The sequence below is a fragment of the Pseudoalteromonas shioyasakiensis genome, from assembly GCF_019134595.1.
Taxonomy (GTDB): Bacteria; Pseudomonadota; Gammaproteobacteria; order Enterobacterales; family Alteromonadaceae; genus Pseudoalteromonas; species Pseudoalteromonas shioyasakiensis_A.
The window spans coordinates 330,001-387,671 of record NZ_CP077770.1 but is presented as its reverse complement, the minus strand read 5'-3'; the positions used below and the strand labels follow the sequence as shown (position 1 = coordinate 387,671).

At 43.0% G+C, this 57,671-nt stretch carries 47 protein-coding genes, 3 tRNA genes and 5 rRNA genes (2 of these 55 only partly in view); 17 read left to right on the top strand and 38 right to left on the bottom strand.

The annotated features are described in order from the left end of the window. From rpoC to KQP93_RS01840, 9 genes are all read right to left on the bottom strand, one after another. Positions 1 to 737 carry the start of a DNA-directed RNA polymerase subunit beta' gene (rpoC, locus tag KQP93_RS01880; RefSeq protein WP_217875622.1) on the bottom strand. The gene continues 3,436 nt to the left of window position 1, outside the view, so the window shows 737 of its 4,173 coding nt (coding positions 1-737); the start codon lies at positions 735 to 737; its stop codon lies beyond the left edge, outside the window. A gap of 97 nt (positions 738 to 834) precedes the next feature. Continuing rightward, entirely contained in the window at positions 835 to 4,860 is a 4,026-nt protein-coding gene (rpoB, locus tag KQP93_RS01875) for a DNA-directed RNA polymerase subunit beta (protein ID WP_217875621.1), read from the bottom strand. Between the two features lie 272 nt (positions 4,861 to 5,132). Continuing rightward, complete coding sequence (gene rplL / locus KQP93_RS01870) at positions 5,133 to 5,495, bottom strand: 50S ribosomal protein L7/L12 (protein WP_054554830.1); 363 nt, start codon at positions 5,493 to 5,495, stop codon at positions 5,133 to 5,135. A gap of 81 nt (positions 5,496 to 5,576) precedes the next feature. After that, on the bottom strand, positions 5,577 to 6,071 hold the full coding sequence (rplJ, locus tag KQP93_RS01865) for a 50S ribosomal protein L10 (protein WP_175080873.1): 495 nt from the start codon (positions 6,069 to 6,071) through the stop codon (positions 5,577 to 5,579). Positions 6,072 to 6,391: 320 nt separating this feature from the next. Beyond that, the gene (gene rplA, locus KQP93_RS01860) at positions 6,392 to 7,096 is read right to left on the bottom strand and encodes a 50S ribosomal protein L1 (protein ID WP_054564002.1); all 705 of its coding nucleotides are present in this window, start codon (positions 7,094 to 7,096) and stop codon (positions 6,392 to 6,394) included. A 4-nt stretch (positions 7,097 to 7,100) separates the two neighbouring features. Beyond that, positions 7,101 to 7,529 (bottom strand): 50S ribosomal protein L11, encoded by a 429-nt coding sequence (gene rplK, locus KQP93_RS01855; RefSeq protein ID WP_054554827.1) that lies wholly within the window; start codon positions 7,527 to 7,529, stop codon positions 7,101 to 7,103. A gap of 213 nt (positions 7,530 to 7,742) precedes the next feature. Then, positions 7,743 to 8,300 carry a transcription termination/antitermination protein NusG gene (gene nusG / locus KQP93_RS01850; protein ID WP_063700737.1) on the bottom strand — a complete coding sequence of 186 codons (558 nt, stop codon included), beginning with the start codon at positions 8,298 to 8,300 and terminating at the stop codon, positions 7,743 to 7,745. Between the two features lie 4 nt (positions 8,301 to 8,304). Then, positions 8,305 to 8,682: a preprotein translocase subunit SecE gene (secE, locus tag KQP93_RS01845; RefSeq protein WP_036971579.1), complete on the bottom strand. Its 378-nt coding sequence runs from the start codon at positions 8,680 to 8,682 to the stop codon at positions 8,305 to 8,307. 132 nt (positions 8,683 to 8,814) lie between these two features. Then, positions 8,815 to 8,891, bottom strand: a tRNA-Trp gene (locus tag KQP93_RS01840). Between the two features lie 216 nt (positions 8,892 to 9,107). Here KQP93_RS01840 and KQP93_RS01835 point away from each other — a divergent pair. Both KQP93_RS01835 and KQP93_RS01830 read left to right on the top strand, forming a co-directional pair. After that, entirely contained in the window at positions 9,108 to 12,998 is a 3,891-nt protein-coding gene (locus KQP93_RS01835) for a hybrid sensor histidine kinase/response regulator transcription factor (RefSeq protein WP_217875620.1), read from the top strand. A gap of 125 nt (positions 12,999 to 13,123) precedes the next feature. Continuing rightward, entirely contained in the window at positions 13,124 to 14,257 is a 1,134-nt protein-coding gene (locus KQP93_RS01830; RefSeq protein ID WP_217875619.1) for a CsgG/HfaB family protein, read from the top strand. Between the two features lie 44 nt (positions 14,258 to 14,301). On the opposite strand, the gene KQP93_RS01825 is transcribed toward KQP93_RS01830, so the two are convergent. Together KQP93_RS01825 and deoC are read right to left on the bottom strand one after the other, a co-directional pair. Continuing rightward, positions 14,302 to 14,802, bottom strand: coding sequence for a hypothetical protein (locus KQP93_RS01825; protein WP_217875618.1), 501 nt, complete (start codon positions 14,800 to 14,802; stop codon positions 14,302 to 14,304). Next, positions 14,792 to 15,535, bottom strand: a complete 744-nt coding sequence (deoC, locus tag KQP93_RS01820; RefSeq protein WP_217875617.1) for a deoxyribose-phosphate aldolase — start codon at positions 15,533 to 15,535, stop codon at positions 14,792 to 14,794. The genes KQP93_RS01825 and deoC overlap by 11 nt, the downstream gene beginning before the upstream one ends. Before the next feature lie 271 nt (positions 15,536 to 15,806). Between deoC and cysG the strand changes: the two genes are divergently transcribed. From cysG to KQP93_RS01780, 8 genes are all read left to right on the top strand, one after another. Next, the gene (cysG, locus tag KQP93_RS01815) at positions 15,807 to 17,228 is read left to right on the top strand and encodes a siroheme synthase CysG (RefSeq protein WP_217875616.1); all 1,422 of its coding nucleotides are present in this window, start codon (positions 15,807 to 15,809) and stop codon (positions 17,226 to 17,228) included. Between the two features lie 35 nt (positions 17,229 to 17,263). Beyond that, complete coding sequence (cysD, locus tag KQP93_RS01810) at positions 17,264 to 18,163, top strand: sulfate adenylyltransferase subunit CysD (protein WP_105173930.1); 900 nt, start codon at positions 17,264 to 17,266, stop codon at positions 18,161 to 18,163. Then, entirely contained in the window at positions 18,163 to 19,587 is a 1,425-nt protein-coding gene (cysN, locus tag KQP93_RS01805) for a sulfate adenylyltransferase subunit CysN (protein WP_062564376.1), read from the top strand. Before cysD ends, cysN begins: the two co-directional genes overlap by 1 nt. A gap of 32 nt (positions 19,588 to 19,619) precedes the next feature. After that, the gene (locus KQP93_RS01800; RefSeq protein ID WP_217875615.1) at positions 19,620 to 21,347 is read left to right on the top strand and encodes an SLC13 family permease; all 1,728 of its coding nucleotides are present in this window, start codon (positions 19,620 to 19,622) and stop codon (positions 21,345 to 21,347) included. A gap of 14 nt (positions 21,348 to 21,361) precedes the next feature. Beyond that, positions 21,362 to 21,958, top strand: coding sequence for an adenylyl-sulfate kinase (gene cysC / locus KQP93_RS01795; protein WP_217875614.1), 597 nt, complete (start codon positions 21,362 to 21,364; stop codon positions 21,956 to 21,958). A gap of 3 nt (positions 21,959 to 21,961) precedes the next feature. Next, complete coding sequence (gene cysQ, locus KQP93_RS01790; RefSeq protein WP_217875613.1) at positions 21,962 to 22,732, top strand: 3'(2'),5'-bisphosphate nucleotidase CysQ; 771 nt, start codon at positions 21,962 to 21,964, stop codon at positions 22,730 to 22,732. Between the two features lie 172 nt (positions 22,733 to 22,904). After that, positions 22,905 to 23,096, top strand: coding sequence for a hypothetical protein (locus tag KQP93_RS01785; RefSeq protein ID WP_217875612.1), 192 nt, complete (start codon positions 22,905 to 22,907; stop codon positions 23,094 to 23,096). Between the two features lie 153 nt (positions 23,097 to 23,249). Further along, positions 23,250 to 24,512, top strand: coding sequence for an aromatic amino acid transport family protein (locus tag KQP93_RS01780; RefSeq protein ID WP_217875611.1), 1,263 nt, complete (start codon positions 23,250 to 23,252; stop codon positions 24,510 to 24,512). Positions 24,513 to 25,412: 900 nt separating this feature from the next. On the opposite strand, the gene rrf (KQP93_RS01775) is transcribed toward KQP93_RS01780, so the two are convergent. The 5 genes from rrf (KQP93_RS01775) to KQP93_RS01755 all read right to left on the bottom strand — a co-directional run bounded on the left by rrf (KQP93_RS01775) (position 25,413) and on the right by KQP93_RS01755 (position 30,701). Beyond that, positions 25,413 to 25,527, bottom strand: a 5S ribosomal RNA gene (rrf, locus tag KQP93_RS01775). A gap of 124 nt (positions 25,528 to 25,651) precedes the next feature. Further along, positions 25,652 to 28,534: ribosomal RNA gene (locus KQP93_RS01770) — 23S ribosomal RNA — on the bottom strand. 286 nt (positions 28,535 to 28,820) lie between these two features. Then, a tRNA-Ala gene (locus tag KQP93_RS01765) sits at positions 28,821 to 28,896 on the bottom strand. Between the two features lie 111 nt (positions 28,897 to 29,007). Beyond that, positions 29,008 to 29,084: transfer RNA gene (locus tag KQP93_RS01760), tRNA-Ile, on the bottom strand. A gap of 76 nt (positions 29,085 to 29,160) precedes the next feature. Further along, positions 29,161 to 30,701 (bottom strand): 16S ribosomal RNA (locus KQP93_RS01755). Together the 16S, 23S and 5S rRNA genes with 2 tRNA genes alongside form the textbook arrangement of a ribosomal RNA operon. Positions 30,702 to 31,318: 617 nt before the next feature. On the opposite strand from KQP93_RS01755, the gene KQP93_RS01750 reads away from it, so the two are divergent. Continuing rightward, a complete protein-coding gene (locus tag KQP93_RS01750) occupies positions 31,319 to 31,798 on the top strand; it encodes an RNA recognition motif domain-containing protein (RefSeq protein WP_054564068.1) in 480 nt (159 codons plus the stop codon). On the opposite strand, the gene murI is transcribed toward KQP93_RS01750, so the two are convergent. Both murI and KQP93_RS01740 read right to left on the bottom strand, forming a co-directional pair. Next, the gene (murI, locus tag KQP93_RS01745; RefSeq protein ID WP_217875610.1) at positions 31,761 to 32,555 is read right to left on the bottom strand and encodes a glutamate racemase; all 795 of its coding nucleotides are present in this window, start codon (positions 32,553 to 32,555) and stop codon (positions 31,761 to 31,763) included. The two genes, KQP93_RS01750 and murI, sit on opposite strands and share 38 nt — an antisense overlap. Positions 32,556 to 32,621: 66 nt before the next feature. After that, the gene (locus KQP93_RS01740; protein ID WP_217875609.1) at positions 32,622 to 33,740 is read right to left on the bottom strand and encodes a DUF5610 domain-containing protein; all 1,119 of its coding nucleotides are present in this window, start codon (positions 33,738 to 33,740) and stop codon (positions 32,622 to 32,624) included. A gap of 164 nt (positions 33,741 to 33,904) precedes the next feature. Between KQP93_RS01740 and trmA the strand changes: the two genes are divergently transcribed. Beyond that, entirely contained in the window at positions 33,905 to 35,002 is a 1,098-nt protein-coding gene (trmA, locus tag KQP93_RS01735) for a tRNA (uridine(54)-C5)-methyltransferase TrmA (RefSeq protein WP_138601224.1), read from the top strand. A gap of 2 nt (positions 35,003 to 35,004) precedes the next feature. Here the strand turns inward: trmA and KQP93_RS01730 are convergent, their stop codons facing one another. The 5 genes from KQP93_RS01730 to ccoG all read right to left on the bottom strand — a co-directional run bounded on the left by KQP93_RS01730 (position 35,005) and on the right by ccoG (position 39,299). Next, on the bottom strand, positions 35,005 to 35,457 hold the full coding sequence (locus tag KQP93_RS01730; RefSeq protein ID WP_217875608.1) for a DUF523 domain-containing protein: 453 nt from the start codon (positions 35,455 to 35,457) through the stop codon (positions 35,005 to 35,007). A gap of 61 nt (positions 35,458 to 35,518) precedes the next feature. Beyond that, a complete protein-coding gene (locus tag KQP93_RS01725; RefSeq protein WP_217875607.1) occupies positions 35,519 to 36,157 on the bottom strand; it encodes a thiol:disulfide interchange protein DsbA/DsbL in 639 nt (212 codons plus the stop codon). A gap of 17 nt (positions 36,158 to 36,174) precedes the next feature. Next, complete coding sequence (locus tag KQP93_RS01720) at positions 36,175 to 36,798, bottom strand: thiol:disulfide interchange protein DsbA/DsbL (protein ID WP_217875606.1); 624 nt, start codon at positions 36,796 to 36,798, stop codon at positions 36,175 to 36,177. 30 nt (positions 36,799 to 36,828) lie between these two features. Beyond that, positions 36,829 to 37,803, bottom strand: a complete 975-nt coding sequence (locus KQP93_RS01715) for a serine/threonine protein kinase (RefSeq protein ID WP_217875605.1) — start codon at positions 37,801 to 37,803, stop codon at positions 36,829 to 36,831. A gap of 65 nt (positions 37,804 to 37,868) precedes the next feature. Continuing rightward, complete coding sequence (gene ccoG, locus KQP93_RS01710) at positions 37,869 to 39,299, bottom strand: cytochrome c oxidase accessory protein CcoG (protein WP_217875604.1); 1,431 nt, start codon at positions 39,297 to 39,299, stop codon at positions 37,869 to 37,871. A 277-nt stretch (positions 39,300 to 39,576) separates the two neighbouring features. On the opposite strand from ccoG, the gene KQP93_RS01705 reads away from it, so the two are divergent. Both KQP93_RS01705 and KQP93_RS01700 read left to right on the top strand, forming a co-directional pair. After that, positions 39,577 to 39,936, top strand: coding sequence for a hypothetical protein (locus tag KQP93_RS01705; RefSeq protein ID WP_217875603.1), 360 nt, complete (start codon positions 39,577 to 39,579; stop codon positions 39,934 to 39,936). Further along, the gene (locus KQP93_RS01700; RefSeq protein WP_217875602.1) at positions 39,936 to 40,139 is read left to right on the top strand and encodes a hypothetical protein; all 204 of its coding nucleotides are present in this window, start codon (positions 39,936 to 39,938) and stop codon (positions 40,137 to 40,139) included. The genes KQP93_RS01705 and KQP93_RS01700 overlap by 1 nt, the downstream gene beginning before the upstream one ends. Here the strand turns inward: KQP93_RS01700 and KQP93_RS01695 are convergent. The 13 genes from KQP93_RS01695 to gspC form a co-directional block, all read right to left on the bottom strand. Then, positions 40,136 to 40,750 (bottom strand): YecA/YgfB family protein, encoded by a 615-nt coding sequence (locus KQP93_RS01695; RefSeq protein ID WP_217875601.1) that lies wholly within the window; start codon positions 40,748 to 40,750, stop codon positions 40,136 to 40,138. The genes KQP93_RS01700 and KQP93_RS01695 overlap by 4 nt on opposite strands. Before the next feature lie 19 nt (positions 40,751 to 40,769). Next, complete coding sequence (locus KQP93_RS01690; RefSeq protein ID WP_217875600.1) at positions 40,770 to 41,528, bottom strand: type II secretion system protein N; 759 nt, start codon at positions 41,526 to 41,528, stop codon at positions 40,770 to 40,772. A gap of 3 nt (positions 41,529 to 41,531) precedes the next feature. After that, positions 41,532 to 42,005, bottom strand: coding sequence for a type II secretion system protein GspM (gene gspM, locus KQP93_RS01685; RefSeq protein ID WP_054554848.1), 474 nt, complete (start codon positions 42,003 to 42,005; stop codon positions 41,532 to 41,534). Then, a complete protein-coding gene (gene gspL / locus KQP93_RS01680; protein WP_217875599.1) occupies positions 42,002 to 43,213 on the bottom strand; it encodes a type II secretion system protein GspL in 1,212 nt (403 codons plus the stop codon). The genes gspM and gspL overlap by 4 nt, the downstream gene beginning before the upstream one ends. Continuing rightward, the gene (gene gspK, locus KQP93_RS01675) at positions 43,210 to 44,205 is read right to left on the bottom strand and encodes a type II secretion system minor pseudopilin GspK (protein WP_217875598.1); all 996 of its coding nucleotides are present in this window, start codon (positions 44,203 to 44,205) and stop codon (positions 43,210 to 43,212) included. The genes gspL and gspK overlap by 4 nt, the downstream gene beginning before the upstream one ends. Continuing rightward, a complete protein-coding gene (gspJ, locus tag KQP93_RS01670) occupies positions 44,202 to 44,852 on the bottom strand; it encodes a type II secretion system minor pseudopilin GspJ (protein WP_217875597.1) in 651 nt (216 codons plus the stop codon). Before gspJ ends, gspK begins: the two co-directional genes overlap by 4 nt. Beyond that, a complete protein-coding gene (gene gspI, locus KQP93_RS01665; RefSeq protein ID WP_054564054.1) occupies positions 44,852 to 45,226 on the bottom strand; it encodes a type II secretion system minor pseudopilin GspI in 375 nt (124 codons plus the stop codon). The genes gspJ and gspI overlap by 1 nt, the downstream gene beginning before the upstream one ends. Then, positions 45,226 to 45,825 (bottom strand): prepilin-type N-terminal cleavage/methylation domain-containing protein, encoded by a 600-nt coding sequence (locus KQP93_RS01660; protein ID WP_217875596.1) that lies wholly within the window; start codon positions 45,823 to 45,825, stop codon positions 45,226 to 45,228. The genes gspI and KQP93_RS01660 overlap by 1 nt, the downstream gene beginning before the upstream one ends. A 55-nt stretch (positions 45,826 to 45,880) precedes the next feature. Then, a complete protein-coding gene (gene gspG, locus KQP93_RS01655; RefSeq protein WP_054564052.1) occupies positions 45,881 to 46,300 on the bottom strand; it encodes a type II secretion system major pseudopilin GspG in 420 nt (139 codons plus the stop codon). Between the two features lie 78 nt (positions 46,301 to 46,378). Next, positions 46,379 to 47,614, bottom strand: coding sequence for a type II secretion system inner membrane protein GspF (gene gspF / locus KQP93_RS01650; RefSeq protein ID WP_217875595.1), 1,236 nt, complete (start codon positions 47,612 to 47,614; stop codon positions 46,379 to 46,381). Positions 47,615 to 47,616: 2 nt separating this feature from the next. Beyond that, positions 47,617 to 49,182: a type II secretion system ATPase GspE gene (gene gspE, locus KQP93_RS01645; protein ID WP_303396566.1), complete on the bottom strand. Its 1,566-nt coding sequence runs from the start codon at positions 49,180 to 49,182 to the stop codon at positions 47,617 to 47,619. Next, entirely contained in the window at positions 49,175 to 51,238 is a 2,064-nt protein-coding gene (gene gspD, locus KQP93_RS01640) for a type II secretion system secretin GspD (RefSeq protein WP_217875594.1), read from the bottom strand. The genes gspE and gspD overlap by 8 nt, the downstream gene beginning before the upstream one ends. A 22-nt stretch (positions 51,239 to 51,260) precedes the next feature. Further along, positions 51,261 to 52,202, bottom strand: coding sequence for a type II secretion system protein GspC (gspC, locus tag KQP93_RS01635; RefSeq protein WP_217875593.1), 942 nt, complete (start codon positions 52,200 to 52,202; stop codon positions 51,261 to 51,263). Between the two features lie 207 nt (positions 52,203 to 52,409). Between gspC and hslR the strand changes: the two genes are divergently transcribed. From hslR to KQP93_RS01620, 3 genes are all read left to right on the top strand, one after another. Further along, complete coding sequence (hslR, locus tag KQP93_RS01630) at positions 52,410 to 52,832, top strand: ribosome-associated heat shock protein Hsp15 (protein WP_440590129.1); 423 nt, start codon at positions 52,410 to 52,412, stop codon at positions 52,830 to 52,832. Between the two features lie 12 nt (positions 52,833 to 52,844). Continuing rightward, positions 52,845 to 53,690 (top strand): Hsp33 family molecular chaperone HslO, encoded by an 846-nt coding sequence (gene hslO / locus KQP93_RS01625; protein ID WP_217875591.1) that lies wholly within the window; start codon positions 52,845 to 52,847, stop codon positions 53,688 to 53,690. Positions 53,691 to 53,968: 278 nt separating this feature from the next. Beyond that, positions 53,969 to 55,507, top strand: a complete 1,539-nt coding sequence (locus tag KQP93_RS01620; protein ID WP_217875590.1) for a phosphoenolpyruvate carboxykinase — start codon at positions 53,969 to 53,971, stop codon at positions 55,505 to 55,507. A gap of 654 nt (positions 55,508 to 56,161) precedes the next feature. Here the strand turns inward: KQP93_RS01620 and rrf (KQP93_RS01615) are convergent. Together rrf (KQP93_RS01615) and KQP93_RS01610 are read right to left on the bottom strand one after the other, a co-directional pair. Then, positions 56,162 to 56,276, bottom strand: a 5S ribosomal RNA gene (rrf, locus tag KQP93_RS01615). Between the two features lie 124 nt (positions 56,277 to 56,400). Continuing rightward, a 23S ribosomal RNA gene (locus KQP93_RS01610) occupies positions 56,401 to 57,671 on the bottom strand; it runs 1,613 nt beyond the window's last position.

Here is a 57,671-nt window from a genome sequence, read left to right as displayed (position 1 = left end):
GGAAGTACTGGAAGTACTGTCATGATCATCCACTCAGGGTTATTACCTGATTGGTGGAAAGATTCCATTAATTTAAGACGTTTAGTGATCTTCTTACGCTTAGTTTCAGAGTTAATTGTTGGTAACTCTTCACGCATTTCAGCAATTAATTGGCCAAGATCAAGTTCACGAAGCAAGTCTAATACTGCTTCTGCACCCATCTTCGCTTCAAACTCATCACCGTGCTCTTCAAGTGCATCTAGGTACTCTTCTTCACCTAAAAGCTGACCACGCTCAAGCGTTGTCATACCAGGCTCAGTTACTACGAATGATTCGAAGTAAAGTACGCGCTCGATGTCACGAAGTGTCATGTCTAGCATTAAGCCGATACGTGACGGTAATGATTTTAAGAACCAAATGTGCGCAACTGGGCTTGCAAGCTCAATATGACCCATACGGTCACGACGCACTTTAGTAAGCGTTACTTCAACGCCACACTTTTCACAAATAACACCACGGTGCTTAAGGCGCTTATATTTACCACATAAACACTCATAATCTTTCACTGGGCCGAAAATACGGGCACAGAATAAGCCGTCGCGCTCAGGCTTGAAAGTACGGTAGTTGATTGTCTCAGGTTTCTTTACTTCACCGTATGACCATGAACGAACCATATCTGGCGAAGCAAGACCAATGCGAATTGCATCGAATTCTTCGGTCTTATTTTGTTGCTTCAGAAACTTAAGTAAGTCTTTCACCTTAGCTCTCCTGTCGGAGGTTAATCTTGAGGGCGAACCAATCGCCCCTACATTCTATTCGGCCTAACAGGTGCGGCTTACGCCGCACCTAAATGGCTTAATTTTCTTCCAACTCGATGTTGATACCCAGTGAGCGGATTTCTTTCAACAATACGTTGAACGATTCTGGCATACCTGGTTCCATCTTATGGTTACCATCTACGATGTTCTTATACATCTTAGTACGACCGTTCACGTCATCCGATTTCACTGTTAGCATTTCTTGTAGAGTATATGCAGCACCGTAAGCTTCTAGTGCCCACACCTCCATCTCACCGAAACGCTGGCCACCGAACTGAGCTTTACCACCCAGCGGCTGCTGAGTAACAAGGCTGTAAGAACCAGTTGAACGTGCGTGCATCTTGTCATCAACCAAGTGGTTAAGTTTCAGCATGTACATGTAACCAACAGTTACTTGACGTTCGAACTGATCGCCAGTACGGCCATCATAAAGTGTAACTTGACCGCTTCTTGGATAACCACCAAGCTCTAGTAAGTCTTTGATTTCGCTTTCACGAGCACCATCAAAGGCTGGAGTTGCGATCGGTAAACCACCTTTCAAGTTATCAGCTAAGCGACGAACTTCATCATCAGAGAAAGAGTCGATATCAACTTTCTGACGACAATCACCTAATTCGTAAACTTTCTTAACGAAGCTACGGATTTCGTGCAGTTCACGCTGCTCTTTCATCATTTCTTCTAAGCGCTCACCCACACCACGTGCAGCAAGACCCATATGTGTTTCTAGGATCTGACCGATGTTCATACGTGATGGTACACCTAGCGGGTTCAGAACGATGTCTACCGTACGACCTTTGTCATCGTATGGCATATCTTCTACTGGTACGATAGTCGAGATAACACCTTTGTTACCGTGACGACCCGCCATCTTATCACCCGGTTGGATACGACGTTTAACAGCTAGGTATACTTTAACAATCTTAAGTACGCCTGGTGCTAAGTCATCACCTTGAGTGATCTTACGACGTTTGTTTTCAAACTTCTTATCGTATTCAGCTTTAAGCTCATCGTACTGTGCAGCTAGTTGCTCAAGTTCAGCTTGCTTGTCTTCTTCAGCAAGGCTTTGAGTAAGCAGCTTTTCAGCATTTAGTGATGCAATTGAATCTGCGTTCAGACCTGAGTCAACAAGTAGCTTACGAGCACGGTCTAATACACCTGCTTCTAAGATACGGAACTCTTCATTGAAGTCTTTCTTCGCTTCGCGAAGCTGCATGTCTTCAACTTCTAACGCACGCTTATCTTTTTCAACACCGTCACGGGTGAAAACTTGTACGTCGATTACAGTACCAGTTACAGAGTTTGGTACGCGTAAAGAGCTGTCTTTAACGTCTGATGCTTTCTCACCGAAGATAGCACGTAGTAGCTTTTCTTCTGGTGTTAATTGCGTTTCGCCTTTCGGAGTCACTTTACCTACTAGGATATCGCCGCCTTTAACTTCAGCACCGATATAAACAACGCCTGACTCATCAAGCTTGCCTAGTGCAGACTCACCCACATTAGGGATATCTGCTGTGATCTCTTCAGGACCTAATTTAGTATCACGTGCGATACATTGTAGTTCTTGAATGTGGATAGTCGTTAGACGATCTTCTTGAACTACACGCTCAGATAGTAGAATTGAATCCTCGAAGTTATAACCGTTCCATGGCATGAATGCCACGCGAAGGTTTTGACCAAGTGCTAAGTCACCTAAGTCAGTCGAAGGACCATCTGCTAATACGTCACCACGTGTTACCGGCTCACCAACCATACAAGTTGGCTTTTGGTTAATACATGTATTTTGGTTTGAGCGTGTGTACTTAGTAAGGTTGTAAATATCGATGCCCGCTTCACCTGGAATACGCTCATCTTCATGTACATTTACAACGATGCGGCTTGCATCCGCATACATTACTTCACCACCACGCTTAGCAACGATAGTTACACCAGAATCTTTCGCTAGTGTAAGCTCGATACCTGTACCTACTAGCGGTTTGTCCGCAATAAGTGTTGGTACGGCTTGACGTTGCATGTTTGAACCCATCAATGCACGGTTAGCATCATCGTGTTCTAGGAACGGGATAAGTGCTGCCGCTACAGAGATCACCTGTTGTGGTGATACGTCCATATATTGTTGGTCCATTTTGCCCATAAAGGTTGATTCACCTTTGTGACGACATGGAATTAGTTCATCAACAAACTCATTGTTTTCGTTCAAGTTTGAGTTCGCCTGAGCGATAACAAACTGACCTTCTTCAATGGCTGATAAGTAATCTACTTCATCAGTCACTACACCGTTTACCACTTTACGGTAAGGTGTTTCTAAGAAACCATAGTCATTAGTACGTGCGTACGTAGACAATGAGTTAATTAGACCGATGTTTGGACCCTCAGGCGTTTCGATTGGACATACACGACCATAGTGAGTTACGTGAACGTCTCGAACTTCGAAGCCAGCGCGTTCACGTGTTAAACCACCCGGGCCTAATGCAGAAATACGACGCTTGTGCGTTACTTCTGAAAGCGGGTTATTTTGGTCCATGAACTGTGATAACTGAGATGAACCAAAGAACTCTTTAACCGCTGCCGAAATTGGCTTAGCGTTAATAAGATCTTGTGGCATTACAGCGTCAAGGTCACCTAAGCTTAAACGCTCACGTACAGCACGCTCAACACGTACTAGACCAACGCGGAATTGGTTCTCAGCCATTTCGCCAACACTACGGATACGACGGTTGCCTAAGTGGTCGATATCATCAACATCGCCAACACCGTTACGAATAGCGATAAGCACTTTCATAACAGCTACGATGTCTTCTTTCGATAATGTGCCTGGGCCGGTATCTGAGTCATAACCTACACGGCTATTGAACTTCATACGACCAACTGTTGATAAATCGTAACGCTCGTCAGAGAAGAACAAGTTATCAAATAAGGCTTCAGCCGCGTCTTTCGTCGGTGGCTCGCCTGGGCGCATCATGCGATAAATTTCTACTAATGCTTCTAAACGGTTGCTTGTTGTGTCGATACGTAATGTATCTGACATGTAGGCGCCGCTGTCCACTTCGTTGATATATAGTGTATCAATCTTAGTGTGACCTGCTTTAACCAATTCAGCCATTAGCTCAAGTGATAGCTCGTCATTCGCGTTTGCGATGATCTCACCAGTTGACTCATCAACATAGTTTCTAGCTACAACACGACCAATGATGTACTCATGCGGTACTTCTAATTGGTTAATACCTTTTTTCTCGATGTTCTTGATGTGACGCGCAGTAATACGACGACCCGCTTCAACAAGGACTTCACCGTCTTCGCCTTTGATATCAAAAGCGGCAGTTTCACCACGTAAGCGTGAAGGAACAAGTTCCATAAGAACTTTACCGTCAGCAACTTCAAACGCAGTTGTATCGAAGAATATCTCTAGGATTTCATCCGTTGAGTACTCAAGTGCACGTAGGATGATTGACGCCGGTAATTTACGACGACGGTCAATACGTACATAAAGGTTATCTTTTGCATCAAACTCGAAGTCTAACCATGAACCACGGTAAGGAATTACACGCGCGTTATAAAGTACTTTACCTGACGAGTGAGTTTTACCACGGTCGTTATCAAAGAATACACCAGGGCTACGGTGTAGCTGAGAAACGATAACACGCTCTGTACCATTGATAACAAAGGTACCGGTATCAGTCATGAGCGGAATTTCGCCCATGTAAACTTCTTGCTCTTTAATGTCTTTAACTGTGCCTGGTGCTTCTTTGTCCATCACCACAAGACGCAATTTTACGCGAAGTGGAGCAGAATAAGTCACACCGCGAATTTGACATTCTTTTACATCGAATACTGGCTCACCAATACGATAACTTACGTATTGAAGCTCAGAATTTCCCGAGTAGCTTTTGATAGGAAACACAGAACGGAAAGCAGCTTCCAAACCGTGATCGCCATCAGCGTCAGGGACTAAGAATTTTTTAAACGATTCTAACTGCGTCGACAGTAAGAAAGGTATATCCAAAACTTGTGGACGTTTACCAAAATCCTTACGGATACGTTTCTTTTCAGAATAAGAGTAAGCCATGGGGTTCCTCAGCTTGCTGATCTTTGACCCGACCTGTTCTTGTAAGAACAGACTTAACTGGCATCTAAGCCAAGATGTACAACATTAAATTGTTGTTCTATTTTGCTCTGACACTTTCAACACCAAACTAGGTAACAACTTGAAAGTAAAGAGAAAATTAGATTTTATTTGCGTTACAGGATTGCATCGCTCTATAGCGCAAAAAGGCCGGTGATTAAATAATCACCAGCCCTTGCCTGATTACTCAGGCAGCGAACCTAGCGTAAGCTAGATTACTTAACCTCAACTTCAGCACCAGCTTCAGTAAGGTCTTTTGCAAGTGCTTCAGCTTCTTCTTTAGATACACCTTCTTTGATAGGTGCAGGAGCTGCTTCAACAAGTGCTTTAGCTTCTTTAAGGCCAAGACCAGTAGCACCACGTACAGCTTTGATAGCTGCAACCTTGTTAGCGCCAGCGCCAGTAAGGATTACGTCGAACTCAGTCTTTTCTTCAGCTGCTTCAGCAGCAGGACCAGCAACAACAGCAGCAGCTGCAGTTACGCCGAATTTTTCTTCCATTGCTTCAACTAGAGCAACAACGTCCATTACTGACATTTCAGCAATAGCATCAAGGATTTGGTCTTTAGTTACAGACATTACAAATTTCCTAATTATTACGGACTAAATATAGCCCAAAAAAAATATTACACCGAAAGTGAACAAAAAAACAGCTTAAAATTAAGCAGCTTGCTCTTCTTTCTGTACACGTACTGCTTCAATTGTTTTACACAATTTACCTGCAGACGCTTCTTTCATAGCGCTCATTAAGCGTGCAACAGCTTCGTCGTAAGTAGGTAGAGTTGCTAGCATAGCTGCGTCTACTACGTTACCTTCAAATGCAGCCGTCTTAACTTCGAATTTCTCGTTCTTCTTCGCGAATTCTTTAAAAATACGCGCAGCAGCACCTGGGTGCTCTGAAGAGAAAGCGATTAAGCTTGGACCAACAAGTGAGTCAGAAAGGCACTCAAAATCTGTACCTTCAACAGCACGTTTAGCTAAAGTGTTACGAACAACTTTCATCCATACACCAGCTTCACGAGCTTCTTTACGAAGGGCAGTGATAGCACCAACTGTTACACCACGAGAATCTGCAACAACTGCAGAAAGAGCACCAGTGGCTGCTTCGTTGACTTCAGCAACAATTGCTTTTTTGCCTTGAAGATTTAAAGCCATGGGTGTTACTCCTGGTTTAATGGGTTGCCGAAATTGGCTTCCCTGTTCTACTCTTCCCCATCAAAGATGGAGATGCTTTTTACGGCGAGAGCCAGAAGATTAGGAAAAATCTATCTGGGGATTCACACCGTCTACGTAGGTAAAAATATTAAGGCCGAAGCCGCCTACGGTCTTGGACGGAAGCCCAATTTATCGTTTTTACCCGAAGGCATTACGAAATTATGGACTTCAACCCGAATTCTTTACTTGTTTTGAAATTAACTTTCTCAACAAAATGGCGCAAAATTATAGTTCAAATTTCGCGCCATGTAAACTCTTAATTAAGCAACAACTGTGCTTAGAGAGTTTTGGTCAACAGCAACACCTGCGCCCATTGTTGTAGAGATAGTTACTTTCTTCACGTAAGTACCTTTTGCTTGAGAAGGTTTAGCCTTCTTAAGCGCAACAATAAGAGCTTCAAGGTTTTGTTGAAGTTGCTCAGCAGTGAAATCAACCTTACCGATAGTAGTATGGATGATACCGTTCTTGTCGTTACGGTAACGAACTTGACCTGCTTTCGCGTTTTTAACTGCTTCTGCAACGTTAGGAGTTACAGTACCAGTTTTAGGGTTTGGCATTAGACCACGTGGACCTAAGATTTGACCTAGTTGACCAACAACACGCATAGCGTCTGGAGATGCAACAACAACGTCAAAGTTCATCTCGCCTTTCTTAACTTGTTCAGCAAGATCTTCCATGCCCACTAATTCAGCACCAGCTTCTTTCGCAGCATCTGCGTTAGCGCCTTGTGTGAATACAGCAACACGAACTTCACGACCAGTACCGTTAGGTAGTACAGTTGCACCACGTACGTTTTGGTCAGATTTACGAGCATCGATACCAAGGTTAACAGCAACGTCAACACTTTCTACGAATTTAGCTGTCGCTAACTCTTTTAAAAGAGCAACTGCTTCGTTGATTTCGTAATCTTTAGTTACATCCACTTTTTCGCGGATTGTACGCATACGTTTAGTTAATTTTGCCATTATCTTAGTCCTCTACGTTCAAGCCCATCGCACGCGCAGAACCTGCGATAGTGCGAACTGCAGCGTCCATATCAGCCGCTGTAAGGTCAGGTCGTTTTGTCTCAACGATTTCTTCAAGTTGAGCACGAGTTACTGTACCCACTTTTTCAGTGTTAGGACGGCCAGAACCTGATTTGATGCCTGCAGCTTTCTTAAGTAAGTAAGCAGCCGGTGGAGTTTTCATGTCGAACGTGAAAGAACGGTCACCGTAAACAGAGATCACTACAGGAACTGGAGCGCCTTTTTCGATAGATTCTGTACGTGCGTTGAACGCTTTACAGAATTCCATGATGTTTACACCGTGTTGACCTAGTGCTGGACCTACTGGAGGACTAGGGTTAGCCATACCAGCGGCAACTTGTAGCTTGATAATAGCTTCAACTTTTTTAGCCATAATAAATACCTCATTTGGTGGGTCATAGCCTTGTGCGCGCGAGGACGCGTACTCTAACGGCTTCCCAGTTTAAAAATTGGTTCTCACTTTTTAGTGATAAAACAAGTTGTAACTTGCCCTAACACAAAAGGCCGCTGATTATAAGTTAATCAGCGGCCTTTTTCAAGCTTATTGCCAAAATATTAAACGATTTTGGCAGCTTTAATTTTTTACTTACTTGTCTTGCTCAACTTGACCAAATTCAAGGTCAACAGGTGTCGAACGACCGAAGATAAGAACAGACACTTTCACGCGGCTCTTCTCGTAATCAACTTCTTCAACAACACCGCTGAAGTCAGCAAATGGACCATCGATAACACGAACAACTTCGCCTGGCTCGAATAATGTAGCTGGCTTAGGTGCTTCAGCGTTCTCTTGAAGACGGTTTAAGATGCGGTCAGCTTCTTTTTGGCTAATTGGTGCTGGACGATCAGACGTACCACCAATGAAGCCCATAACACGTGCAGTGCTGTTCACTAAGTGCCAGCTTGCATCGTTCATGTCCATTTGAACTAGTACGTAACCTGGGAAGAATTTACGCTCAGATTTACGCTTTTGGCCAGCGCGCATCTCAACAACTTCTTCAGTTGGTACTAATACTTCACCAAAACTATCTTCCAAACCTTCGATCTTGATGTGCTCAAGAATAGTTTGTGCTACACGCTTCTCGTAACCAGAGAAAGCTTGTACTACGTACCAACGTAGTTTCTTTTCGTTCTTCTCATCCGACATGGGATTAGATCTCCAATCCAGTTAAAAAGCCTACTGCGCGGAATAAAATGCCATCTAATCCCCAAAGGATAAGCGCCATAATCACAGTTGCAACCATTACAATTAATGTCGTATGTGTTGTTTCTTGGCGAGTTGGCCACACAACTTTACGTACTTCGATACGTGCTTCTTTTGCAAACGCAAGAAAAGTACGACCTTTTTCAGTTAGTGAGGCAATGCCTAAACCAGCTGCAACAGCAACCACTACACCAATAGCACGTAATAATACAGATTGGTCTGCATACATGTGGTTACCAACGACTGCGCCTGCTAGTAGCGCAATTGCTACAATCCACTTTACTGAATCCATCGCACTTGATGGTGTTTCTACATTCGTGCTCATAATATTTTTACCTTAACTACAGACACAACAACCCTGCGCTCTGGCAGGGTTAATCCATTAAAATCTAAACTTAAAAACTGACTTGTTTAAACCGATTTTTAATTTCAGACTTAACACACATTGTGTAAAAAGTGGCAGGGGCGGAGAGATTCGAACTCCCAACCGTCGGTTTTGGAGACCGCTGTTCTACCAATTGGAACTACGCCCCTGCAAAGTGGATGCCTATTATACTTACGCAATTCATTAACACAAGAGTAAAAGATACCCATTAGTTAAAATCTCATCAGTTCGTTTAAAAATCAATATTAACATTGATTAAAAAGCAGTTTATCATAAACCCATTACAGGAACACAAAACAACATGGATCAGTGTGCTGCTATTAAAATCTCCTTCTAATATTGTATTGTTATGCCTCGTTTTGTTGATGGCTAATCAGACTAGTGCCCGTTCTTTACACCTTAGCACTTTTAATAGTCAGCAGGGCCTGAGTCAAAATTCAATTACATGCAGCATCACCGACCAGCAAGGCTTTTTATGGTTTGCCACACAAGGTGGCTTAAACCGCTTTGATGGTTATGAATTTAAACGCTTTAAAGCTAACAGCGATGATAAAAGTATTTCAGGAAACTGGATCACCAGTTGTGTTAAAGACAGTAAAAACCAGCTATGGTTTTCAACCGCAAGCAAAGGGCTTAATAAACTCAACCCTAAAACCGGTCAGTTTGAGGTTTACTCTACATCTAATAATGATGGACTGAGTGAAAATAAAATTTGGTCAATGGCTGCAACTGCAGACGATATTCTTTGGCTAGGCCACGAACACGGTAAGTTAACTCGTTTTGATACTGCAAACCAAGAGTTTGAACATTTCCAATATACAATAGAGCAGCAGTTGCCGCTTATTCGTGACATTGTCATTACCGATGAACTCATTTGGCTTGCCACGGATAAAGGGCTTATTTCATTTGACCCAAGCACTGAGCAATTTACCCAGCATGCTCAGATCTCTACACCGCTCTGGCACCTCAAGTTGCTTAATAACGAAAAGCTGCTTATTGGCGCTAAACAAGGTCTTTATATATTAAATTTAGCTACGCAAAGCAGTGAGAAAATCGAACAGTTTAATGCAGCTTGGATCACAGACAGCTTTATTGACCAACAGCAAAACCTTTGGCTTGCAAGCTACGGACAAGGGCTCTACTTTTTACCTGCTGATGCTGACTTACAAGAGCAATTCACTCAATATCGCCATGACAAACAAAATTCCAATGGCTTAAGCAGCAACTACCTGCTTTCTCTTTATCAAGACTCACAAGGTATTATTTGGCTGGGCACCGATGGCTATGGTGTGCACCGCTATGATCCTAAGCAGCAACAGTTCTCTCATCAATTAAAAACCTCTCAAGCAAATTCGTTAAGCCATAACTTTGTTCGTTCAATAGTTAAAAGAGCCAATGGTGAGGTCTGGGTTGGTACCCGTGATGGACTCAACCGCAAAACAACGTCTGGTTATCAGCACTTTAGAAATGTCCTAGCAAATAACAATATATTTGCCCTACACGAAGACGCTAACAAGCAGTTGTGGATAGGTACGTACGGTGGCGGCTTAATTAAGTATCAAGACAGCCTTGATGAGTTTACAGCTTTCACTATGCAAAGCCACCAGCTAGCCAGTGACCGTGTTTACGCAATTACCAGCGACAAAACAGGTGCGCTTTGGCTTGGTAGTAACCAAGGCCTAACCCGCTTTGAGCCAAAATCTGCCAAGGTGACTCACTATAAGCACAGTGATGCGCAAAATAGCCTTGCCAACAACACCGTATTTACTTTGGCCTATGATAATAAAGAGCACGCACTGTGGATTGGTACTCGGGCTGGGCTCAATAAACTCGATATATCAACAGAGCAATTTAGTTTATTAGATGAGCAAGATTCAGGCGAGACAGGGCTTAGCCACAATATGGTTACCTCTTTATTACTCAGTGAAGACAGCATTTGGGTTGGCACCATGCAAGGCTTGAATCAAGTCAACAAGCATACCCTCACAGTGAAACACATTACTGAACAGCAAGGATTAGCTAACGACAACATTTTTGACATTCTTACCGATAAACAGGGCACGCTTTGGCTTGCAACCAATGGCGGACTCACTCGCTATAACCCCAGCACACAGCAAATGCAGCAGTTTTTGCCTGAAGATGGTATTCAACACCAGTCATTTATACTGGGTGCGAGCTTTCAAGCTGACGATGGCGAATTATTTTTTGGTGGTATTAATGGCTATAATCATTTTTACCCTGAGCAACTAACCTTATCGCACACTCCCCCTACTCCAGTGTTAACCGAGTTATTACTTAATAACCGTGCAATCAAAAGTAATCATTTTGATAAACACACTAATACGCTTGCAAGTGCCACTCAGACATTCTCGTTTGCCAAGTCAGCGGGGGTTATCGGCTTTAAATTTAGCGCTTTAAAAAATGGTGCTACTCCAAAACATTATCAATATGGCTACAAGTTAGCTGGCTTTGATGAACAATTTTTATATACCGATGCATCCCTTAGGCACATTAACTATCCGCAGTTGCCTGCTGGTCACTACCAGTTATTGATAAAAGCAAAAGATCAATATGGGCAATGGAGTGACAGTACACAGCTATTAGCGCTTACTGTTGTGCCTCCTTGGTGGCAAACTAAATTAGCCTACGGCATTTACTCTATGTTTGCTTTAGCACTGATTTGGCTTGTTTTAAATGCTTTGTACAAGCGCAAACTAGCAGAGCAAGAGAAGCAAACCGAAATTGAGTTAAACAAATTAAAAGATCAATTTTTAGATAACATTAGCCACGAACTCAAAACACCACTTAGCTTAATACTCGCGCCGGTAAGTCAGTTACAGCGAAGCAATGTAGACTCCCAAGCTCAAACGCAATTAGCTAGCATCAAACGTAACTGCCAGCGCTTACTAGAGCTAATCAATCAACTTTTACAATTGAGTCAACGCCCAAGCACGGCAATTTACACTGTCAGCCCTTATGCTATTACGCCATTTTTAACAGATTTAGTGGCGGATTTCAGACCCCTGTTTGAGCAAAAACAGCTGCAATTTAGCTTCACTGACACCACCTCTAAAGCACTTAAGGTTAACCTTGCCCCTGAACATGCCCACTCGATTTTTAGCAACCTGATAAGCAATGCACTTAAGTACACCCCAGCAGGCGGCAAAGTCGATATTCACCTTAGTGAAGCGCAGCAAGCGTTACAGTTTAAAATTACGGATACCGGCGTGGGTATTGCCAGTGAATATCAGCAGTCAATTTTTCAGCGATTTACTCGCCTAACGTCATCAGAACCTGGAAGTGGTATTGGCCTGAGCTTAGTAAAACAACTCGTTGAACAATACGGTGGTTCTATCAGTGCAAGCAGTAAAATCGCTCAAGGTAGCTGCTTTACTGTGTCACTACCTATGGTTGAAAGTGCTGAAAATCACGTTCATAGCGCTATGCAAGTTCATACCTCACAACAAACACTGCTGATTGTTGAAGATAATGAGGAAATGGCAGAGCTACTCCTTTCTTTATTTAATAAAGAGTTTAACTGCATCCATGCGGCCGATGGCCAGCAAGCGCTTGATTTATGCCAGTCAGATCTGCCTGACCTCATTATCAGTGATGTGATGATGCCAAATATGGATGGTTACCAACTACTAGCAGCCCTTAGAGCAAACTCGGCCACCAGTCATATCCCGGTATTATTACTTTCTGCTAAAGCGGACACCCACAGCCGCTTAAAAGGGCTGGATTTATTAGCTGATGACTTTTTAAGTAAGCCTTTTGAACCTACTCTACTAGTAAGCAGAGTAAAAGGGCTGCTAAATCTGAGACAAATTTTAAACCAACACCTAACAGCACAACTGGCAGCTCCTCTGAATAGCGATACAGCTGCAGTAACTGTGCAAAATAAAGATTACTCTTTTACAGAAAAGCTTAAGCAAATAGTACAAGCGCATTACCAAGATGAAAGTTTTTCGGTTGAACAATTAGCCTCAGCATTATGTTTAAGCTCTCGAGCTCTGCAACTAAAAATGAAAGCCTTGTACTCACAAACGCCTTCTGACTATTTACGCAATACTCGCTTAGAATTTGCAAAAAAACAGCTAATCGATAGCGAATTAGCAATTGGTCAAGTCGCGGAGCAAGCGGGTTTTAGTTCACAAAGCTATTTTGCTCGAAGCTTTAAGAGCTATGTTGGCTTATCACCAAAACAGTATCGAGAAAAACATCAGAAACGCGTTGAATTTCGCATCAGTGAATAAAGTTTTCGCCTTAGTACTATTAATAAAAGACTGATTTTTATAGCTTATCTATATAAACATGAATAACAACAAAGCCCATAGTGCGGCGTTATTTACTGCATGAGATATAAGTTAAGGAAAGTCATATGCTCACCAAAACACACAAAGCAATTTCGATTACGTTACTTACTGCGGCACTGACTGCATGCCAGAGTACTTCGACAACCACCAGCAATAACAACAGCCCTGATATAAATGAAGTTGCACAGCAGCAATACAATGGCCCTAAAGCTCGTATTGCTGTTGCCCGCTTTACTGATAAGTCAAACGATTCACGTTGGTGGCGAAAAGAAATTGGTGAAGGGATGGCTGATCAACTCACAACCGCATTAGTTAGCACCAATCGCTTTATTGTTTTAGAGCGACAAGCACTCGATGCTGTATTATCAGAACAAGACCTTGCTGTGTCAGGCCGTGTGAGTGCAGCTTCTGGTGCTGCGTATGGTGAAATAGAGGGAGCCGAAATTGTTGTGGTTGCCGCAGTCACAGAGTTCGATGATGACAACTCAGGCACTCGTGTCGGCAGTGGTGGCTTTATCGGTGATGTATTTAGCTCGGTATCGGCGGGTTTTTCAAGTTCGCACATGGCGATAGATTTACGCTTAATCGACACGCGAACTTCTCGTATTCTCGCGGCTACCAGTGTTGAGGGTGGCAGTAAAGATTTTGACTTTACATCAGCAGCAACCAATTTTGGTGGCGCACTCGTTGGTGGTAATCTAAGTAGCTGGTCAAACACACCAAAAGAAAAAGCATTGCGCGAAGTAATCGTAAAAGCCGTTGAGTTTTTAGAATCAAAAGTGCCAACAACTTATTATCGCTATAATAGTGATAACACCATTGCAGCTGGCCATACAGCCCCTGCACCACTAAAAGTAACCGCAGCTGCAGCTCCTGCTAAAGCGCCAGTTGCATCGGTTAGTGTTCCAACTCACAGAATGCCTTACTACGAAAAAACAGACTTAGCGATGTCACGACTGAACTTGGTTTGTTTGGGTTATTTGAAAAGGCAGCCTCACTACGAAGAATATGAAATAGAAGACGTAGAGTACGATCAAGCAACCGTGATTGCGCTCACTGAGTATCAGCAAGAAAAAAAGCTGAAAGTGACAGGCCTTGCTGATGAGACGACTAAAAAGTCTCTTGATGATTCAGGGTGTATTGCCAAAACGAACAAATCAAGTTTAGAAAGCTTTGGCAGTATGTTTAAATTTAACTAAGCAAACTTACAGCCAGTGCCAGCACTGGCTGTTTAAAACCTTAGTTATAAAATTTGTAATAACTCACCACGATAAAAGTCACATAACAACCAAATTTGTTGAAATGGATGTTGCTTTGGCACATCAAGGTGAGTAAGTACTGACTTAAAATCATCAAGATGCCATATAGTACTGGCATTTCGAATTAATAACCAAGGCTGAGTAGACTCGTAGTGTTTCTTAGCTTTTTGTGCCAGCAAGCGATGCAAAGCACAGTGCAGACGCTCGTTACTCGGTGCTAAAGCCATTTCAGCGAGATCTCGTTGCATTGAGATAGACAGCGGCCGACCTAACACCGCCATTGCTTCTGTTTCGCTGGCATATAAATGTGCGACTTCAATATCGAGCCGTTTATCACCTTTATAACAACTCACGTCTGGTTTACTCGGCGTGTTATGCCAAATATTACGCATACTTACGCCAAACTGCTTTTCGTAACAGCGCAAAAACAACTTTGCTGCGCCATGCTCGAGCGCTATTTTTTCTTGTTCACTTTCACGATTCATTTAATGTTGCATACACATCTTTTAATAACCCAGAAGCGCCAAAACGAAATAGCTCGGGTTGTAAGTACGCTTCACCCATGATTGATTCAGCTAGGTCTAAATACTCAGCAGCATCGGTAACTGTTCTGACCCCGCCTGCCGCCTTAAAACCAACCTTTTTACCACTCGCTTTTATGCTGTTCAACATGATGTCTGTTGCAGCTAGCGTTGCATTAACAGCCACTTTACCGGTACTGGTTTTTACAAAATCAGCGCCGCCATCAATTGCCAGCTTAGTTGCTGTTGCAATGAGGTCATCGCTTAATTCGCCACTTTCGATTATGACTTTAAGCTGCGCTTGAGTCCCACATGCCTCTTTTGACGCTTTGACATACTCTAAAACTTTGCGCTCATCACCAGCAATAAGCGCTTTGTAGGGGATCACTAAATCAATTTCATCAGCGCCGCGTTCAATGGCGAATAAGGTTTCATTTAGCACTTGCTCTAACGGTTGCTCCCCACTAGGAAAGTTAGTAACGGTAGCCACTTTGACTTGCTGTAGTTCGCGCTCAGCGAGAGCAAGCTTTGCATCGCTTACAAACTGGCTATACACACAGACTGCTGCGGGAATGCCTAACGTTGGCTCAATACTGGCAACCAAGTTATTAATGGTTTCTGTTGTGTCGCTGTCATTCAGAGTTGTTAAGTCCATCAGTGCCACCGCTTGGGCAGCGCTTGTTTGCATTTTAGTCATAGCTCTTATATTTGTGTTGCCATATTAGTGACCTATAGTAGCAAATTTTTATCATTCGGCTATAAATCATAACTAATCACCATAAGGCTACTTATTTACTTGTAACTCGCCGCAATCCCTTGTTAACTAAGTCTTAAGCCAAAACAAACCACCTGGTATAACTTTTAGTTATATAAACTTGGTTTTAATTATTTTTTACTTTTTTTAGAGCACTATATTCTGCTTGCCTGCAATAAGCAGTTTCTTGATGTGTTTTAGGGGTGAGAACAAAGTGCAATATTTACCAATCTTTACCAAATTAGACGACAAACCTGTGCTGGTAGTCGGCGGTGGAGATGTTGCGTTACGCAAATGCCGCGCGTTTTTAAAAGCACGTGCTCATGTGACGCTAGTCGCCCCTGAATTTTGTGATGAACTGCGAGAACTTGCTGAACAAGGTGATGTAACGCTCATTAACGACTTTTTTAAAGAACAGTATTTAGATCAGCAAATGCTGGTAATCGCTGCAACTGATATAGACAGTGTTAACAAAGACGTGTTCGAACTTGCTAATGCGCGCAATATTTTCGTTAACGTGGTGGATGACCAACCTAAGTGCAGCTTTATTTTCCCATCAATTGTTGACCGTGACCCGATCACAATTGCAATTTCAAGCGCAGGCACAGCGCCAGTATTAGCACGTCGTTTACGCGAAAAACTCGAAACCCTTATTCCACAGCATATTGGTCCACTTGCTACATTAGTTGGTAGCTTTCGCGACAAAGTAAAACAGCGCTTTAAACACTTTGCTGATCGCCGCCAGTTTTGGGAAGGCGTATTTGATTCATCAGTTGTAAGCGAAGTACAAGCGGGCAATACCGAAGCTGCCACAGCGCAGTTAGAGAAATTGTTAGATGCAAAACCAGAGCCTGAAGGCGAAGTGTATGTTGTAGGTGCAGGCCCAGGTGACCCAGAGCTATTAACACTAAAAGCACTGCAGTTAATGCAACAAGCCGACGTAGTTGTATATGACTACTTAGTTTCTGATGAAATTATGGATTTAGTACGCCGTGATGCCGACCTAGTTTGCGTAGGTAAACGTTTAGGCGATCACAGCGTAGCGCAAGAAGATACCAACCAGATGTTGGTCGATTTTGCCAAGCAAGGCAAAAAAGTTTGCCGTATTAAAGGTGGCGACCCGTTTATTTATGGTCGCGGTGGTGAAGAAGTACAAGTTCTTGCCGCGAATAAAGTGCGTTACCAAATCGTACCGGGTATTACTGCTGCTGCAGGTTGTAGTGCTTATGCTGGTATTCCTCTTACTCACAGAGATCACGCTCAAGCCATTCAGTTTGTAACGGGTCACTGTAAAAAAGATGGTCAAGAATTAGATTGGCAGTCACTTGCCAAGCCAAATCAGACCTTAGCGATTTATATGGGGGTGATTAAATCACCACATATTCAAGCACAACTATTAAAACATGGCCGCGGTGCAGACACTCCCGTTGCCATTATCGAAAACGGCACACGTAAAGAACAACGTGTGGTAACAGGGCAATTAGGTGAACTGGCCGATTTAATTTCGCGCCATAGCATTATTTCACCCGCCTTATTAATTATTGGCGAAGTTGCATCATTGCACCATCAGCTTGCATGGTTTGGTCAAACAGAACAAACCAGCAGCTTTGCCCAGCCAATTACTGGCGTAGCTTAATTTAACTTTTAATCATTTTAGTAGGACGACTAACAATGGCTTTAACACACCTTCAGCAATTAGAAGCTGAAAGTATCAAAATCATGCGCGAAGTTGCTGCTGAGTTTGAAAACCCGGTGATGCTTTACTCAATAGGTAAAGATTCATCAGTGTTATTACACTTAGCACGTAAAGCGTTTTATCCAGCAAAGATCCCATTTCCACTTTTACACGTTGATACCAACTGGAAGTTTAAGGAAATGATCGAGTTTCGTGACCGCCTAGCTAAAGAGTATGGCTTTGATTTAATCGTCCACAAAAACCCTGAAGGGTTAGAGATTGATATCAATCCATTTGTACACGGCTCAGCAAAACACACTGACATCATGAAAACGCAAGGCTTAAAGCAAGCGTTAGATAAATACGGCTTTGATGCTGCGTTTGGTGGTGCACGTCGTGACGAAGAGAAATCACGTGCTAAAGAGCGTGTTTACTCATTCCGTGACAAACACCACAGATGGGATCCAAAAAACCAACGTCCAGAGCTTTGGAATACATATAACAGCCAAGTTAACCCGGGTGAAAGCATTCGTGTATTCCCGCTATCTAACTGGACTGAACTTGATATTTGGCAGTATATCTACCAAGAAAACATTGAAATGGTTCCACTTTACCTTGCTAAAGAACGCCCAGTCGTTGAGCGTAACGGCACGCTAATCATGGTTGATGACGAGCGTATGCCATTAGAGGAAGGCGAAGTACCACAAATGAAATCTGTCCGTTTCCGTACCCTTGGTTGTTACCCACTAACAGGTGCTGTGGAATCAACAGCAGGTACCTTAACTGAAATTATTGAAGAAATGCTGCTTTCAACCTCTTCTGAGCGTGAAGGTCGCGTGATTGATCACGACTCTGCTGGTTCAATGGAAAAGAAAAAACGTGAGGGCTATTTCTAATGTCTAAAACAAACGACACGATTAATGAAGTAAGAGAGTTAGGCATCGACGCCTACCTTGCACGTCAACAAGACAAAAGCCTTTTACGCATGCTGACCTGTGGTAGTGTGGATGACGGTAAATCAACGCTGATTGGCCGCCTTTTACATGACAGTCACCAAATTTATGAAGACCAACTTGCTGCCCTGCATAAAGACAATGAAAAAGTCGGTAATGCCGGTGAAGAGCTCGATTTAGCACTCCTTGTAGATGGTCTTCAAGCTGAACGTGAGCAAGGTATTACCATTGATGTGGCTTATCGTTACTTCTCAACAGCAAAACGTAAGTTCATTATTGCTGATACGCCAGGACATGAGCAATACACGCGTAACATGGTAACTGGCGCATCAACCAGTGATGTGGCGATTATCTTAGTTGACGCTCGTTACGGCGTACAGGTGCAAACTAAGCGTCATAGCTTTATTTGTGACTCGCTAGGCATTAAACAGTTTGTCGTTGCTATAAACAAAATGGATATCGTCGATTTCGATGAAACCGTTTACGAGAAAATCAAAGCCGACTACCTTAAGTTTGCAGAGCAACTAAACGTTACTAATATCAAGTTTGTGCCTATGTCAGCGCTTAAAGGTGACAACGTAGTCACACGCTCAGAGCACACACCTTACTACACTGATAAGCCATTACTTGAGTTACTTGAAGACTCGCCAGCTGCAGAACTTGATAACGGTTTTGAAGCACGTCTTCCGGTGCAATATGTGGTACGCCCTAACTTAGACTTCCGTGGCTTCCAAGGCACTTTAACCTCTGGCAAGTTCAGCGTGGGTGATGCAGTGAAAGTGTTACCATCGGGTAAAAGCTCTAGCATCAAAGAAATTGTGACTTTCGATGGCAACTTAGATACCGCTGAAGCTGGCCAAGCAATCACTTTAACGTTAAACGACGAAATTGATATCAGCCGTGGCGATGTAATTGTGCCAGCCGCTTCAAAAGCCGCTGTAACAAACCGTATTCAAGCTAAATTAGTATGGATGCATGAAGCACCGTTAGTATTAGGTAAAAGCTACAACTTTAAGCTAGGCAGCAAAAACACCTCGGCAGTGGTAAGAAAAATCGATCACACGATTGATGTAAATACCCTTGAGCATGGTCAAGCAGACTCATTACAACTTAACGAAATTGCGATTGTAACTTTAGAGCTTACAGAAACAATTTTAGCGGATGAGTACCACAATAATCATGAAACAGGTGCGTTTATCTTAATTGACCGCCTATCAAACCTAACCGTTGCGGCAGGTATGATTGAGCAATTACTTAGCACTGAAGAACAGCAAAGTAGCTTTAGCGACTTTGAAGTTGAGTTTAACGCTTTAGTACGCAAGCACTTCCCTCATTGGCAAGCGCTTGATATAACTAAGCTTAAATAATCACTATTCGCCTGTTATAGGAAGTAAAAAGCATGTATCAACAGCTGGTATTAACAGGCATTTTGCTGGTATTAGTGGGGTGCCTTTTTGGCACTCGACTAAAACCTGCATGGTTATTTGTCGGCGCCATTGGTATTAGTTATTTAGCTGGGCTGATAAGCCTTGAAGATATGCTAATTAACTATGCAAACCCTTCTTTAATTACCCTTATTCTACTTGTACTCGTTTCGATAGCTGTAGAAAAAACCACGTTAGTACAAAAACTTGCTCAGTCACTTTCGAAAGGCAGCCTGACAAGTTCGGTGACCAAGCTTGGTTTATCAACCGCCTTTTTATCATCATTTACCAATAATACAGCGGTAGTGGCATCGTTAATCAGTGCGATAAAAGAAAGTCCGACACATTCACCGTCTAAGCTTTTATTACCTTTATCGTACACTGCCATTTTAGGTGGCACGATCACCCTGATTGGCACTTCAACTAATTTAATTGTGAATGGCTTTGCCGTTGAAGCGGGCATGGAGCCGCTTGGCTTTTTTGATTTTACCTTGATTGGTTTAGGCGCATTGAGCGTCGGACTTATCACTATTTTAGTAATGCTCAAGTATTTACCAGATAACGGTAAAAATAACCAAGAAGTGGTGCCCTTTTACCTTGAAGGTAAAGTAGAAACCGGCTCAAAACTCATTGGTAAAAGTGTTGAGGAAAATGGCCTTCGTGAATTAAAAGACTTGTTCTTAGCTGAAATTATTCGTGGTGATAAACGTATATGCGCCGTTACGCCAAAACAAGTTATCAAAGAAGGTGACGTATTACTTTTTGTAGGTGATATAAAGTCAGTGCCTCTGCTTACCCGATTTGATGGCTTAAAAGTTGTTCACGACAAACATGAAAAAGATGTTGAACACCTAGTTGAAGTCGTTGTCAGCCATTCTTCAAAATACATTGGTAAAACAATTAAAGAAGTTCGCTTTCGTGAACAATTCCATGCAGCCGTTATTGCTATTCGCCGCGGCCATGACCGTTTACAAGGCGGCTTAGGTAAAGTTCAATTGCAAGCCGGTGATTCATTGATCCTTGCGCCTGGCAAAGAGTTTTACTCGCTACCTAATTTAAAACGTGAGTTCGTTTATATATCAGGCCTTGATTTACAAACCCATTTAAAACCTAAGCAATCAAATATTGTGTTAGCAAGTTTTGCAGCCGTATTAGGTTTAAGTATTGTTGGCCTAGTACCATTAGTAAAAGGCCTACTCGTTCTTCTTATCGGCTTAATGCTAACTGGCACAATCAAGCTAAGTGAAGTAAAACGTCGTTTTCCGATTGAGTTACTCGCAGTAGTGGGTAGTGCTATTGGCCTTGCCAAACTGATGATAGGCACAGGCCTTGCCGGTGAAATTTCATCAGCCATGTTATACGTATTAGGTGATTTTGGGCCTTACGGGGCATTTATCGCAATATTTTTAATGACGGTTTTATTTACCGAACTCATTACCAATAATGCCGCTGCCGCGCTTTCATTTCCGGTAGCGTATGCACTCGCCGTTGGTTTTGATGTATCACCGTTGCCTTTTATTATGGCTGTCGCATTTGGTGCATCGGCTAGCTTCATTTCGCCATTTGGTTATCAAACTAACTTGATGGTTTACAGTGCGGGAAATTACCGCCTTAAAGATTACATTGCCATGGGCTTACCTTTATCGATTATTTACTCGATTACAGTATTAATACTTATACCACTGGTATTCCCATTTCAATAACGAGAGTAAAGACAATGGATGAAAATATCGTTTGGCATAATTACGCCATTAGCAAATCACAGCGTAGTGAGCAAAAAAAGCATAAGCCTGCCATTCTATGGTTCACTGGTTTTTCAGGTTCAGGCAAAAGCACAGTTGCGAACGCACTAGAAAGCGCATTAAATCAATTAGGCGTTCACACCTATCTACTCGATGGTGACAATGTGCGTCATGGCTTGTGTAAAGATCTTGGCTTTACAGATGAAGACCGCGTGGAAAATATTCGCCGCGTTGGTGAAACTGCAAAGCTAATGGTCGATGCCGGTCTTGTGGTATTAACCGCATTTATTTCGCCATTCCAAAGCGAACGCGATATGGTAAGAAACTTAGTAGACGATGGTGAGTTTATTGAGGTATTTTTAGATACACCACTCGACGTGTGTGAAACACGCGACCCTAAAGGGCTTTATAAAAAAGCGCGAGCAGGTGAAATTAAGCACTTCACTGGTATCGACTCTGACTATCAAATCCCTACATCGCCAGAAATTAAAATCGATACTAGCAAAAACACCCTAGACCAATCGGTGCAAGAGCTGGTAGCGTATTTAAAACAACAGCAAATTATAGGTTAAGTCATGAATCAAACGGAACTGCTAGAAGAAATCTTACTCCTCGCACGCCAAGCCGGTAGTGCAATAATGGGGATTTACGAAAAGGACTTTAATGTTGAGTACAAAGCTGATGAAAGCCCAGTGACCGACGCCGACCTAGCAGCTCACAAAGTGATTGTGAATGGCTTACAACATCTTACTCCAGATGTACCAATTCTAAGCGAAGAAAGCGCTGATATTAGCTGGGATATTCGTCAAACTTGGCACCGCTACTGGTTAGTAGACCCAATTGATGGCACCAAAGAGTTCATTAAAAAGAATGGCGAATTCACCGTGAACATTGCCTTGATTGAAAAAGGTAAACCGGTATTAGCTGTTGTCGATGCACCGGCATTAGGTGTGTCGTATATTGCCGCAGAAGCAATTGGTGCCTTTAAAGATAAAGGTGATGAGCGCATTGAACTTAAGGTAACCCGTAAGCCAAATAAAGGGCTTATCCGTGTTGTCGGCAGCCGTTCACACCCTTCTCCTGATTTAGCTGAATTCGTAAAACAGTTTGAAGATGTAGAAATGGTTTCAAAGGGCAGCTCACTAAAACTTTGTCTGGTTGCCGAAGGGAGTGCAGATATATACCCGCGCCTTGGCCCAACCTGTGAGTGGGATACCGGAGCAGGTCATGCGATTGCCGAAATAGCAGGCGCAACGGTTAGCAAACTCGATGGCAGCCCACTACTTTATAACAGTAAAGAAGAGTATCTGAATCCGTATTTTGTCGTATCGGCATTACAGAACTAAAAAAGTTCCGTTTAATACCGTAGGCTGGGTAGAGCGTAGCGAAACCCAGCATCTATCCTATCATCGTAACTCAAGCTCCTTTAATACTCCTTACTTTACAATCAGTTTAACCTAGCCAATAAGCCTTTGTTCCTATAGTATTTTGCTCTCTCAAACTATTAAAGGAATAACCATGACGACTGTTGAAAAAGCAATTGAAGCCGGCTACGAGGCACAAATTAGCGCACTTTATAAAGCCCTTTCGCAAGGGGTGCTAGCTGCTAATGGCGATGAAAGTGAAATCACTGCAGCTGAGACACGTTTTAAGAAAGGTTTAGCATTTGCCGCAGACATTAAAGCTCGCGCACTTGCAGCAGCAGAATAAATACCACAACTGGGCTTTCTAAATAAGCTCAGTTCTCTTCCTTTGTAAGTCTCTCCTTACAGCATAGTTATCTAAATACAACGCTAAAACATGCATTCTTAATCGCTTTTCTATATGCTGCGCGACAATTATTATTCTAATAGTGGAGTGCTAATGAACACACATCAAGATGCTATGCCGTATGATGCATCGACAACAAGTAGTAACTCAAAATGGAACCTTCATGACACCCAATGGGTATTAAGTTTATTTGGCACCGCAGTCGGTGCAGGGATCTTATTCTTACCAATTAATATCGGTATCGGCGGATTTTGGCCTTTGATTATCATGGCATGCCTTGCCTTTCCGATGACCTACTTAGCTCACAGAGGCTTAGCCCGATTTGTTTTATCATCAAAAAAACCGGAAGCGGACTTTACCGATGTTGTAGAAGAACACTTTGGCATTAACGCCGGGCGCTTAATCTCTTTACTGTATTTTCTCTCTATCTTCCCTATCTTACTTATTTATGGTGTTGGCTTAACCAATACTGTTGATAGCTTTATTATTAATCAATTAGGCATGGAATCACCACCTCGCGTGCTTTTATCTGGTGTACTCGTTGGCGGTATGATCAGCTTAATGCTTGGTGGCGAAGCATTGATGTTACGTGCCTTTGCAATCCTTGTTTATCCCCTTGTCGCCATCTTGTTTTTCTTATCGATTTACTTGATCCCAAGCTGGCAAATGCCAGATGTAACAGTGCCTGAGTTTTCTGGCTTCATGAAAACACTTTGGTTATCAATACCTATCATCGTATTCTCATTTAGTCATGCAGCAGCAATATCAAGCTTTGTCCATGTACAGCGTGCACACTATGGCAACAATGCTAAAATGAAGTCAGAAGCAATTCTGAAGCGTACCAGCCTACTATTAATCGTGTTTGTTTTACTGTTTGTTTTCTCGTGTGTGCTGTCACTATCTACTGAGCAAATGGTACAAGCAAAAGCAGATAACGTGTCTATCTTGTCATTCCTTGCCAATATCACTGATAACTCCTTTATTGCTACTTTGGGACCATTAGTGGCCTTTATCGCGATTACGTCTTCATTCTTAGGTCACTTCTTAGGTGCCCGTGAAAGCTTCAATGGTCTTGTCAGTAAGCAAGCACATATGAACCCTAAGCTCGTTGATAAGATTGGCACTGTTATCATGTTCTTCGCTATTTGGTTTTGCTCAGTGATCAACCCAAGTATTTTAGACATGATGGATCAGCTATCAGGCCCTATCATTGCCATGATCCTTTTCATTATGCCGATGATTGCCGTATATAAAGTACCTAGCTTACACAAATACAGAAACCGCTTAAGCACACTGTTTGTATTAACAGTTGGCTCTCTAGCCGTATTTGCGCTTATCTACAGCATGATTAAGTAATCTCATCATTGCTAGATATAGAAGCCCAGCCGGGAAACCGGCTGGGCTTTTTTGTTTCCGAGATGCGAGAGTAAAATTAGAAAGGGGAAAGTTTTAAGGTCTGACGTAGGTTGGGTAGAGCGTAGCGAAACCCAACACAGAGCTATCAGCTTTCAGCCGTCAGCGATCAGCGTTCAGCCGCACGGTAAAGGTGTTTGGTGCTGCGTCTTCCTTTGCCGGAGGCACTAGGTTCTAGGCAAAGTGTACTTGTAGGAATGGCCTTAGCCATGAATGTGTTTGTTATGGTCTAGATTCGGCACTGAAGTGCCTCCTACGGGGTTTTGTTGCTGTGGGTGACTCTGTACTACATTCTCTGTAGATCAACTGACATCTAATATCTAATGTCTAACCTTCTCATCACGTAGGAATGGCTTTAGCCATGAATGTTTTTGTTATGGTCTAGATTCGACACTGAAGTGCCTCCTACGGGGATTCTTGCTGAGGGACTCTCTGTACTAAACAATCCCACCGCTAAACTGACATCTAATATCTGACTTCTGGATACGCATTACGTAGGAATGGCTTTAGCCATGAATGTGTTTTTGTTATGGTCTAGATTCGACACTGAAGTGCCTCCTACGGGGGTGTTGCTGAGGGACTCTCTGTACTAAACAATCCCACCGCTAAACTGACATCTAATATCTAATGTCTAACCTTCTCATCACGTAGGAATGGCTTTAGCCATGAATGTTTTTGTTATGGTCTGATTCGGCACTGAAGTGCCTCCTACGGGTTTTGTTGCTGAGGGTGACTACTGTACTAAACAACCCCACAGTTCAGCTAACGTCTGACGGCTGAAAGCTAACAGCTCCAGACGCAAAAAAGCCCGACTCTTTCGAATCGGGCTTTCTCTTATTTGGAGCCTGGCGATGACCTACTTTCACATGGCAAATGCCACACTATCATCGGCGCTGTTTCGTTTCACTACTGAGTTCGGCATGGGGTCAGGTGGGTCCAAAACGCTATTGTCACCAAGCAAATTTGGTTCGTTAATCGCCTTGGCAATTAACTAAAATCTGGAATTCTGATATCAAGTAAATGTCTACTTTAGTAACTTAACTTCTGTCTGTTACGCTGTCATAAAACGCGTTTGGCGTTGTATGGTTAAGCCTCACGGGTAATTAGTACAGGTTAGCTTAATGGCTCGCACCACTTCCACATCCTGCCTATCAACGTTGTAGTCTTCAACGGCCCTTCAGAGACTTTAAAAGTCTAGTGAGAACTCATCTCGAGGCCTGCTTCGCGCTTAGATGCTTTCAGCGCTTATCAGTTCCGAACGTAGCTACCGGGCAATGCCATTGGCATGACAACCCGAACACCAGCGGTTCGTTCACTCCGGTCCTCTCGTACTAGGAGCAACCCCTCTCAATTCTCAAACGCCCACGGCAGATAGGGACCGAACTGTCTCACGACGTTCTAAACCCAGCTCGCGTACCACTTTAAATGGCGAACAGCCATACCCTTGGGACCGACTTCAGCCCCAGGATGTGATGAGCCGACATCGAGGTGCCAAACACCGCCGTCGATATGAACTCTTGGGCGGTATCAGCCTGTTATCCCCGGAGTACCTTTTATCCGTTGAGCGATGGCCCTTCCATTCAGAACCACCGGATCACTATGACCTACTTTCGTACCTGCTCGACGTGTCTGTCTCGCAGTTAAGCTGGCTTCTACCATTACACTAACCGTACGATGTCCGACCGTACTTAGCCAACCTTCGTGCTCCTCCGTTACTCTTTGGGAGGAGACCGCCCCAGTCAAACTACCCACCAGGCACTGTCCGTAACCCCGATTAGGGGCCAACGTTAGAACATCAAAACTACAAGGGTGGTATTTCAAGGACGGCTCCACAAAAACTAGCGTTTCTGCTTCAAAGCCTCCCACCTATCCTACACATGTAGGTTCAATGTTCAGTGCCAAGCTGTAGTAAAGGTTCACGGGGTCTTTCCGTCTAGCCGCGGGTACACAGCATCTTCACTGCGATTTCAATTTCACTGAGTCTCGGGTGGAGACAGCGTGGCCATGGTTACACCATTCGTGCAGGTCGGAACTTACCCGACAAGGAATTTCGCTACCTTAGGACCGTTATAGTTACGGCCGCCGTTTACCGGGGCTTCGATCAAGAGCTTCGTCCGAAAACTAACCCCATCAATTAACCTTCCGGCACCGGGCAGGTGTCACACCGTATACGTCATCTTGCGATTTTGCACAGTGCTGTGTTTTTAATAAACAGTCCCAGCCACCTGGTCACTGCGGCTCCCGTCCGCTTAGAGAGCAAGTCTCATCACAGATAGGAGCGTACCTTCTCCCGAAGTTACGGTACGATTTTGCCTAGTTCCTTCACCCGAGTTCTCTCAAGCGCCTTAGTATTCTCTACCTGACCACCTGTGTCGGTTTGGGGTACGATTCGGTATAATCTGAAGCTTAGAGGCTTTTCCTGGAAGTATGGCATCAACAACTTCACACCCTTAGGTGCTCGTCTCGTGTCTCAGTCTTAAGAGTCCGGATTTTCCTAAACTCTCAACCTACTCACTTTCACATGGACAACCAACGCCATGCTTGTTTAGCCTGCTCCGTCCCCCCATCGCAATTATACCAAGTACGGGAATATTAACCCGTTTCCCATCGACTACGCCTTTCGGCCTCGCCTTAGGGGTCGACTTACCCTACCCTGATTAACATGGGATAGGAACCCTTGGTCTTCCGGCGTGCGGGTTTTTCACCCGCATTATCGTTACTCATGTCAGCATTCGCACTTCTGATACCTCCAGCATACCTCCCGGTACACCTTCAACGGCTTACAGAACGCTCCCCTACCACTCAAACAAAGTTTGAATCCGCAGCTTCGGTGCATAGTTTAGCCCCGTTACATCTTCCGCGCAGACCGACTCGACCAGTGAGCTATTACGCTTTCTTTAAAGGATGGCTGCTTCTAAGCCAACCTCCTGGCTGTCTGGGCCTTTCCACATCGTTTCCCACTTAACTATGACTTTGGGACCTTAGCTGGCGGTCTGGGTTGTTTCCCTCTTCACGACGGACGTTAGCACCCGCCGTGTGTCTCCCGGATAGTACTTTACGGTATTCGGAGTTTGCAAAGGGTTGGTAAGTCGGGATGACCCCCTAGCCTTAACAGTGCTCTACCCCCGTAAGTATTCGTCCGAGGCTCTACCTAAATAGATTTCGGGGAGAACCAGCTATCTCCCGGTTTGATTAGCCTTTCACTCCTAGCCACAGGTCATCCCCTAACTTTTCAACGTTAGTGGGTTCGGTCCTCCAGTTGATGTTACTCAACCTTCAACCTGCCCATGGCTAGATCACCGGGTTTCGGGTCTATACCTTGCAACTATACGCCCAGTTAAGACTCGGTTTCCCTACGGCTACCCTAATCGGTTAACCTCGCTACAAAATATAAGTCGCTGACCCATTATACAAAAGGTACGCAGTCACCCTCGAGGGGCTCCTACTGCTTGTACGTACACGGTTTCAGGTTCTATTTCACTCCCCTCACAGGGGTTCTTTTCGCCTTTCCCTCACGGTACTGGTTCACTATCGGTCAGTTGGGAGTATTTAGCCTTAGATGATGGTCCACCTATATTCAGTCAAAGTTTCACGTGCTCCGACCTACTCGATTTCACTTAAGATGCATTTTCGTGTACGGGACTATCACCCTGTATCGTCAAACTTTCCAGAATGTTTCACTAACACATAATAAGCTTAAGGGCTGGTCCGGTTTCGCTCGCCGCTACTTCCGGAATCTCGGTTGATTTCTGTTCCTACGGGTACTTAGATGTTTCAGTTCTCCGCGTTCGCCTCTTACACCTATGTATTCAGTGCAAGATACCTGCAAGCAGGTGGGTTTCCCCATTCGGAAATCCTAGTCTCAAGCGCTTTTTACTAGCTTGACTAGGCTTATCGCAAGTTAATACGTCCTTCATCGCCTCCAACTGCCAAGGCATCCACCGTGTACGCTTAGTCACTTAACCATACAACCCAAACGGGTCTTTGTTAGTGACAGCTGTTAACTTCGCCAGAAGTTAATTCATCAAATAATGATGAGAATACTAAAGTAGATACCAATTAATCTTTCGATTAATGGCATATTTTTACTTTTGAAAACTCTTTATAAATAACAATGTTATCTATAAGAATTTTAATATCAGCTTTCCAAATTTTTAAAGAGCAAGAGAATAAACTTCTCAAAATTAAACACACTCTATTCTCAAGCAGTTTATTACCTGATTAAGAATGTTTATTTTTAAGGAGTAAAAGTGGTGGAGCTAAGCAGGATCGAACTGCTGACCTCCTGCGTGCAAGGCAGGCGCTCTCCCAGCTGAGCTATAGCCCCACATATGCTGGTACTTATTGTTTGTAACCGACTTTGTTTCCAGACAATGCATGGTACAACGACGTTTAGTCCACTAAACGAGGCGTGCCATAACGAAGTATGGGAGCAAAGTGGTGGGTCTGAGTAGATTTGAACTACCGACCTCACCCTTATCAGGGGTGCGCTCTAACCAACTGAGCTACAGACCCAAACAATAAGTGTTGTTCTCTTTACAATTAACAATCATCTGTGTGGACACTACGAACAAATAAGTTCTAAATCGTATAAGGAGGTGATCCAGCCCCAGGTTCCCCTAGGGCTACCTTGTTACGACTTCACCCCAGTCATGAATCACTCCGTGGTGAACGTCCTCCCGAAGGTTAGACTATCCACTTCTGGAGCAACCCACTCCCATGGTGTGACGGGCGGTGTGTACAAGGCCCGGGAACGTATTCACCGCATCATTCTGATATGCGATTACTAGCGATTCCGACTTCATGGAGTCGAGTTGCAGACTCCAATCCGGACTACGACGCACTTTAAGTGATTCGCTTACCCTCGCAGGTTCGCAGCACTCTGTATGCGCCATTGTAGCACGTGTGTAGCCCTACACGTAAGGGCCATGATGACTTGACGTCGTCCCCACCTTCCTCCGGTTTATCACCGGCAGTCTCCTTAGAGTTCCCGACCGAATCGCTGGCAACTAAGGATAGGGGTTGCGCTCGTTGCGGGACTTAACCCAACATCTCACAACACGAGCTGACGACAGCCATGCAGCACCTGTATCAGAGTTCCCGAAGGCACCAAACCATCTCTGGTAAGTTCTCTGTATGTCAAGTGTAGGTAAGGTTCTTCGCGTTGCATCGAATTAAACCACATGCTCCACCGCTTGTGCGGGCCCCCGTCAATTCATTTGAGTTTTAACCTTGCGGCCGTACTCCCCAGGCGGTCTACTTAATGCGTTAGCTTTGAAAAACAACTCCGAAGAGCCGAGCTTCTAGTAGACATCGTTTACGGCGTGGACTACCAGGGTATCTAATCCTGTTTGCTCCCCACGCTTTCGTACATGAGCGTCAGTGTTGACCCAGGTGGCTGCCTTCGCCATCGGTATTCCTTCAGATCTCTACGCATTTCACCGCTACACCTGAAATTCTACCACCCTCTATCACACTCTAGTTTGCCAGTTCGAAATGCAGTTCCCAGGTTGAGCCCGGGGCTTTCACATCTCGCTTAACAAACCGCCTGCGTACGCTTTACGCCCAGTAATTCCGATTAACGCTCGCACCCTCCGTATTACCGCGGCTGCTGGCACGGAGTTAGCCGGTGCTTCTTCTGTAAGTAACGTCACAGCTAAGTGCTATTAACACTTAACCTTTCCTCCTTACTGAAAGTGCTTTACAACCCGAAGGCCTTCTTCACACACGCGGCATGGCTGCATCAGGCTTGCGCCCATTGTGCAATATTCCCCACTGCTGCCTCCCGTAGGAGTCTGGGCCGTGTCTCAGTCCCAGTGTGGCTGATCATCCTCTCAAACCAGCTAGGGATCGTCGCCTTGGTGAGCCATTACCTCACCAACTAGCTAATCCCACTTGGGCTAATCTTATGGCGTGAGGCCCGAAGGTCCCCCACTTTGGTCCGTAGACATCATGCGGTATTAGCAGTCGTTTCCAACTGTTGTCCCCCACCATAAGGCATATTCCCAAGCATTACTCACCCGTCCGCCGCTCGACGCCAGAGGTGCAAGCACCTCTTCGTTTCCGCTCGACTTGCATGTGTTAGGCCTGCCGCCAGCGTTCAATCTGAGCCATGATCAAACTCTTCAATTAAAAGTTTTTTCTGTCCCGAAGGACATGCTCAATGAATTCTGAATTTTGATATCTTTCGATATCGAATTGACTGTGCTGAAACAAGTAAACTTGTTTCCGTTGGTCACTCAGTTCAATTGAGACTCTAAATTTGTTTGCGTCATCTAGCGAACTAGAATCTGCTGTTAGAACTCAACCTGTACGAGTGCCCACACAGATGATTGCTTTATATTGTTAAAGAACGTTGCGACGTTGTCGCTAGGGATGCGTATAATACATCCTTAATTTTTCGAGTCAATACTTAATTTCAAACTTTCTTTCGATTATTTGAAACCGAAGTTTCACTTAACTCTCTGCTACGTTGTTCAGCGTCTTTCGTTGCTGCCCGCCGTGTCAGTGGGGTCGCATTATAGGGAGATCCAAAAACAGATCAACACTTTTTTTCGATCTTTTTACTGTTCGCTCAAAAAGCGAACTAAATTTACCGAAAACAGCAAAAACGGTCGCTATTATGGCTGTTTTTTAAGCCAATATTCATAATTTAATGCAAATTTCATTGCTATGTTCATTTAACTCGTTAAGATAGCAAGTTCACTATGTTAAATTAATGTTTATTTCTTGTTTATTGGTAGATCAAAATGAAATTACCCGATCAAAAATCTTTTCTTTTCTCCGTTATTCTTGCTGTTTTAGGTTTTGTGGTTGTTAAGTTCGCACTTGCAAGCTTAGCTTTAGACCCAGCATTGCTATTTGGTGCAGGCTTATTAATTGGTGCTTTAGTTATTGCAGCACTTTCATCAGCGTCAAGTGAGGAGGCCGAAGTAAAAACAAAAACACTTTATGTTGGCAACCTACCTTATCGTGCTAATGAAGGTGTTGTTCGTGCTTTATTCGAAGAACAAGGCAAAGTTTTCAATGTACGTTTATTAAAAGATAAAAATACAGGTAAACGTCGTGGCTTTGGTTTTGTTGAAATGGCTGAAGCTGATGCAGATAAAGCAATCAATCAATTAAATGATAGCGAATTCCAACAACGTACTTTAAAAGTGCGTGAAGCAAAACAAAAACAAGAGAACGAGGCTAACAGCTTTCGTGAGGGATCTGATCAGTCAGCGTAATAAGCTCGACGCTTAATTGCGAATGACCAATAGGAGCCGTTGCATAATAGTGCAGCGGCTTTTTTTTATCTGTAGTAAAACTAAAGCCTCGTAGAGCAATTAAACTTTCAATGCGTTTAGCAATCGCTTTGCCTGAATCAATAAGGAAGATCTGTTGTTTATAGTAGTCGCTAATCGCGCTGGCTAGTAATGGGAAGTGAGTACAGCCAAGTACCAATACATCTATATCTTCTGCTATCGCTAAATCACTCAATACTTTCTCAAGCTTTGCTTTATTGAGTCTCTGCGTATGAAATAGTGTTTCTGCAATTTCCACCAGCGCCGTTGAGCCATATAAGCTGACTTGAGTACCTTGGCTATGAGTACTAATTAAGTTTGCAGTGTAGTAACTCTTAGTCGTCGACGGTGTTGCCAGTAAACCAATATGTTTGCTGTTACTTATAGCGCAAGCAGGCTTTATTGCAGGTACTACCCCGACAACTTCTATATTTGTGTGCTGACGAATAGTTTCTAAGGCAGAGGTAGAGGCGGTATTACACGCAATAACTAGAATATCAACGTGTAAGTTTGCTGTTTCGATAAACTGTAGTAGCGCAAAAAGGCGGGCTATGATCGTTTGCTGACTTTGGGCGCCATAAGGCAATAAAGCATTGTCCATAAAATAACTATAATCAGCATCTGGGATCAATGCTTGGATCTGTTCAAGTACGGTTGTTCCACCTATACCAGAATCAAACACCATTATATGAACTGACAAACTACTTACCTCGGATCATCAAAGGTCAGCAGTTTGCCATGCAGCTTTATAAAAAGAAAGAAAGGACTAAGCCTCTTCTTCTGTTGCCGAGCGTAGCTTATTCATTTGTTCGAACATTGCTTTGGTATAATCCACCAGCTTACTGACTTCTTCTTTATCTTGGTTTAACCATTGTAAGATGCCAGCCAGTTCATTTTGCAAACCAATATCACCCGCTTTATTAAACGCCTGTTTCAAGTCGTCATTAAATGGCGCTATTTTCTCAGCAACTTCTTTTTCAGGAGCTGGTTTATATTCTTCATACCCTTTGATAGCTGCTACTGTTTTGGTTTGTTTCAGATCCATCGTAAAGCCGACTAGTTGCTCGTTACCTAAGTTCAGCTCTTTAGCTTGTTCAAAGGCATCTTCTAATGAACCAGAGAAAAATGTTTCGCTAACGCTTTGTAAGTCTTCCATCAATTCATTGATAGCTTGTTGCTCTTGCTCATTTAAATCACCATTGACTGACATAGAGAATGATAAGTCACGTGATTGCGAAGACTCACTGACAAAGGCTTCGTTGTCGCCATTTTTGCTATAGCTGCTTGCAGACTTACTTTCGTATGCATCAGCAAAGCTAATACTGACTTCATCACCTTCAGCGGTGGTGAAAGTGTACTCTGCGTTATTGCTTAAGCTGATGTATTGAGCTTGGCTTACTGAAACCGCATTAGGTTTAGGATTGAACAAGTCTTCTTCTAATTCATCAATACCTTTAAAGATACCTTCTTTAGACTTTTCGATACCCTCTTCGATGTCATCGTTAAGAATACCTGACTCTTTAAGCTCATCATACGCATCGTCGATGCCAATTTGCACACCTTTGCGTGCATCACCTAGCATGCCTTTGAGTTTTTCATCATCTGCACCATCAGCTTTTGCTTTACGAAGTGCACCGCCAACAAAGTCGAGTACGTTTTTCACGATCTCTTCAAAGTCGAACAACGGTTTATCTTTTTTCTCTTCGGCTTTAGGTAAACCTAGTGCCTCAGCAAGTTTATCATCAAGAACTTTAGCAGCGAGCTCTCTGCCGCGTTGCTGATAACTATCTTGACGATTTTGAATGGTAGGCTGCTGCAGCGCCTGTTTACCATTGTATTTATTCACATTTGTATTAGGCATATAGCCTAGGTTGCCAATTTTCATGATCCGACTCCATGTTATGGTTAACTCATTATCGGCCAAAAACCACAGAACTTAAGTTTTTTGTATAAAAAAACGACACTAAAATAAATAACAAAACTAGACAAATCCTCAGCGCTCCCTACAATAGCGCCGTTATAAAGCTAAGAGATAAAAGGTAATCAGCCATGGCGGTTATAAAAATTGATACAACTCAATACGATGCACAATTGAGTGAGAAAGAGCAGCGCATCACCTCACAGTTTCGACGTTTTGGGGTCGAAAAATTAGAAGTGTTCGGCTCTGATCCTATTCATTACCGCCAACGTGCAGAGTTTCGTGTTTGGCATGAAGGTGAAGACCTGTTTCACATCATGTTTGATCAACAAACTAAAGAAAAGATCCGCGTTGATGAGTTTGACCCTGCAGCACCTTTAGTGGGTGAAGTGATGCAAGCTATGATCGAAAACTTAAAAGACAATGAAGTTCTGCGCCGTAAGCTGTTTCAAATCGATTACCTTTCAAGCTTAAGTGGCGAGATCCTTGTTAGCTTGTTGTATCACAAACAACTAGATGAACAGTGGCTCCAAGCCATTAAAGAACTTAAAGCAAAACTGAGCACACAGTTTAAGATTGATTTTATTGGCCGTGCTCGTAAGCAAAAAGAAGTGATTGGTAATGATTACGTTATCGAGCGTTTAAACGTAAACGGTAAAGAGCTTATCTATCAGCAAGTCGAAAATAGCTTTACGCAACCAAATGCGAAAGTAAACATCAAGATGCTAGAGTGGGCACAAGCCCTTTGCCAACCACTCAATAATGACTTACTAGAGTTATATTGCGGTAATGGTAACTTCTCGATTGCTCTTGCAGGTTCATTCGACCGTGTATTAGCCACTGAGATTTCAAAATCATCGGTTTACTCGGCGCAATACAATATCGCACAGAACAAGGTTGAAAACTTAGATATCATTCGTATGTCGAGTGAAGAGTTCACCCAAGCAATGAAAGGCGAACGTACTTTCTCTCGTTTAGATGGCATAGACCTGAAAAGCTATAACTGCCAAACAATTTTAGTGGATCCACCACGTGCTGGCATGGACACGCTAACTTGTGACCTCGTTGCGAACTACGACAATATTATTTATATCTCGTGTAACCCAGATACCTTAGAACGTGACCTTGATCACTTATGCAAAACCCATGAAGTAAAACGTTTTGCGATTTTTGACCAATTCCCTTACACCCACCACATCGAATCAGGTGTGTTTTTACAACGTAAATAAAATCAATCTGCCAGCGCAGCAAATAGCGCTGGCAACTGCTGCTCGCTGTATACTGCTATATTATTTTCGGTTAACAGCTTTGCAGTTAATCCCATCCCTGAAATTTTCTTTCCTGAATGACTACCATCGTAAATAGTATTGCGACCACATGACGGGCTTGATTCTTTTAACAGCGCATAGCGAATGCCCTGCTTTTTGCAAAGCTTAAGTGCTTGTTCTGCGCCATAAGCAAACTGTACTGTGACATCTTGTGCATCTTTGGTAAGTACTCTACCCGCTTTGATTTCTGCAGGCGGCCTTGGTGTAGGTAAGCCACCAGCTACTTCAGGGCAGAATGCAACGAGCCTTCCTTGCTGTTTAAGAGTTTCTAAACCAGGATGGATTAAATTTTGCGATTGCCCGTCATAACGAACAGGATTTCCTAACAAACAGCTTGAAACTAATAGTTTTTGCATTTGCTTTACCAACAAAAAAGCTCCGCGAACGGAGCTTTCTATTAAATTCAACTAACTAAGCTTATTTATCAGCTAGGTAGTTAATTAAGTCTGCCATGCTCTTCGCATCGCTAATACCTGAATCCGCACCTAAGATTACACGGTATTTACCATTAACAATAAAAGTTGGAACGCCTTTTAAAGCACCTTTTTGTTGGTAATATTCTTGATCGCGTTTCATCTTAGATGCCATAGTACGTACAGAGAAGCTGTTGTAGTACTTATCAAAATCTTCAGCCGACACACCTTGTGAAACAAAGATGTCTTTCATATCTGCAAGTTCGTTAATACGTGCACGCTTGGTGTGAATGTGATCAAACACTGCTGCAACTAACTTATCGCTATTTGGTAATACCGTTGCAGTTGCATAACCCTGTGCTAAAACAGTTTGGATTTCTGGGTCGCGAGGGCCAACAAAATTTACGTGGCTCTTTTTAAACGTAACACCCTCTTTAAGCATCGTTTTAAGATCAGCAACGATAGGCTCAAATGTATTACAGTGCGGGCAATAGAATGAGAAGAACTCTTTTACTTCTGGCTTTTTAGAAGCGCGCGCATCAATCGTTTCATAATGCTTACCTTCTTCATATTGCGCTGCTGAGGCATTTGCCGCTAAACCTAGCGTGGCAGCCATTAATACAGCTTTTACTAACTTGATCATTACTTCTTACTCCAAAATTATTGTTTTAATAAAAATTCGACTAACTCATCAAGCATCTGCTGGCTCTTGATGGTGTTTAAATTGATTTTATATTTATCATTGACGATAAAAGTTGGTACACCAGTAAGGGCACCCATCTCTGTATATTTTTGCTGCTTATCTTGCATCGCTTTTTCAGCACTAATCACTGGCATGCTTGCAATTTCAGCATCAAACACATCGTTACTGATACCATTAGTCGCAAGTAATGCTTTCACGTCTTTCATATCTTTTAGTAAAGCGCGTTGTCTATGGATGCTATTAAAAATTTGATCAGCAACTTGCTCACCTTTGCCATGTTGCTTAGCAATTAAGTAAGCATAACTTAAGTTACTTTGAGTTTGCTTAGATACACCACCTAAAAAGTTAACATGGCTTTTTACAAACTCAGTCCCTTTAGGAAGACTTGCCGTTAATGCTTTTGCGACCGGTTCAAACTGAAAGCAGTGTGGACAATAAAACGAAAAGAACTCGGTTACTTGAGGCGTTGCACTTTTCTCAACTTTTAATACTTCGTATTGATTACCAGCTTCAAAATCAGCAGCAAGGGCCGCAAAAGGTAAACATAAAATGAGTAGACTTAACTTTAATTTTTTAAACATTGTTCTCTCGTCTTTCTTAACTTTAAAAATTTATGGTAATAATTTTAATGGTGCTTCCTGTAGCGCTGCAAGCTGTTCTTTTAGCGCTAGTATTTGCTGCTCCCAGTATTTGTCTTCAGCAAACCATGAAAAGTTCCGTGGGAACGCAGGATCATCCCACCTTTTTGCCAACCACCCCATATAATGCACCATTCGCATCGCTCTGAGTGGTTCAATTAACTTTAACTGGCTGTGATCAAAGTCGCAAAATTCTTCATAAGCAGCCACTAAGGTGTCTAACTGTAACAGTTGGTTGTTGCGATCGCCACTGAGCATCATCCAAAGATCTTGAATTGCAGGCCCTTGTCGGCTGTCGTCTAAATCAACAAACATTAACGCATCACCAGACCACAATATATTACCGGCATGGCAATCGCCGTGCAGGCGGATGGTTTCAACATTTTTATACTGCGCAGTGGTTTCTTTAATCACCAAATCTAAAATAGTATAAAAGGCGTTCTCTAATGCCATTGGCATCAAGTTACTTGCTTGTAACTGAACTTTGGCTGTCTGAAGATATTCTTCGCAGCTGATCACAGGCCTATGTTCAAATGGCTTTGCCTTAGCTACTTGGTGCATTCGCCCAATTAAGCGGCCAAGTACATCGAGTTGATCTAAATTATCAACTTCAAAAATACGACCACCCACACTTGGGAATAACGTAAACAAATAACCATTATGCTCAAATAAGCTTTGCCCTTCGATAATAACAGGCGCAACAACAGGCACCTCTGCATCGGCCAACTCAAAGGCAAATGCATGCTCTTCTAAAATTTGCTCTTTACTCCAACGCTCAGGTCGGTAGAACTTAACGACATACCGATGGCCATCTTCTGCTTTAAATTGATAAACACGGTTCTCGTAGCTATTTAAGGCCAGCAGACCTGATTCAGCATAAACACCGATACTTTCAACCGCATCTAAAATTGAATCGGGTGTAAGGTCTACAAAACTAAATTTACTCATAATGCCTCATCATATAAAAAAAGCGGGAAAATCCCGCTTTTTATTCATTCGCTCAGTGTACTTAATTATCGCGCCTTAAAGAAGTTACTCGGCTGCGAAATCTGCATATCTGGCTCACCATCGACAGAAAGTACGAACTCAAACTTCGTCATGGGCTTTTTCAAATCGTATGGATCAACAACTAATGACAGTGGCACATTATAAGATTCACCAGAAGGTACTGTGAATGTTTGTTTGCCGATGTATTCAAAGTTATCGAGTCCTTCAACACGAATGTTAAAGGTCTGCTCATGCTGTGCTTTATTAATAACTTTTAGTGTATAGGTGTTTTCGACTAAACCATTAAAGTCAACTCGGTAGAGCTGGTTACGGTCACGAATAATATCGAGTTCCATTGGTTTACGCATCGCAATATTTGCTACCAGCGCTCCTGTTAGCACAACTAAGATAACTAAATAGCCAATTAACTTAGGACGCAATGCATGTGTTTTATTGTCTGGCGTCTCTAAGTTACGTTCTGTGGTGTAGGAAATGAGCCCGCGAGGGTAATTCATTTTATCCATCACCCCATCACACGCATCGATACATGCACCACAGTTAATGCACTCATATTGTAAGCCGTTACGAATATCGATCCCCGTTGGGCACACCTGCACACATAAGTTACAGTCGATACAATCACCTAAACCGAGCTCTTTTGGATCTTGCTTACGTGAACGAGGACCACGGCTTTCACCACGCGCTTCGTCATAGCTCACGGTAAAGGTATCTTTATCAAACATCGCTGATTGAAAGCGAGAATAAGGGCAAATGTGTAAGCACATAATCTCGCGCATCCAACCGGCATTACCATAAGTACACACTGCAAATACGGCTAAGCAAATATAAGAATACGCGGTTGCATCGAGGGTAAACAGATCGGGTAATAGCTGACGGATTGGCGTAAAGTAACCGACAAAGGTAAATGCGGTATAAAGCGAGAATAACCACCAGCTGCCGTGTTTAGCACTTTTGCGCCAAAACTTATCAAAGTCCATAGGGCGTTGATCAAGTTTCTTACGCTGATTTGCGCTACCTTCGAATTTTTCTTCAAACCAAATAAAAATAAAGGTCCAAACCGTTTGCGGGCAAGTATAACCACACCAGACCCGGCCATAAAAGGTCGTCACCAAGAACAACGCAAACGCCGCTAACATTAAAATGAAAGCAAGGATAGTCAGATCTTGTGGCCAGAGAGTTAAGCCAAAAATATTAAACTTTTGCCCTACTAAATCGAACAGTACAGCTTGTTGGCCGTGGAAGTTAATCCAAGGTAGTAGCATAAATGCAAGCATGCCGATAAAACCAATCCGTTGTCTCAACAGTTGGTGTAAACCCGTTACAGCTCGAACATAAATACGGTTACGTGGATTAAATCTATCATCGAGGGAAGCGTTTTCCGGTTTCTGGATTTTTACTTCCGTTGGGATATTTTTAACCTTAATCTGTTTATCCATTAAAATTCCTCAACGCCACTAGGAAATAATACTCAAACATATGTTTGCAGTAAGAGATTCTCTGTGCCAATAAGCAAATCAGAATACATCTCATTACGTTCAAAGATTTCTGAAACTTTAAATCTATAGAGCATTATACTCAATCTATAGAAAATTTCAGGGATTGATCGAAAATACGACGTTTTAATTATTTAATCTTATCTGCTTGCTTTTAAAACAACCATTTTATTAAACTTACACTTAAACCATATTTATTTAGATCAAAGATTATTGTGCTATGAAAAAATTTCTTATTTTAGTGCTTATTATTTTAGCACTTTTCACGATTGATCATCCTTTGATCAAAGAGCCAAGAGAAAGGTTACTAGGAGACGGTGTGTCATTACTTTCTGATGCTAGTAAAATAAACCGAAGCCCTGCGGCAAATATGGCGAAAACTAATATTAAGTCACAACTGAATTTATCTAATTCAGAACACGAATATATTGAAGAGACATTTACTTCAGATGATAAATTGCAAGTTTTTCACTTACACTACTGTCGTGAAAAAGATATTAACTTGTATTTTTATGGCGAACGCTTAAACCGCGTATGCAGTATTGTCTCGAATGCGCTTGAAGAAAGGCTAAACAAGTAATGGACTTTTCAGCTTTAAACAAAAAAACCAGCGACTCGTTTGCCAAGCAACGCAATATGCTAAAAAAGCTGGGCAAAGGGCAAACCTTGTACTGCGATGTATGCAAAGGCGCCCTTACCTTAGATTTGAAAACTGATCAGCCAGGTAAAGGCGTTGTCCGCTGTGCCAAAGGTTGCACAGACATTCTATTAGAGCTGGGTTAGTTCCAGCCCTCATCATTATATAGTTGGCTATTTACAGCAACGACTTCAATTAGCTCAGCAAAGCCAGCTGCGAATTCATTCATCACTTCATACTGCTGCTGGCATAGTTGCCCTTCAGATAAACCATTATCAGTTGCAAGAGCTGCAATTTCACTCGTTTCAAGCGTAAAGAAAGCTAAGCTTTGCAGTGCGGTAGCTAACGCCTCTTTAAGCTCATCAGCTAACTCTGGCGCGCTTAATAGCTTGTTAACGTAACCTTGCGCACCATGCATAAAACCTTGGCTCCAATGCTGACATTCTTGAATATCTAGGTATTGTTGCCCTTGAGAGCTCAGCTGTAGGCTCACAGGTAATGTAAAACCCGTTTCGAATACTTGTTCGCTGATCTGCTGATACAAGGCCATAAATGCAAACAGCACTTGCTCGTCCATTTGCCCATCAGAGCCTGGTGCTACCTCTTCTAACCACTGGTGAACATCAAGCGGCTCAGGTGCACAAATCACCGCAAATAAATAACCTTGGGTTTGCGCCAAGCTAAGCGCATCTTGATGCTGCGCTAAAAACTGACTTAAAAGCTCGCTTTGCTGCTTTGAAAACTCAGGTAATTGCATACTATTCAATTAATCCAATTTAAAAGTTAAGCGGATAACGGCCTTCGTTATCAGGACGACCAAGAAACTTAGCTGCATCATGCACTTCTTTTGGTAAGCTTGCTTCAGGTTTAATATAACCAGCTACTTTAAAGTCTAGATTCGCTTTTAATACTGCATCAGCTTCAAGCCCTAAACGGTTTTCTGGGTCAACAAGTACTGCTACATCACCGGATTTACAGCTTAAACGGCCGCTCAGAGGACCAATACTAAACCAGTTGTTCATTCCTTTCACATCAATGTTCGGGCTCGCGATTTCGCCGCTGAGGCTTTCACAGTATGGCTCTCCAGAGCTGTACTCATCTAAATCTACAATCACACGACCTTGCGCACTAATCGGTAAAGGGAGTTGTAAACGCTCCATGGCACGTTCAACGGTTAAGCGTAAAGTAGTCTTTTTCACAGTGACGGCTTGGTTAAAGAGACCATATGTAAAATCACCATGTCCAGAAATATCCGCTTTATCACGAGGATCACCAAAGCGTACCGTACCCACTAATTTACCTGTGAACAATGACCAGCCCGATAACTGCCAACGCACATTATTTAATTGCTCACCATCAAAACGTACCTGCATAATGCGACCGTCCCATAGCGTGCCACTGGCTTTACCTAATTGTAATTGCTTTGGTAAATGTGGCTTAGCTAAATCAAGTGCAACGGCAGCGGGTGTTTTTACCAGCGTAAACACCAAAAAACACATCACAAACACTGTGATTAATAAAATAACTCTTTTCATCGTTTACTTCTCTAGTACCAAACGACTTACACGCACAAAGCCTGATTTGTCATCTTTACTTAAATCTAAATTCTCGATTAGCACGCCGTGCGAATTAACCAGTTCATCTAACCATTCAACAAGGTTATTAAACTCAACAGAGTCTATAGTTAAACGAAGTGAATTGTCATTTGGCTGCATTTTGCTAATGATAATTTGATAACGATTGCGAGTGCTATTAACGATTTGGCTTAAGCTACGGCTGCTCGTATTACGCGCGTTACCACTCGCTTTAAGTTTAACAATACTTTCATCAACCCACGCTAGCAGCTCTTGCTGTTTTATTGTGTCTTGCTCTGCTTTTTCGATAGCAGCGTTAAGTGGACGAAAGACCCCCATAACCAGCACAAAAATAACAAATACACCACCTGCAACCATTACAAGTTGCTGCTCTTGTTCTTTTAACGAGCGCCAATAATTGATTATTTGGTTTTTCATGCCGCACCTCGTAACTTAATTTCACCAACGACATAATCACCATCATTGTTCAGCGAGCCTTGATCTACGGTTAAGCCACGCTGCTCTAAAATTGCTTTTACTTTACTAAATGACTGGAAATCTTTGCCGCGCGCACGAATACGTAATTCGTTACGACCTTGATCATAGCGAAGCGTTTCTGGTGTGAAGTCTTTTACTTCACTAAAAATAGAGACAAGATCGTTAGTCAAATCTAAGAAGCCAGCTGTACTGCCACCTTCTATCAATGCAAGTTCGCTGCGAATTTGGCTACGAATAAGCTGAGGACGTACTTTTTTATTTGGAAAAGCACGCTGATAATTAGCAACCACTTCAGCTTTTGCGGCTTCAAGCTGGTTATTTAACTTATAGAGCTCAAGTGACTTAACACCGACACTACAAACTAATGCAACACCTGCTGCAATAGCTGCTTTTTGCCAATAGCCCCACCAAATTGCTGATTTTTTCTTAAGCTGATAAACACCTTGGCGCAGGTTAAAATTAACCTCAGGTAACTGCTTAGCAAATAAGGCTAAAGGTAAATCGTATTGCTGCGTTTGAGCACTAAGGTTAACCGTATCAGGAAAACCCGCTGCAGGGCTAAAGTGTGCAACATCAGGATTTCCTAATGCTGTTAAATAGCCAGCAAGCCAATTTGTCTCTACAGCGGCAATATGCCAATTACCGTGTTTACATAGCCACTGACCATTAAGCTCAATAGCGCGTAACTGAGCGTTGTCATCGACATTAGGTAACAATAAAGCATCCGGCAGTATTTTATATACTTCGATGCCATGCTCATTGAACTCAGCCAGCCATTGCTCAAACCATTCACGATCGGTCATTGCGATGTTAATAGCGTGCTTTTCATCAATAAGTGTTGGCTCTGCAATCGCTATGAACAAGTCATCAACATCACAGGCTATTTCTTCTTCTAGCATGTAAGGAAGTGCTTGCTCTAACTTGCGGCTCCACTTGGTTGGCAAGGCTACCGTTTTTAGTTGTACTTGATCACTTGGTAATAGTACAACCACTTCCCGTGATTGCGCTCTCTCTGTTAGCTCACCAAGTTGTGTTGCATTGGCAATTTCGCCGCTAGCAATTATTTCTTGTTCTGTTGGTGAGTAAATTAGCCAGTTAAGGCTGTCTTTTAATGTTTGACCCGTACGGATCAACAATATCTCTGTCACTGTACGCCTCCAAATTTTCGCGCCAGTATCGTTACTGTACCATTAGTGGCATGGAGTAAGGTGGTCATCGAAAAACGCAGCTCTGCAAATTCAGCCTGCGTTTGTAGTTTAAAATATTCACTGTTGATACTGAATAGGTCTTCAACGGCTTTCACATTTTGTGCGCCTTGTTGATTAACCTCTTCAAAAAATGCTTCTAAATCATCATAACCATCTTGAGGACGTGATGATAATACAGCTTCAGCGCCTGAAAGACTTAAGCCATCAATAAGCGAGCTTAATATAATGGCACTTTCTACAGGTAGTGTATTAACGTTTATTTGTAATAACTCACTACCTGGAATAACACACACAAATGGTAAAAGTTTCTCCATAACGAGTGGGTTAAAGCCTTTTACTAAACGAAGTTCTGAGGTCGAAGCAAAATAACTATTGGCAGTCATGTATGGGTATTGTCGAGATAAATACTCATCTTCTTCTGCACCTGATCGATAGGTAATACTATCAGCGTCTAACCAATCAAACACGCTATCTGCCATGGCTTCTTCAGACTCATCTGTTGGTAAGTCTTCAATATTTTCTAATAATGCCAACAATGCCTTATGCGCTGGGTTCGTTTTATTATTAGGATCCGTTTGTTGATCGGGCTTTACATGTAGTGCATTTAAATTCAAACATGCTTGTAAGTCTGTAATTGTGCCACTTAAGGTACCATTATCAACCGGGTAAGGGACCCCACCCTGCTGTGCCCAGACTTGCTCTAAATGCGTTTTATCAGGATCATCTTTTTTAGTTTGTTTTAGTGCCTTAATTGCCAGCTCTTCTGCAGCAAAGGCATACCATTTAGCCTGTTGATGGTTTTGAATATTGCTACTACGCTGCACTTGCACCATTAAATTAGCGCTCATTTCAACGGCTAACATAGCCGCAAGCGCTACAATAAATAGCACAATAACAAGCGCAGCACCTTTAGAACGTTTAATAGCAATCATGGGTTGCCACCCGTTCCATTATTGCCATTATTTGCTTGGGCTGTTACTTTGCCTTCACCTGGCACTAAAAACACGCGACGAATGGATTCCTGTTCTATTTTTTGAATAGTGACTGCAACCGCTTTTGGCAGTGCTTTAATTTGCCACTGTTCTTGCCACTCATCTTTATCATCTAAAAATTCAAATTTAAGATCTTCAATGTCTTCTAAAATGACTTGTGAACGCGGCTCCATGTTATCTAGTTGATCAACATACACCCTATATACTCGCTCAAGCTTGTCATCGATAACGCGATAACCAACAGCTTGCAGTTCAGAGCGAGGTAGTAAATTAATTGGGTTAACCCAACCATCACGTACAAAGCCAATGCCATCGTATTGGCTATCAAGAACATAGCGACCAGCTAACACATACGTTTCTTGAAAATCACCAGCTTCGTTTCGCACCTGACGCTTAGTCATTTGACTAAAATCTTGGTCCATCAAACGAAATAAGGTTTGAAAACCATTTAACTCTGCAATCGTCTCGTCTGAGGCTTCTTTTGCTTTGGTTGTCGAATCCAGTATTTGATGGGTCGATAACACCACAAAGGCTAAGATGCCCATGGCGACAATCACTTCAAGTAAGGTAAAACCGCGTTGCTTCACTACTTATCACCTTTATTCAAATAAGTAGAAAGCTCATACACTGGGTATTCAAGCTTTTCATCGGCGAACACGTTAATGGTGACCTTTACAAAGGTTTTATCAGCAGTAGGAACCACGTCCTGACGCCAATACCATTCAAAGCCAGCGAGTGTTTCAGTACCTTTAACGCCATTTTTGCCTGTCCATTTGTCGCCTTTGGCGCGTTGCTCAACCATCACGTTCTCAGCAACCCAAGAAGCGTACGTTTGTTCTTCAATCGACGAAAGATGATTTATATGTTCACCGGTTGCCTGCATTGCGGCAATACCGGCCATTGCACAAATAGCCAGTGCAACCATCACTTCAAGTAAGGTAAAACCTGCTGACTTATTCATTACTCAGGCTCCATACGAAACTTTACCGGGGCCATAAATTCGCCTTCGATAAAATACTGCGGTTCACGCTCTTCTTTAAGCTCGTAAACCAATTGAAACGCACTGACTTCGCCAGAAGATAAAATAAGTACCTGCGGTATTTTGAGCTTTTGCAGCTCAAGTAGGCTGTCTTCGTCACCACCGCTCATTAACTCGCGCCAGTTTGACTGCTCTAGTAAGTTATCTTGTGCCCAGGCTAAATCATCAAGGTTAAGAGTGAGCTTAAAGCGTTCATCAACCTTAATTGGGGCAAACAATTTTTCACGGTCAAAAGTAACCCACTTATCACCGTCAAACACTAAAAATTCAAATGTATCTTGGTCAAGATGAAAACCCAGCTCAACCTGATTTAAAATCGCAAACTCAGAAGCCAAATTAATCGTGGTATGTAATCTGAGCGCTTGCTTTTCGAGTTCTTCTTCCGCACCACCATCAAAGCTGTAGGCAACCATTTTGGTGACAAAACCAATCACCACGAGCACCATTAATATTTCGATGAGGCTAAACCCTTTCGCGTACTTAGCACGGCCAGCTAAACGCAAACGACCAAGGCTTACCATAATAGTAAGCCTTGATGTGTATAAGCTTTGTTCAGTTGGCTGAATTTAGGCATTATTACTTTTCTTCATCCCAGTTACCGATGTCATCATCAGTACCTGCTTCACCATCAGGACCCATTGAGAAAATATCAATTTTACCAACTTCTCCTGGGCTGATTAGCTGGTAAGGGTTGCCCCATGGATCTTCTGGTAATTTCTCAAGGAAACCGCCATCAGGAAAACGTCTTGGAATTGGCTCAATGCTTGTTTTATTTACTAGCGCTTCTAAGCCTTGCTCTGTGGTTGGATACGCTTTGTTTTTAAGCTTGTATAGGCTTAACGCATCTTCAATTTGTTGAATATCTAAGTGTGCTTTATCGATTGCAGCTTCTTCTTGCTGACCCATGATATTTGGCGCCACAATTGACATGATCATACCGATAATAACCAGTACTACCATGACTTCTAGTAATGAGAAACCTGACTGTTTGTTCACAAAAATACCTCTAACTTTCTTCAAAAATTTATTATAGAGCGGCAGTGTTAGCTGCTAACAGCTCTAGTGTTCCCTAATTTAAAGACCTACAGCCTTATTCATTGCCATTATCGGCTGTAGTATTGCCATAACAATAAACAATACAATTACCGCCATTGAAGCAATCATCGCGGGCTCTAATAGTTTCAGAGACACGTTTACCATGCTCTCAAACTCACGATCTTGGTTATTTGCCGCACGCTCAAGCATTTGCTCAAGTTCACCTGATTTTTCACCACTGGCTATCATATGTAGCATCATAGGTGGGAAAAGTTTGGTTTGCTGAAGCGAAGCTCGGAGGCTTGCCCCTTCACTGACACGTGTTGCAGCATCTTGCACCGACTTTTTCATTTTTTCGTTAACCAGTACACCACCCGAGATACGCATTCCTTCAAGTAGCGGCACTGAGCTTGACGATAAAATACTTAAAGTTCGTGCAAAACGCGCCGTATTAACACCTCGTGCAACCTTACCGATACCCGGTAAATGCAGCACTTTTTCGTCATACCAGTAACGAATATGCGGCTGTTTAAGCGCTTGCTTAATTGCCACAGCTAATACGGTTATAATGACTAAACTAATAAACCAGTAGTTTTGTACAAAATTACTGGCGGCCATTACCCATTCAGTAGTCCAGGGTAATACTTGTTTTGACTTTTCGAAGGTCTTTAAGATTTTTGGTACCACAGTACCTAACAACACAGACACAATCGCAATAGCAAATACCACAAGAATGGTTGGATACACCATCGCCTGTGTAATTTGACTACGCATATGCTGACGTTGTTCCGTGTAATCAGCTAAACGATTTAAAACCTGATCAAGGTGACCTGATTTTTCACCGGCTGCCACCATAGCACGATACAAATCATCAAATACATGCGGAAACTCACTCATGCCATCTGCTAAGGTATAACCTTCAACAACCTTTGAGCGCACGGCCATAAGCATGCGCTTTAAACGCGGCTTTTCACACTGCTCAGCCACTGCCATTACAGCCCCTTCAACTGGTAATGCTGACTGGATTAAAGTTGCGAGCTGACGGGTGATTAATGCTAAATCAGAAGTCGAAATTTTTGGCTTGAAAAAGCTTCCAAATAAAGAGCTCTTCGCCCCTTTGGTTTGCTTTTCGCCTTCAGCCGCAGCGACAACTTCTAAAGGCATTAAACCTTGATCGCGCAAAGTTTGGCGGATTTGCTTTACCGTATCAGCTTCAAGAATGCCTTTTTTCTCTTTACCTTTGCCATCAAGGGCACGGTATTCAAATGCAGCCATGATTAACCTTCCTCACGTGTTACACGCAAGACTTCTTCTAAGGTAGTGCGACCTGCAAGTACACGATTACAGCCATCTTGGCGAATACTTGGGCTATGTTTACGAATGTACTTTTCAACACTTTGCTCGCCTTTACCGCTGTGGATCATTTCGCGAATTGTTTCATCAACAACCAGCAGTTCATGAATACCTGTACGGCCGCGATAACCATTAAAGTTACACTCTTCACAACCAACTGCACGATAAATTGTTGGCGGCTCAGCAGGATTGACACCTAATAACTGACACTCGCGCTCATCGGCAATATGACCTTCTTTACAGCTATTACACAATGTACGCACTAGGCGTTGTGACAACACACCGAGTAACGACGATGACAGTAAGAAAGGCTCTACGCCCATGTCTTCCATACGTGTGATAGCACCAGCAGCTGTGTTAGTATGCAGTGTCGACATAACCAAGTGACCGGTTAATGACGCTTGTACACCAATTTGCGCAGTTTCAAGGTCACGGATCTCACCAACCATTACTACGTCAGGGTCTTGACGAAGGATGGCACGTAAGCCTCGGGCAAAGGTCATATCTACCTTAGTGTTTACCTGAGTTTGACCAATACCTGGGATCTCGTACTCGATTGGATCTTCAACGGTCAGAATATTACGATCCCGTGAGTTGATTTGGCTCATGCCCGCATACAAGGTGGTACTTTTACCAGAACCCGTTGGACCGGTTACTAAGATAATACCGTGCGGCTTACTGATTAAATCAGCAAACAATTCACGGTTACGCTCAGTCATACCTAAATCTTCTAGGTTCAGGCGCGCGTTGTTTTTATCAAGTAGACGCAACACAACACGCTCACCAAAGCTTGACGGCATCGTCGATACACGCACATCAACAGCACGACCAGCAATACGTAAACTAATACGACCATCTTGCGGAATACGTTTTTCAGCAATATCTAGCTTTGCCATAACCTTAATACGCGACACTAACAGTGAAGCGAGTTTACGGTTCGGCTTTAATACTTCTTTTAATACACCATCAACCCTAAAGCGAATTACCAACTCTTGCTCAAAGGTTTCGATATGAATATCTGAAGCACCTTCTTTAATCGCTTCGCTTAGCATCGCGTTAATCAGCTTGATGATTGGCGCATCGTCATCACCAGCAAGGAGATCTTCAGTTTGCGGTAATTCATCTGCAAGCGAGAATAAATCAACTTCGTTGCCGATATCTTCCATCATTTGCTGTGTTTCAGAGCTGTCACGCTGATAAGAGGCCTCTAGCAACAGCTCAAATTTGTCATCTGGTAATTGTTCTAGCGAAAAACCATGGCCAGCAATACGGCGCACTTCAAGTAATGCATCAACATCTAACTCACCACGGTAGTACACAGTCCAGTTATCCTGATCTTTACCCAATAGTACACCAGTACGACGCGCGTACGAGAATGGCAAACGCTTGGATGGCAAGCTAACAAGATCATCGCTTGTTAGCAGCTCATCATGACTTGCTGGCGTGTCGACTGCTAGCTCATCATTGATTTCTGTTATTGCATTAGTCATTGTTGCGCTCATTCGCGTTTTGTTGTTTTAGGTATTCTTCGTACGTTGGCGGTAATATCAAGGCATCATTCCATTCAGGTAGAATTGGTGCATCCGTCAACGGCATTAAATCAATACCATCTTCTTTTTGTTTATGTTGTTCGCCACGGATAAAGTTATATTTCGAGTGGCTCAATTTATTCATGCTGATGCCATCGCGTACAATGGTAGGGCGAATAAATACAATCAGGTTACGTTTACGCTTACTGGTGCTGGTTGAGCGGAATAAATGACCAAGTACTGGGATATCACCTAATAATGGTACTTTAGAGACACTTTCTTGCACGTCTTCATCAATCAAGCCGCCCAGTACAACCATGCCGCCATCATCAGCCATAACCGTGGTTTTAATTGCACGCTTATTTACTGAAATATCGACCGCAGTCGCACCACTTACACTTGAAACCTCTTGCTCAATCGTTAATTGAACTGCTGAGCCATCATTGATTTGTGGTGTTACTTTCAGCTTCACACCCACTTCTTGACGCTCAACTGTTTGAAATGGGTTAGCGTTATTTGAACCTGTTTGCGAACCTGTGATAATCGGCACTTCTTGACCAACAATCATTGATGCTTCTTCGTTATCCATAGTCGTTACAGACGGCGTAGCAAGAATATTAGAGTTAGTATCGGTTGAAACAGCTTGGATAATTGCACCCCAGTCGTTTTTAACAATCCCCATTGCTAGACCATTGATACCACCAAGTAATGAAGCAAGTGCCGTTAAGTCACCTTCTTGTGTTTCAGAAGTGTTCGTTACCGTGCCTGTTTCAGTACCAACAACCGTGCCTTCAATCGTTTTATCACGTGCTTGTTCAGCAGCAACAGCTAGCGAACCAACAGGTACTGTGGTGCCGTTGTTGAACTGCATCATTCCGCCTTGCTCTGAAATCCACTGTAGGCCTAAGTTGATACCATCGGCTTCTAACACCTCAACGATAATAGCTTCAACTAAAACCTGAGCACGACGAACATCAAGACGCTCAATAACTTGCTCAAGCGAGCGCATGGTGTCAGGCTGCGCAGTGATAACGAGTGAGTTTGAATCTGGATGTGCTTCAATGCTTGTTTCGTTTTGATTACGAGAGCGAGTTTTAGTTGCACCGCCTTGCGCGTCTTCTGCTAATGTTTTACTTACGCCCTGCAATACTTTTACAAGGTCTTCTGCTTTGGCGTAATTAAGGTAGATTACTTTGGTGTTACCTTGGTTCTCTAACTCACCATCTAAACGGCTAATCAATTCAACAGCACGGGTACGTGCTTGTGCTTCACCACTGACAATCACACTGTTAGTACGACCATCAGCAACAACTTTAGGAATTAAAAACTCAGGAACGCTCCCTTTGCCACCATCTTTGTAAATATTCTCAACAACAGACACTACATCATCTGCGGTAGCAAACTTAAGTTGTACGATATCAACACGCTTGTCACCAGCTTGGTCAACCGAGCGAATAATTTCAACTAAACGGTTAACTGACGCGGCATGACCTGTCAACATCATCACGTTTGCTGCATTGAAGTTAGCAACGTGGCCGCCATCTTTTTGGTCGCTAAATTGACGAACTAACGGGCCAAGCTCTTGAACGCTTACGTTTTTAACACGCACAACACGTGTCACCATCATATCGCCACTTGCTTGGTTATCATCTGTGATCAGCGGTACATTTGATTTTTTAGCATCAGAGCTTTTTTCAATTTTGATTATACCGTTATCCATTTCAACAGCTGAATAACCATAAACCTCAAGTACGTTTAAGAAAAACTGATAATAAAGCTTTTCGTCCATTAGCTCGTAGCTGCGCACATTGACTTTACCGCGCACATTCTGATCAATAATGACGGTTTTATTTAGGTTTTTACCTACGATATTAATAAACTCATTAATATCTGTGCCTTTAAAGTTAGCCGCATACTCAACAGCAGATACTGAAAGCGATAATCCTGTTAATAAAAAAAGCGCTGTATATTTAGCTAACCCTTTTTTGATTTTTGAGAGGTGTAGCGCGTGAACCATTCTATAAAAACTCCAAAGCTAGTTATTGCAGGCTAAATTGCACATCAATTTGCTCACCATCGCGTTCGATAGTGATACTTGCGTCAGTACTATTTCGTAATTCGTTTATTGCTGACATTGCCTGTTTTAAATCATTTAATTGATAGCCATTAATCGCAATAGCTAAATCATTGTTCATTAGTCCCATCTGCTTGAATAAAGCAGGATCTTTACCTGGGCTTAAGCGATAACCCACTAACTCACCATCAACCATCGCTTGAGAGACGCGAATGTAATCAAATAGTTTACCGGGATCATCCAATACTTCTTCACGCGTTTCGATGAGCGCTTCTTTTACTTCTTCATCTTCCGTCGCATTTATTTCATTATTCTCATCAAGCTGAGGGCCTGCCGTTAACTCTGACTCTTCACGCTCTGCCAACACTGGCATAGACACTTTTTTAGTGAAGTCGAGGCCATCCAGCATTAAGGTTTCAAAACGACCACTTACATCTAAAATCACCCTGTCAGGTAATACTTGAGCAAGCTTGGCACGAGTGCCTTTAATTGCATCATCAACAACATAAGTTTCTTGCTTGCCTTGAGATTCGATTATTGCAAGACCTGCTTGGTCATCTTGGCTTACCGCAACAATACCGGTTAGGTTAATACTTAGGCGAGTTTCTGGGGCGTTGTTAATAACTTGATTTTGTTTTGAGGTAGGTTTTTTAGCTTCGACAACAACTTTGCCGAATAGATTTTGTTCAATTATTTGTCGAGAGCTAACAGTCTCAACCCGTTTTGCCATGGTGTTAACACCTGTTAATGGCAGTGCTCTAGTATCCGGTTCCGGCAAGACAAGCCAAAACAACTTAGATGACAAAAAAGCAATATAAACAACAACTAACAGCACTACAAATGCACTTAACTTGGCATGAGGTAAGCCGTTCAAAAACTGTTTAACTTGTTGTAAGTGTTGATCCATAAACTCTATTTCTTATTTTAATTTACTGCTTGATAGCTGGCCTATAGTACCTCTTCATTTTTCATTCAACAAGCGCGTGTATATTAAACTTTGTAAACGAGGTAAATTCGACGAACAGTGGGCTGCAACTAATTACTACGACTGTTTATTTGTGATTAAGTTTCATGGTAAATTTTGCCTATATATTAGCAGCTTTAAAAGAGCACAATTGTGTCAAAGAGTAACACTCACAAGTCGCAAGACAAACAAGACGAATTAAACGTACGCCTTGATAAGTGGTTATGGGCTGCCCGCTTTTATAAAACTCGCTCGATCGCACGAGACATGGTGCAAGGCGGCAAAGTGCATTATAATGGACAGCGTACCAAGCCCAGCAAAATTGTCGAAGTCGGTGCAGTGGTAAAACTGCTACAAGGGGTCGACGAAAAGGTCGTGACAATCGAAAAGATCCTTGAAAAACGTCAAGGTGCCCCCATTGCACAGACCTTGTATCAAGAAACTCAAGCTAGTATTGAGAAACGCGAAGCAAATGCTATCGCCCGAAAGAACAACAGCTTCTTTGCTCCACATCCTGATCGTAAACCAGATAAGAAGCAAAGACGTGAACTGTTAAAAATGAAATCAAGTTAGGTAATGCAACTCATGCAACAAGATTTACTTCATCGTTATATATTTGATCAGCTCGATGTACGTGGCGAACTCGTACAAATTGAAAACACTTATCAAGAGATGATCGCAAACCATAATTACCCAGCACCTGTGCAAACCTTATTAGGTGAACTACTTGTTGCTACCTGCTTATTAACAGCTACTTTAAAGTTTGAAGGCGAAATTGCCGTTCAACTACAAGGCGACGGCCCTGTTAAATATGCGGTAATTAATGGTGACGATAAACAAAACATGCGAGGCATCGCACGTCTACAAGGTGAAGTAACCGGTAGCTCAATAAAAGACTTAATTGGTAATGGCTATATGGTTATTACAATTACGCCAACTAAAGGTGAGCGATACCAGGGTATTGTACCGTTAGAGCACGATAGCTTAGATAAATGCCTTGAAAACTATTTTGAGCAATCGGAACAGTTAAAAACACGTCTTTGGTTTGCGACTGAAGTAACAGCAGACTCAGCCAAGGCTGCAGGCTTATTCTTGCAAGTATTACCTGTAAATAAAGACAAATCAGTTGAAGACTTCACTCATCTTGAAGCGATCAGTAACACGATTAAAAATGAAGAGCTACTAGGTTTAGATGCAAACACTGTTTTGACACGACTTTACCATGAAGATAATCCTCAGTTATTCGAACCACAGTCTATTAGCTTCCGTTGTGGCTGTAGCAGAGACAAAACAATTGCTGCATTAGTAAATGTAGGTCAAGACGAATTACTTGCAGATGTGCAAGCAAACGGTGAAGTAAAAATTAGCTGTCACTATTGCTTAAAAGATTACATCTTTAACGAGCAGGATATTAAATCTATTTTTAACTAAACCACCCAGAATAAATATTATTATATTAGAAGCCGCATTTAGTGCGGCTTTTTTATTAAAAAAAATGTCAAAACTAATGATACCGGTGTCATGAAAAAGCGTCATTTTATGACACCGGTATCATTGAAATTATTCATGTTTTTTGGCAAATATATGCCTTTTTAAGCGCTTCAGACACTCGAATATCCCTAATCCTTCTGTTACTATTATTTTAGCAAAAGGGAAAACTAAGAACCCCAGAGCTATCCCGTTCAATCTCTCACAATTTAGGTATAAACATGACTGCAAACGCTACTAGTTTTGTTGATCTTACAGCAGCTGAACTTGTCGAACACGCTATTCGTCGTGGCGAAGGGACTCTAGCCGCTAATGGTGCTTTTGTTGCTAAAACCGGTGTACGCACTGGCCGCTCTCCAAAAGATCGTTTTATTGTTCAAGAGCCAAGCACTGAAAACGAAATCCAATGGGGCAACGTAAACCGCCCATTCGATGCAGACAAGTTTGATGCGTTATGGGCCCGTGTAGAAGAACACGTGAAAAGCAACGACCACTTCATCTCTCACCTAGAAGTTGGCGCTGATCCAGAGCACTATTTACCAGTTGTAGTAACAACAGAAACTGCATGGCATCATATTTTTGCCAAAAACATGTTTATCGAACCTCAAACATACAATACTGCTGACTTCCCAGAATGGCAGGTAATGAATGTACCTTCATTTGTATGTGACCCAGAGCGTGATGGCACTAACAGTGATGGCACTGTAATCATCAACTTCGCACAACGTAAAGTACTACTAGCTGGTATGCGCTACGCTGGCGAAATGAAGAAATCAATGTTCTCTGTACAAAACTTCCTACTTCCTGCAAAAGGTGTATTACCAATGCACTGCTCTGCAAACGTAGGTGAAGCAGGCGACACTGCATTATTCTTCGGTTTATCTGGTACAGGTAAAACAACATTATCTGCAGACCCTACTCGTTTCCTTATCGGTGATGACGAGCACGGTTGGGCACCTGGTAGCGTATTTAATATCGAAGGTGGTTGTTACGCTAAATGTATCGATCTTTCACAAAAGAACGAGCCAGTTATTTGGAATGCAATCCGTTTTGGTACAATCTTAGAAAACGTGGTACTTGACGAAAATCGTGTACCAGATTTCCATGACACAAGCCTTACACAAAATAGCCGCGCAGCTTACCCACTAGAGCACGTTGAAAAACGTAAAGTAGAAAACCGTGCTGGTGAGCCAAAAGCAGTTGTATTCTTAACATGTGACGTGAGCGGTGTATTACCACCAGTTTCAGTACTAACTGAAGAAGCTGCTGCTTATCATTTCCTAAGTGGTTACACAGCGAAAGTAGGTTCAACTGAAATCGGTTCAACAAGCGACATCGAGTCTACATTCTCAACATGCTTCGGTGCTCCGTTCTTCCCACGTCCTGCTGGCGTTTACGCAGAGCTTCTAATGAAACGTGTACGTGAATTCGGCGCTAAAGTATACCTAGTTAACACAGGTTGGACAGGTGGCCCTTACGGTACTGGTCAACGCTTCGATATCCCAACAACACGTGCTGTAGTTGATGCAATCGTATCAGGTAAACTTGCTGATGTTGAAACTCAACACATCGACGTACTTAACCTAGATGTACCAGTTGTAGTTCCTGGTGTAGACAGCCAACTTCTTAACCCAATCAACACATGGGAAGATAAAGAGAAGTACGCAGAATACGCAAACAAACTAGCTTCTGACTTCACTGAAAACTTCGCTAAATACGATGTTTCAGAAGCAATCAAATCAGCAGGTCCAAAAGCTTAATATCAAGCTTACCCTCAGATTAAAAAACGCCAGCTATATGCTGGCGTTTTTGTTTTTGGGTGATGAGTTAGAAAGAATAAAGTTAGCGAGGGGATAGTTTTAAGGTCTGGCGTAGGTTGGATAGAGCGAAGCGAAACCCAACACAGAGCTATCAGCTTTCAGCCGTCAGCGATCAGCCGTACGGTGTGGGTGTTTGGTGCTGCGTCTACCTCAGCTGGAGGTTCTAGGCTCTAGGCTCTAGGCTCTAGGCTCTAGGCTCTAGGCAAAGTGTACTTGTAGGAATGGCTTTAGCCATGAATGTGGTTGTTATGGTCTGAATTCGGCACTGAAGTGCCTCCTACGGGGTTTGTTGCTGAGGGAGTCTCTGTACTAAACAACACCGCAGTTCAACTTTACCCTTGCTAACTAGCAACTCGCTAACTCATGTTGGGTTTCGCTTTGCTCTACCCAACCTACCAGGAGAATGAATAGGGTGAATGCTGAGGGAGTCTCTGCACTAAACAACCCCGCAGTTCAACTTTACCCTTGCTAACTTGCAACTCGCTAACTCATGTTGGGTTTCGCTTCGCTCTACCCACCCTACCTGGCTGAAAGCTGACAGCTCAAAACGAAAAAAAGCCCGACTCTTTCGAATCGGGCTTTCTCTTATTTGGAGCCTGGCGATGACCTACTTTCACATGGCAAATGCCACACTATCATCGGCGCTGTTTCGTTTCACTACTGAGTTCGGCATGGGGTCAGGTGGGTCCAAAACGCTATTGTCACCAAGCAAATTTGGTTCGTTAATCGCCTTGGCAATTAACTAAAATCTGGAATTCTGATATCAAGTAAATGTCTACTTTAGTAACTTAACTTCTGTCTGTTACGCTGTCATAAAACGCGTTTGGCGTTGTATGGTTAAGCCTCACGGGTAATTAGTACAGGTTAGCTTAATGGCTCGCACCACTTCCACATCCTGCCTATCAACGTTGTAGTCTTCAACGGCCCTTCAGAGACTTTAAAAGTCTAGTGAGAACTCATCTCGAGGCCTGCTTCGCGCTTAGATGCTTTCAGCGCTTATCAGTTCCGAACGTAGCTACCGGGCAATGCCATTGGCATGACAACCCGAACACCAGCGGTTCGTTCACTCCGGTCCTCTCGTACTAGGAGCAACCCCTCTCAATTCTCAAACGCCCACGGCAGATAGGGACCGAACTGTCTCACGACGTTCTAAACCCAGCTCGCGTACCACTTTAAATGGCGAACAGCCATACCCTTGGGACCGACTTCAGCCCCAGGATGTGATGAGCCGACATCGAGGTGCCAAACACCGCCGTCGATATGAACTCTTGGGCGGTATCAGCCTGTTATCCCCGGAGTACCTTTTATCCGTTGAGCGATGGCCCTTCCATTCAGAACCACCGGATCACTATGACCTACTTTCGTACCTGCTCGACGTGTCTGTCTCGCAGTTAAGCTGGCTTCTACCATTACACTAACCGTACGATGTCCGACCGTACTTAGCCAACCTTCGTGCTCCTCCGTTACTCTTTGGGAGGAGACCGCCCCAGTCAAACTACCCACCAGGCACTGTCCGTAACCCCGATTAGGGGCCAACGTTAGAACATCAAAACTACAAGGGTGGTATTTCAAGGACGGCTCCACAAAAACTAGCGTTTCTGCTTCAAAGCCTCCCACCTATCCTACACATGTAGGTTCAATGTTCAGTGCCAAGCTGTAGTAAAGGTTCACGGGGTCTTTCCGTCTAGCCGCGGGTACACAGCATCTTCACTGCGATTTCAATTTCACTGAGTCTCGGGTGGAGACAGCGTGGCCATGGTTACACCATTCGTGCAGGTCGGAACTTACCCGACAAGGAATTTCGCTACCTTAGGACCGTTATAGTTACGGCCGCCGTTTACCGGGGCTTCGATCAAGAGCTTCGTCCGAAAACTAACCCCATCAATTAACCTTCCGGCACCGGGCAGGTGTCACACCGTATACGTCATCTTGCGATTTTGCACAGTGCTGTGTTTTTAATAAACAGTCCCAGCCACCTGGTCACTGCGGCTCCCGTCCGCTTAGAGAGCAAGTCTCATCACAGATAGGAGCGTACCTTCTCCCGAAGTTACGGTACGATTTTGCCTAGTTCCTTCACCCGAGTTCTCTCAAGCGCCTTAGTATT

Bases quoted from the DNA above. Each gene is read 5' to 3' on its own strand.
- cysQ (WP_217875613.1), top strand. From the start codon at position 21,962: ATGAATCAAACGGAACTGCTAGAAGAAATCTTACTCCTCGCACGCCAA.
- trmA (WP_138601224.1), top strand. From the start codon at position 33,905: ATGGCGGTTATAAAAATTGATACAACTCAATACGATGCACAATTGAGT.
- gspE (WP_303396566.1), bottom strand. From the start codon at position 49,182: ATGACTAATGCAATAACAGAAATCAATGATGAGCTAGCAGTCGACACG.
- rplA (WP_054564002.1), bottom strand. From the start codon at position 7,096: ATGGCAAAATTAACTAAACGTATGCGTACAATCCGCGAAAAAGTGGAT.
- rplJ (WP_175080873.1), bottom strand. From the start codon at position 6,071: ATGGCTTTAAATCTTCAAGGCAAAAAAGCAATTGTTGCTGAAGTCAAC.
- KQP93_RS01705 (WP_217875603.1), top strand. From the start codon at position 39,577: ATGAAAAAATTTCTTATTTTAGTGCTTATTATTTTAGCACTTTTCACG.
- deoC (WP_217875617.1), bottom strand. From the start codon at position 15,535: ATGACTAAAATGCAAACAAGCGCTGCCCAAGCGGTGGCACTGATGGAC.
- KQP93_RS01785 (WP_217875612.1), top strand. From the start codon at position 22,905: ATGACGACTGTTGAAAAAGCAATTGAAGCCGGCTACGAGGCACAAATT.
- KQP93_RS01730 (WP_217875608.1), bottom strand. From the start codon at position 35,457: ATGCAAAAACTATTAGTTTCAAGCTGTTTGTTAGGAAATCCTGTTCGT.
- KQP93_RS01835 (WP_217875620.1), top strand. From the start codon at position 9,108: ATGGCTAATCAGACTAGTGCCCGTTCTTTACACCTTAGCACTTTTAAT.
- ccoG (WP_217875604.1), bottom strand. From the start codon at position 39,299: ATGGATAAACAGATTAAGGTTAAAAATATCCCAACGGAAGTAAAAATC.
- gspF (WP_217875595.1), bottom strand. From the start codon at position 47,614: ATGGCTGCATTTGAATACCGTGCCCTTGATGGCAAAGGTAAAGAGAAA.
- KQP93_RS01660 (WP_217875596.1), bottom strand. From the start codon at position 45,825: ATGGTAAGCCTTGGTCGTTTGCGTTTAGCTGGCCGTGCTAAGTACGCG.
- KQP93_RS01720 (WP_217875606.1), bottom strand. From the start codon at position 36,798: ATGTTTAAAAAATTAAAGTTAAGTCTACTCATTTTATGTTTACCTTTT.
- gspD (WP_217875594.1), bottom strand. From the start codon at position 51,238: ATGGTTCACGCGCTACACCTCTCAAAAATCAAAAAAGGGTTAGCTAAA.
- KQP93_RS01725 (WP_217875607.1), bottom strand. From the start codon at position 36,157: ATGATCAAGTTAGTAAAAGCTGTATTAATGGCTGCCACGCTAGGTTTA.
- KQP93_RS01690 (WP_217875600.1), bottom strand. From the start codon at position 41,528: ATGAAAAGAGTTATTTTATTAATCACAGTGTTTGTGATGTGTTTTTTG.
- cysD (WP_105173930.1), top strand. From the start codon at position 17,264: ATGGCTTTAACACACCTTCAGCAATTAGAAGCTGAAAGTATCAAAATC.
- KQP93_RS01750 (WP_054564068.1), top strand. From the start codon at position 31,319: ATGAAATTACCCGATCAAAAATCTTTTCTTTTCTCCGTTATTCTTGCT.
- hslO (WP_217875591.1), top strand. From the start codon at position 52,845: ATGCAACAAGATTTACTTCATCGTTATATATTTGATCAGCTCGATGTA.
- rplL (WP_054554830.1), bottom strand. From the start codon at position 5,495: ATGTCTGTAACTAAAGACCAAATCCTTGATGCTATTGCTGAAATGTCA.
- gspK (WP_217875598.1), bottom strand. From the start codon at position 44,205: ATGATTGCTATTAAACGTTCTAAAGGTGCTGCGCTTGTTATTGTGCTA.
- KQP93_RS01715 (WP_217875605.1), bottom strand. From the start codon at position 37,803: ATGAGTAAATTTAGTTTTGTAGACCTTACACCCGATTCAATTTTAGAT.
- rpoB (WP_217875621.1), bottom strand. From the start codon at position 4,860: ATGGCTTACTCTTATTCTGAAAAGAAACGTATCCGTAAGGATTTTGGT.
- gspI (WP_054564054.1), bottom strand. From the start codon at position 45,226: ATGAATAAGTCAGCAGGTTTTACCTTACTTGAAGTGATGGTTGCACTG.
- KQP93_RS01800 (WP_217875615.1), top strand. From the start codon at position 19,620: ATGTATCAACAGCTGGTATTAACAGGCATTTTGCTGGTATTAGTGGGG.
- gspM (WP_054554848.1), bottom strand. From the start codon at position 42,005: ATGAAAAACCAAATAATCAATTATTGGCGCTCGTTAAAAGAACAAGAG.
- nusG (WP_063700737.1), bottom strand. From the start codon at position 8,300: ATGTCGGATGAGAAGAACGAAAAGAAACTACGTTGGTACGTAGTACAA.
- KQP93_RS01825 (WP_217875618.1), bottom strand. From the start codon at position 14,802: ATGAATCGTGAAAGTGAACAAGAAAAAATAGCGCTCGAGCATGGCGCA.
- cysN (WP_062564376.1), top strand. From the start codon at position 18,163: ATGTCTAAAACAAACGACACGATTAATGAAGTAAGAGAGTTAGGCATC.
- KQP93_RS01740 (WP_217875609.1), bottom strand. From the start codon at position 33,740: ATGAAAATTGGCAACCTAGGCTATATGCCTAATACAAATGTGAATAAA.
- KQP93_RS01700 (WP_217875602.1), top strand. From the start codon at position 39,936: ATGGACTTTTCAGCTTTAAACAAAAAAACCAGCGACTCGTTTGCCAAG.
- KQP93_RS01695 (WP_217875601.1), bottom strand. From the start codon at position 40,750: ATGCAATTACCTGAGTTTTCAAAGCAGCAAAGCGAGCTTTTAAGTCAG.
- cysC (WP_217875614.1), top strand. From the start codon at position 21,362: ATGGATGAAAATATCGTTTGGCATAATTACGCCATTAGCAAATCACAG.
- KQP93_RS01620 (WP_217875590.1), top strand. From the start codon at position 53,969: ATGACTGCAAACGCTACTAGTTTTGTTGATCTTACAGCAGCTGAACTT.
- gspC (WP_217875593.1), bottom strand. From the start codon at position 52,202: ATGGATCAACACTTACAACAAGTTAAACAGTTTTTGAACGGCTTACCT.
- KQP93_RS01830 (WP_217875619.1), top strand. From the start codon at position 13,124: ATGCTCACCAAAACACACAAAGCAATTTCGATTACGTTACTTACTGCG.
- rplK (WP_054554827.1), bottom strand. From the start codon at position 7,529: ATGGCTAAAAAAGTTGAAGCTATTATCAAGCTACAAGTTGCCGCTGGT.
- KQP93_RS01780 (WP_217875611.1), top strand. From the start codon at position 23,250: ATGAACACACATCAAGATGCTATGCCGTATGATGCATCGACAACAAGT.
- secE (WP_036971579.1), bottom strand. From the start codon at position 8,682: ATGAGCACGAATGTAGAAACACCATCAAGTGCGATGGATTCAGTAAAG.